Source organism: Bacillus sp. KNSH39, from assembly GCF_052656585.1.
Genome location: NZ_JBQXYO010000001.1, coordinates 2882295 through 2939965 on the forward strand (window position 1 = coordinate 2882295; position 57671 = coordinate 2939965).

At 35.5% G+C, this 57671-nt stretch carries 61 protein-coding genes, 2 tRNA genes and 2 pseudogenes (2 of these 65 cut by a window edge); 15 read left to right on the forward strand and 50 right to left on the reverse strand.

Features of this window, described 5'->3' with window-relative positions; all coding sequences use genetic code 11:
- The 3 genes from tig to ACUL40_RS14690 all read right to left on the reverse strand — a co-directional run.
- Positions 1-121, reverse strand: the 5' portion of a protein-coding gene (gene tig / locus ACUL40_RS14680) for a trigger factor (RefSeq protein ID WP_000105215.1). It extends 1157 nt beyond the left edge of the window; the window shows 121 of its 1278 coding nt (coding positions 1-121); it begins with the start codon at positions 119-121; its stop codon lies beyond the left edge, outside the window.
- Between the two features lie 309 nt (positions 122-430).
- Positions 431-1429 (reverse strand): hypothetical protein, encoded by a 999-nt coding sequence (locus ACUL40_RS14685; protein WP_000358277.1) that lies wholly within the window; start codon positions 1427-1429, stop codon positions 431-433.
- A gap of 197 nt (positions 1430-1626) precedes the next feature.
- Positions 1627-1875: a hypothetical protein gene (locus ACUL40_RS14690; RefSeq protein WP_001983650.1), complete on the reverse strand. Its 249-nt coding sequence runs from the start codon at positions 1873-1875 to the stop codon at positions 1627-1629.
- 519 nt (positions 1876-2394) lie between these two features.
- On the opposite strand from ACUL40_RS14690, the gene ACUL40_RS14695 reads away from it, so the two are divergent.
- On the forward strand, positions 2395-3009 hold the full coding sequence (locus ACUL40_RS14695; protein WP_000473863.1) for a PH domain-containing protein: 615 nt from the start codon (positions 2395-2397) through the stop codon (positions 3007-3009).
- A gap of 94 nt (positions 3010-3103) precedes the next feature.
- Here the strand turns inward: ACUL40_RS14695 and ACUL40_RS14700 are convergent, their stop codons facing one another.
- Positions 3104-3304 (reverse strand): hypothetical protein, encoded by a 201-nt coding sequence (locus tag ACUL40_RS14700; protein ID WP_000124460.1) that lies wholly within the window; start codon positions 3302-3304, stop codon positions 3104-3106.
- 152 nt (positions 3305-3456) lie between these two features.
- Here ACUL40_RS14700 and ACUL40_RS14705 point away from each other — a divergent pair.
- Positions 3457-3549 (forward strand): annotated as a pseudogene (locus ACUL40_RS14705) (DUF6572 domain-containing protein); the annotation flags it as partial.
- A 180-nt stretch (positions 3550-3729) separates the two neighbouring features.
- On the opposite strand, the gene ACUL40_RS14710 reads toward ACUL40_RS14705, so the two are convergent.
- From ACUL40_RS14710 to ACUL40_RS14745, 8 genes are all read right to left on the reverse strand, one after another.
- Positions 3730-3803 (reverse strand) — tRNA-Arg (locus ACUL40_RS14710).
- A gap of 1 nt (position 3804) precedes the next feature.
- Positions 3805-3878: transfer RNA gene (locus tag ACUL40_RS14715), tRNA-Gly, on the reverse strand.
- 108 nt (positions 3879-3986) lie between these two features.
- The gene (locus ACUL40_RS14720) at positions 3987-4490 is read right to left on the reverse strand and encodes a metallophosphoesterase (protein ID WP_000645488.1); all 504 of its coding nucleotides are present in this window, start codon (positions 4488-4490) and stop codon (positions 3987-3989) included.
- Positions 4491-4503: 13 nt separating this feature from the next.
- Complete coding sequence (locus ACUL40_RS14725) at positions 4504-5112, reverse strand: XTP/dITP diphosphatase (RefSeq protein ID WP_000815939.1); 609 nt, start codon at positions 5110-5112, stop codon at positions 4504-4506.
- An 11-nt stretch (positions 5113-5123) separates the two neighbouring features.
- Entirely contained in the window at positions 5124-5861 is a 738-nt protein-coding gene (gene rph, locus ACUL40_RS14730; RefSeq protein WP_001261765.1) for a ribonuclease PH, read from the reverse strand.
- A gap of 131 nt (positions 5862-5992) precedes the next feature.
- Entirely contained in the window at positions 5993-7042 is a 1050-nt protein-coding gene (gerM, locus tag ACUL40_RS14735) for a spore germination protein GerM (RefSeq protein WP_001126746.1), read from the reverse strand.
- Positions 7043-7223: 181 nt separating this feature from the next.
- Positions 7224-8033 (reverse strand): glutamate racemase, encoded by an 810-nt coding sequence (racE, locus tag ACUL40_RS14740; RefSeq protein WP_000774005.1) that lies wholly within the window; start codon positions 8031-8033, stop codon positions 7224-7226.
- A gap of 213 nt (positions 8034-8246) precedes the next feature.
- Positions 8247-9572: an MFS transporter gene (locus ACUL40_RS14745; protein ID WP_445422975.1), complete on the reverse strand. Its 1326-nt coding sequence runs from the start codon at positions 9570-9572 to the stop codon at positions 8247-8249.
- 392 nt (positions 9573-9964) lie between these two features.
- On the opposite strand from ACUL40_RS14745, the gene ACUL40_RS14750 reads away from it, so the two are divergent.
- Entirely contained in the window at positions 9965-10648 is a 684-nt protein-coding gene (locus ACUL40_RS14750; RefSeq protein WP_000823847.1) for a type 1 glutamine amidotransferase domain-containing protein, read from the forward strand.
- A gap of 48 nt (positions 10649-10696) precedes the next feature.
- On the opposite strand, the gene ACUL40_RS14755 is transcribed toward ACUL40_RS14750, so the two are convergent.
- From ACUL40_RS14755 to ACUL40_RS14775, 5 genes and pseudogenes are all read right to left on the reverse strand, one after another.
- Complete coding sequence (locus ACUL40_RS14755) at positions 10697-11335, reverse strand: TetR/AcrR family transcriptional regulator (RefSeq protein WP_001233006.1); 639 nt, start codon at positions 11333-11335, stop codon at positions 10697-10699.
- Between the two features lie 318 nt (positions 11336-11653).
- Positions 11654-12316 carry a type 1 glutamine amidotransferase domain-containing protein gene (locus tag ACUL40_RS14760; protein WP_445422976.1) on the reverse strand — a complete coding sequence of 221 codons (663 nt, stop codon included), beginning with the start codon at positions 12314-12316 and terminating at the stop codon, positions 11654-11656.
- A 106-nt stretch (positions 12317-12422) separates the two neighbouring features.
- A pseudogene (gene gerE, locus ACUL40_RS14765) lies at positions 12423-12645 on the reverse strand (spore germination transcription factor GerE).
- Between the two features lie 165 nt (positions 12646-12810).
- Positions 12811-14106 carry a purine/pyrimidine permease gene (locus ACUL40_RS14770; protein WP_074048037.1) on the reverse strand — a complete coding sequence of 432 codons (1296 nt, stop codon included), beginning with the start codon at positions 14104-14106 and terminating at the stop codon, positions 12811-12813.
- A 97-nt stretch (positions 14107-14203) separates the two neighbouring features.
- The gene (locus tag ACUL40_RS14775) at positions 14204-15445 is read right to left on the reverse strand and encodes an amidohydrolase family protein (RefSeq protein WP_000219564.1); all 1242 of its coding nucleotides are present in this window, start codon (positions 15443-15445) and stop codon (positions 14204-14206) included.
- Positions 15446-15629: 184 nt separating this feature from the next.
- Here ACUL40_RS14775 and ACUL40_RS14780 point away from each other — a divergent pair, with 184 nt between their 5' ends.
- Entirely contained in the window at positions 15630-15815 is a 186-nt protein-coding gene (locus ACUL40_RS14780; RefSeq protein ID WP_000044334.1) for a PspC domain-containing protein, read from the forward strand.
- A 61-nt stretch (positions 15816-15876) separates the two neighbouring features.
- On the opposite strand, the gene ACUL40_RS14785 is transcribed toward ACUL40_RS14780, so the two are convergent.
- Positions 15877-16449, reverse strand: a complete 573-nt coding sequence (locus ACUL40_RS14785) for a helix-turn-helix domain-containing protein (protein WP_000661920.1) — start codon at positions 16447-16449, stop codon at positions 15877-15879.
- A 100-nt stretch (positions 16450-16549) separates the two neighbouring features.
- Between ACUL40_RS14785 and ACUL40_RS14790 the strand changes: the two genes are divergently transcribed.
- Complete coding sequence (locus tag ACUL40_RS14790; RefSeq protein ID WP_001201636.1) at positions 16550-17515, forward strand: DMT family transporter; 966 nt, start codon at positions 16550-16552, stop codon at positions 17513-17515.
- A 143-nt stretch (positions 17516-17658) separates the two neighbouring features.
- Complete coding sequence (locus ACUL40_RS14795; protein ID WP_000913213.1) at positions 17659-18324, forward strand: aquaporin; 666 nt, start codon at positions 17659-17661, stop codon at positions 18322-18324.
- A gap of 60 nt (positions 18325-18384) precedes the next feature.
- Here ACUL40_RS14795 and ACUL40_RS14800 read toward each other — a convergent pair whose 3' ends face one another.
- The 3 genes from ACUL40_RS14800 to ACUL40_RS14810 form a co-directional block, all read right to left on the reverse strand.
- On the reverse strand, positions 18385-18816 hold the full coding sequence (locus ACUL40_RS14800) for an Rrf2 family transcriptional regulator (RefSeq protein WP_000512998.1): 432 nt from the start codon (positions 18814-18816) through the stop codon (positions 18385-18387).
- A gap of 118 nt (positions 18817-18934) precedes the next feature.
- The gene (locus ACUL40_RS14805; RefSeq protein ID WP_001224982.1) at positions 18935-20161 is read right to left on the reverse strand and encodes an ABC transporter permease; all 1227 of its coding nucleotides are present in this window, start codon (positions 20159-20161) and stop codon (positions 18935-18937) included.
- 2 nt (positions 20162-20163) lie between these two features.
- Complete coding sequence (locus tag ACUL40_RS14810) at positions 20164-21048, reverse strand: ABC transporter ATP-binding protein (protein ID WP_000058117.1); 885 nt, start codon at positions 21046-21048, stop codon at positions 20164-20166.
- Between the two features lie 342 nt (positions 21049-21390).
- Here ACUL40_RS14810 and ACUL40_RS14815 point away from each other — a divergent pair, with 342 nt between their 5' ends.
- Entirely contained in the window at positions 21391-22218 is an 828-nt protein-coding gene (locus ACUL40_RS14815) for a 5'-nucleotidase, lipoprotein e(P4) family (RefSeq protein ID WP_000782767.1), read from the forward strand.
- A 26-nt stretch (positions 22219-22244) separates the two neighbouring features.
- On the opposite strand, the gene motB is transcribed toward ACUL40_RS14815, so the two are convergent.
- Complete coding sequence (motB, locus tag ACUL40_RS14820) at positions 22245-23033, reverse strand: flagellar motor protein MotB (RefSeq protein WP_001256734.1); 789 nt, start codon at positions 23031-23033, stop codon at positions 22245-22247.
- Positions 23023-23817, reverse strand: a complete 795-nt coding sequence (gene motA, locus ACUL40_RS14825) for a flagellar motor stator protein MotA (protein WP_000344859.1) — start codon at positions 23815-23817, stop codon at positions 23023-23025. The genes motB and motA overlap by 11 nt, the downstream gene beginning before the upstream one ends.
- A gap of 267 nt (positions 23818-24084) precedes the next feature.
- On the opposite strand from motA, the gene ACUL40_RS14830 reads away from it, so the two are divergent.
- Positions 24085-24864, forward strand: coding sequence for a M15 family metallopeptidase (locus ACUL40_RS14830; RefSeq protein ID WP_000720201.1), 780 nt, complete (start codon positions 24085-24087; stop codon positions 24862-24864).
- A 36-nt stretch (positions 24865-24900) separates the two neighbouring features.
- Here ACUL40_RS14830 and ACUL40_RS14835 read toward each other — a convergent pair whose 3' ends face one another.
- From ACUL40_RS14835 to sdhC, 4 genes are all read right to left on the reverse strand, one after another.
- Positions 24901-25347 (reverse strand): acyl-CoA thioesterase, encoded by a 447-nt coding sequence (locus ACUL40_RS14835; RefSeq protein ID WP_000822735.1) that lies wholly within the window; start codon positions 25345-25347, stop codon positions 24901-24903.
- Positions 25348-25439: 92 nt separating this feature from the next.
- A complete protein-coding gene (gene sdhB / locus ACUL40_RS14840) occupies positions 25440-26201 on the reverse strand; it encodes a succinate dehydrogenase iron-sulfur subunit (RefSeq protein ID WP_001291827.1) in 762 nt (253 codons plus the stop codon).
- On the reverse strand, positions 26194-27987 hold the full coding sequence (gene sdhA / locus ACUL40_RS14845; protein ID WP_000676750.1) for a succinate dehydrogenase flavoprotein subunit: 1794 nt from the start codon (positions 27985-27987) through the stop codon (positions 26194-26196). Before sdhA ends, sdhB begins: the two co-directional genes overlap by 8 nt.
- A gap of 13 nt (positions 27988-28000) precedes the next feature.
- Positions 28001-28627: a succinate dehydrogenase cytochrome B558 gene (gene sdhC, locus ACUL40_RS14850; protein WP_000678354.1), complete on the reverse strand. Its 627-nt coding sequence runs from the start codon at positions 28625-28627 to the stop codon at positions 28001-28003.
- A 300-nt stretch (positions 28628-28927) separates the two neighbouring features.
- On the opposite strand from sdhC, the gene ACUL40_RS14855 reads away from it, so the two are divergent.
- The gene (locus ACUL40_RS14855; RefSeq protein ID WP_000042226.1) at positions 28928-29377 is read left to right on the forward strand and encodes a YslB family protein; all 450 of its coding nucleotides are present in this window, start codon (positions 28928-28930) and stop codon (positions 29375-29377) included.
- 115 nt (positions 29378-29492) lie between these two features.
- On the opposite strand, the gene uvrC is transcribed toward ACUL40_RS14855, so the two are convergent.
- From uvrC to ACUL40_RS14895, 8 genes are all read right to left on the reverse strand, one after another.
- The gene (uvrC, locus tag ACUL40_RS14860; protein ID WP_000544296.1) at positions 29493-31277 is read right to left on the reverse strand and encodes an excinuclease ABC subunit C; all 1785 of its coding nucleotides are present in this window, start codon (positions 31275-31277) and stop codon (positions 29493-29495) included.
- Between the two features lie 149 nt (positions 31278-31426).
- Positions 31427-31741 (reverse strand): thioredoxin, encoded by a 315-nt coding sequence (trxA, locus tag ACUL40_RS14865; RefSeq protein ID WP_001018943.1) that lies wholly within the window; start codon positions 31739-31741, stop codon positions 31427-31429.
- 211 nt (positions 31742-31952) lie between these two features.
- Positions 31953-32930: an electron transfer flavoprotein subunit alpha gene (etfA, locus tag ACUL40_RS14870; protein ID WP_000101945.1), complete on the reverse strand. Its 978-nt coding sequence runs from the start codon at positions 32928-32930 to the stop codon at positions 31953-31955.
- A gap of 36 nt (positions 32931-32966) precedes the next feature.
- Positions 32967-33740 carry an electron transfer flavoprotein subunit beta gene (gene etfB, locus ACUL40_RS14875; RefSeq protein WP_001029028.1) on the reverse strand — a complete coding sequence of 258 codons (774 nt, stop codon included), beginning with the start codon at positions 33738-33740 and terminating at the stop codon, positions 32967-32969.
- Between the two features lie 78 nt (positions 33741-33818).
- Positions 33819-34595 (reverse strand): enoyl-CoA hydratase, encoded by a 777-nt coding sequence (locus ACUL40_RS14880; protein ID WP_000911292.1) that lies wholly within the window; start codon positions 34593-34595, stop codon positions 33819-33821.
- 11 nt (positions 34596-34606) lie between these two features.
- The gene (locus tag ACUL40_RS14885; RefSeq protein WP_000742223.1) at positions 34607-35194 is read right to left on the reverse strand and encodes a TetR/AcrR family transcriptional regulator; all 588 of its coding nucleotides are present in this window, start codon (positions 35192-35194) and stop codon (positions 34607-34609) included.
- A 106-nt stretch (positions 35195-35300) separates the two neighbouring features.
- A complete protein-coding gene (locus ACUL40_RS14890; RefSeq protein WP_000414746.1) occupies positions 35301-36986 on the reverse strand; it encodes a long-chain-fatty-acid--CoA ligase in 1686 nt (561 codons plus the stop codon).
- A 189-nt stretch (positions 36987-37175) separates the two neighbouring features.
- Positions 37176-38222 (reverse strand): BclA C-terminal domain-containing protein, encoded by a 1047-nt coding sequence (locus ACUL40_RS14895; RefSeq protein WP_445422977.1) that lies wholly within the window; start codon positions 38220-38222, stop codon positions 37176-37178.
- 451 nt (positions 38223-38673) lie between these two features.
- On the opposite strand from ACUL40_RS14895, the gene ACUL40_RS14900 reads away from it, so the two are divergent.
- Both ACUL40_RS14900 and fhuB read left to right on the forward strand, forming a co-directional pair.
- Positions 38674-39648 carry an ABC transporter substrate-binding protein gene (locus tag ACUL40_RS14900; RefSeq protein WP_000722821.1) on the forward strand — a complete coding sequence of 325 codons (975 nt, stop codon included), beginning with the start codon at positions 38674-38676 and terminating at the stop codon, positions 39646-39648.
- A gap of 7 nt (positions 39649-39655) precedes the next feature.
- Entirely contained in the window at positions 39656-41692 is a 2037-nt protein-coding gene (fhuB, locus tag ACUL40_RS14905; RefSeq protein ID WP_445422978.1) for a Fe(3+)-hydroxamate ABC transporter permease FhuB, read from the forward strand.
- 186 nt (positions 41693-41878) lie between these two features.
- Here fhuB and ACUL40_RS14910 read toward each other — a convergent pair whose 3' ends face one another.
- On the reverse strand, positions 41879-42778 hold the full coding sequence (locus ACUL40_RS14910) for a hypothetical protein (RefSeq protein ID WP_074047977.1): 900 nt from the start codon (positions 42776-42778) through the stop codon (positions 41879-41881).
- A 153-nt stretch (positions 42779-42931) separates the two neighbouring features.
- Between ACUL40_RS14910 and ACUL40_RS14915 the strand changes: the two genes are divergently transcribed.
- A complete protein-coding gene (locus tag ACUL40_RS14915; protein WP_100650968.1) occupies positions 42932-43435 on the forward strand; it encodes a DinB family protein in 504 nt (167 codons plus the stop codon).
- A gap of 64 nt (positions 43436-43499) precedes the next feature.
- Here ACUL40_RS14915 and ACUL40_RS14920 read toward each other — a convergent pair whose 3' ends face one another.
- From ACUL40_RS14920 to ACUL40_RS14950, 7 genes are all read right to left on the reverse strand, one after another.
- Entirely contained in the window at positions 43500-44192 is a 693-nt protein-coding gene (locus ACUL40_RS14920) for an ABC transporter permease (RefSeq protein WP_000945198.1), read from the reverse strand.
- A 23-nt stretch (positions 44193-44215) separates the two neighbouring features.
- On the reverse strand, positions 44216-45085 hold the full coding sequence (locus ACUL40_RS14925; RefSeq protein WP_100650970.1) for a DUF4097 family beta strand repeat-containing protein: 870 nt from the start codon (positions 45083-45085) through the stop codon (positions 44216-44218).
- A gap of 37 nt (positions 45086-45122) precedes the next feature.
- Positions 45123-45827 (reverse strand): ABC transporter permease, encoded by a 705-nt coding sequence (locus ACUL40_RS14930; RefSeq protein ID WP_000475536.1) that lies wholly within the window; start codon positions 45825-45827, stop codon positions 45123-45125.
- Between the two features lie 34 nt (positions 45828-45861).
- Positions 45862-46023, reverse strand: a complete 162-nt coding sequence (locus ACUL40_RS14935; RefSeq protein WP_000931815.1) for a hypothetical protein — start codon at positions 46021-46023, stop codon at positions 45862-45864.
- Positions 46016-46939, reverse strand: a complete 924-nt coding sequence (locus tag ACUL40_RS14940; protein ID WP_000221070.1) for an ABC transporter ATP-binding protein — start codon at positions 46937-46939, stop codon at positions 46016-46018. The genes ACUL40_RS14935 and ACUL40_RS14940 overlap by 8 nt, the downstream gene beginning before the upstream one ends.
- 125 nt (positions 46940-47064) lie before the next feature.
- Positions 47065-48000, reverse strand: a complete 936-nt coding sequence (locus tag ACUL40_RS14945; protein WP_000247675.1) for a HAMP domain-containing histidine kinase — start codon at positions 47998-48000, stop codon at positions 47065-47067.
- A gap of 1 nt (position 48001) precedes the next feature.
- On the reverse strand, positions 48002-48694 hold the full coding sequence (locus ACUL40_RS14950) for a response regulator transcription factor (protein WP_000018035.1): 693 nt from the start codon (positions 48692-48694) through the stop codon (positions 48002-48004).
- Positions 48695-48862: 168 nt separating this feature from the next.
- Between ACUL40_RS14950 and ACUL40_RS14955 the strand changes: the two genes are divergently transcribed.
- Positions 48863-49036, forward strand: a complete 174-nt coding sequence (locus ACUL40_RS14955) for a hypothetical protein (RefSeq protein WP_001293578.1) — start codon at positions 48863-48865, stop codon at positions 49034-49036.
- A complete protein-coding gene (locus tag ACUL40_RS14960) occupies positions 49037-49231 on the forward strand; it encodes a YwbE family protein (protein WP_001014310.1) in 195 nt (64 codons plus the stop codon).
- Between the two features lie 38 nt (positions 49232-49269).
- Here the strand turns inward: ACUL40_RS14960 and ACUL40_RS14965 are convergent, their stop codons facing one another.
- A complete protein-coding gene (locus ACUL40_RS14965; RefSeq protein ID WP_001235507.1) occupies positions 49270-50469 on the reverse strand; it encodes a class I SAM-dependent rRNA methyltransferase in 1200 nt (399 codons plus the stop codon).
- Positions 50470-50764: 295 nt separating this feature from the next.
- Between ACUL40_RS14965 and isdG the strand changes: the two genes are divergently transcribed.
- A complete protein-coding gene (isdG, locus tag ACUL40_RS14970; protein WP_000587818.1) occupies positions 50765-51088 on the forward strand; it encodes a heme oxygenase in 324 nt (107 codons plus the stop codon).
- 72 nt (positions 51089-51160) lie between these two features.
- Here the strand turns inward: isdG and srtB are convergent, their stop codons facing one another.
- The 6 genes from srtB to ACUL40_RS15000 all read right to left on the reverse strand — a co-directional run.
- Positions 51161-51925: a class B sortase gene (gene srtB, locus ACUL40_RS14975; protein ID WP_001086126.1), complete on the reverse strand. Its 765-nt coding sequence runs from the start codon at positions 51923-51925 to the stop codon at positions 51161-51163.
- Positions 51926-51957: 32 nt separating this feature from the next.
- The gene (locus ACUL40_RS14980) at positions 51958-52728 is read right to left on the reverse strand and encodes an ABC transporter ATP-binding protein (protein ID WP_000403758.1); all 771 of its coding nucleotides are present in this window, start codon (positions 52726-52728) and stop codon (positions 51958-51960) included.
- Positions 52718-53701 carry a FecCD family ABC transporter permease gene (locus ACUL40_RS14985; protein ID WP_088053822.1) on the reverse strand — a complete coding sequence of 328 codons (984 nt, stop codon included), beginning with the start codon at positions 53699-53701 and terminating at the stop codon, positions 52718-52720. The genes ACUL40_RS14980 and ACUL40_RS14985 overlap by 11 nt, the downstream gene beginning before the upstream one ends.
- A gap of 27 nt (positions 53702-53728) precedes the next feature.
- On the reverse strand, positions 53729-54610 hold the full coding sequence (gene isdE, locus ACUL40_RS14990) for a heme ABC transporter substrate-binding protein IsdE (RefSeq protein ID WP_445422979.1): 882 nt from the start codon (positions 54608-54610) through the stop codon (positions 53729-53731).
- 69 nt (positions 54611-54679) lie between these two features.
- Positions 54680-57385, reverse strand: coding sequence for an NEAT domain-containing protein (locus tag ACUL40_RS14995; protein WP_445422980.1), 2706 nt, complete (start codon positions 57383-57385; stop codon positions 54680-54682).
- A 24-nt stretch (positions 57386-57409) separates the two neighbouring features.
- Positions 57410-57671 carry the 3' portion of an NEAT domain-containing protein gene (locus ACUL40_RS15000; RefSeq protein ID WP_445422981.1) on the reverse strand. It continues 197 nt past the right edge of the window, so only the last 262 of its 459 coding nucleotides appear in the window; its start codon lies off the right edge, out of view — the gene reads right to left on this strand; its stop codon occupies positions 57410-57412.

Genomic DNA, 57671 nt, shown 5'->3' on the forward strand with positions numbered 1-57671 from the left:
CGTTAATTGTTTTTACTACTTTTTTGAACGCAGCGTCGATAGAGTTGTTTACTTCTTTAGCATCAACTTCGATTGTTAAAACGCCAACGTTACCTTCTAATTTTTCCCATTTTGTAGACATTTATTCTTTCCCTCCAACTATAATAATGTATGCACATACCTCTATAGATTAAGATCTTCATTATCTCTTTTTTGAAATAACAAATACACAAATAATCCTCTAGCAAAAGCTTTCAGATATAATGTTCCAATCTACTAATTGCCCAGAAGACAACTACGGTATATTTTGTTCGAGAATAATATGAAACATATTAAGTAAGAGAATTACACTTCTCTTCTCTTACAAACAGGCAGTTTTCTGCCTTTTGCAACCCTTACATTATAACATAGAATATGCTCGTTTCAAGAACTGAACGATTCTTTTTCATAATTATACGGGCAAATATCCTTCTCTTTCAACACGTAATAACCATTGATAGGCAATATGAAACTCTTCCAATTCGATATTGTATGCTGCCATAAGCTCTTCTTCATCAATAGCCAATCCGAAACGCTTTCTTCCAATTCTCTCTAAAACAGCTGACCAAATCTCTTCTTTATCCATTAATAGAGCAAATGGGAAAACGCTAATTTGCAATTCTTTCCAATATGTAACCATTGCTTCAAATATATCGGGATAATTTTGCTCTAATCGACTTGATAATTTATGTATAATGTTATTGGATTGCTCCTCATTATGACCTGTAAATGCTGGAATTACCTTAATCGTATTCCCAAACTTTTCTACCTCTATTTCCTCTTCTACCTGACTTTCTATCATTTTATACAAAATAGAAGTTTTCAAATAGGGGTGTTGCTCTTCTTCTATTAAAAATTTCTTTAAAACAGGTAATGCAAGATCTAAGTCTTTTAACGAAAGTCGCTGAATCGCTCTTAGCTTCTGTCCAAAGTTTTCTCCAAAAATTTCATTAGTAAACTCATCCAACTCAAAATTTGAATCGACTAGCGATGCATCTCCCTCATTGAGCATACCTTCTGCAAATAAAGCAAGTTGCGCTAATTTTTCCTTTTGATCAGGCATTATATCTTTCGTTTGTAAAACCTTTTCAACAGTTTCAATAACACCTTCATAATCATTTGTTTGAACTAAAATAGTCACGTACGTTTCAAGAATATCACCAAATAAGACAACTCCTGTTTTAAGCAACTGTTCACATTTGTCTTTCGCTTCTTCCATACGTTTTAATTCGAGTAAACAAATAACTGAAGCTAATTCCGTTTGTTCCGTTTCCGCATTATACTGACGTAATATTTCAAAGCAGCGCAATGCATCTTCGAACTTCCGCTCTTTCAGCGCTAAAAAACCTTCATCAATATAGCGCTCTGATAGTTGTGGAAACAATACGACCGTATTTTCTTTTTTATCCATACGTCCGCCTCTTTTTCTTGATTTTAATTATGTTCAAAGTAAATATATCAAATGCGTAATGAGAACACAACATCCCAAAACTATTTGTTTGAAATATAAAAATATTTAATTTTTACATTCCAATACGAATAAATCTCTACTAAAAATTAAAATTGTACAAATAAAAATCCCCAGCAACAAGCGCAGAGGATTCATCATTAATGGAAAGCTTTTATAATTGTGGGGTATATTACAAGGGTAATAATTTGGAGAACAATAATTGCCATAACAATCATGCTAAAATAGAAGATTGGTTTACTTCGCTTCATTAAAAACATAATAATAAGCATCGTACAAGCAAACAAACTTAAGAAGAACAAACTTGTTGTCGAACTAAGTATACCACTTGGGACAAAGAACAATAACACTACACTACAAGTACCTATAATTCCAAATAACCATTCCATTCATTCACTCATTCCCTTTCCCTCTCATGGCTGTTTTCTCTAAGCAATCAAATGTTTCACAACATCAACTACATACGTTAATTTCTCATATGCTACAAATCCAAAAGCAACCGTTAAGCCCGTTACAACTAATCCTTTCATCATTTCTGCCTCCTCGTTTTATCGTTGTTATCTTCATTATAAAAGATTAGCAATTTGTTACCATCGAACTACCTTACAGTTACCTTACAGAATTGTAAGATTTCAAAAGAGGATAGAAAAACACCTCACATAGCTTGAGGTGCTTTCACGGAATTTCTCTATAATCACTTGCAAAATTAACTTTTTTCTCTTGGTTATTTTTCGGAGAATCCAATCTTAAACTAATAGATTTACTAAATAATTTAGGATCAAAATAATTATTCATTACTTTTCTTAACTTACCTTCAGATATTTTCGTATTACAAGAAAACAAAGGATGAAAATCATGTTAATATATTTTTATACAATTAAGAATTTAATTTACAAGGGGGATTATATATGTTTAAAAAAATGGCCGCAGATGTATTAGGACTAAGCGATGTAGGTTCTGTTATTACACCTAAAGACTATGATAAGGTCGATGCCGATGATTATGTAATGCATGAAGATGGAGAGAAAATTTACTTTCTAATTAAATCGAAATCAGATGAATATTGCTTCACAAACAAAGGGTTAATTCACTTAGACGGTACAAGCGCAACAAGTAAAAAACGTACACTACGCCGCTTTCGTTATAGTAAATATCAAATTAAAAACGTAGCACTCGAAACTGCAGGAACGATTGATTTAGATGTAGAAATTAAGTTTCAAATGGGCGATGAACATTACTCAATTGATGTTCATAAAAAACATATTGAAGAATTAAAAGATTTATATAAGGCTTTACTTAAAATCGAAGAAATTTCATACGACAACGATATTACATTACAATATGCACATAAAAGTTTAGATATGGCATCTAATGCCTTTAGCCGCATTTCAAACGCACAAGTAAATTTAGCAGAGCAATTTAAAGAAATGAACGAGATTGCCTTTAACTGGCTTGTTGATACGAAGAAACAATATAATGTGAAAGATTATGGTTTTGTATTTGAGAAGTTTATTAACAACTAATTTCAAATACACAAAAAACCTTGTTATCAAAAGATAACAAGGTTTTCTTAGCGTCACAGGAGAGATTCGAACTCCCGCTCCGCCCATTTCCGTACTATTTTATATATTTTGATCGCAGTCTTAATATATCTTCTCCTTCGCGAATGCCTGCCGATCCCTTCCTCACATTTTTTACGACAGTCCAATTCGGGTTAGTTTCATCACCGATGTTCTGTACTGTAAAATTGCCATCACCATATTTTCGGTGGCCTTCTGCCAATTTCTCCGTTAAATCATTCTCATTTGATCTCGCCATCTTTGCGCCATCTCCCTTTTTTATACGACCTTCTTAAACCATCTAACCAATCACAGGTCCAGTCAATTGGAGATTCTCATTTTCCGCTTCTATTAATTGTAACACACTGCCGGGGATAAGTTCCGATAACTGCTGCTCAACCGTACTAGAATGGTAAAGAATTTTATAATATTGCAAGTAAACAATTAAGAGAATCTGGATATGGATTTGAGTTCCATCATAAACCTATTAATTCTTTAAATTAAATAAGATGAATAGGGCGCATAAATGGCGCTCTTTTTATTTAAGAAAAAAAGTACATATGCAACTGCTTAATATCAAAGGAAAGGTCGCAAATATTAAGCATGAACTACACTTATAACCCAAACATCAAATTTTAGACAAACAAAAAACCCTGTTATCTTTTGATAACAAGGTTTTTTTAGCGTCCCAGGAGAGATTCGAACTCCCGACCGTACGCTTAGAAGGCGTATGCTCTATCCGGCTGAGCTACTGGGACATGGAGCGGGTGAAGAGAATCGAACTCTCGACCAGAGCTTGGAAGGCTCTTGTTTTACCACTAAACTACACCCGCATATGTTATTTTCTTTTCTTCGTTAGCGCCGTTGCCCTATCGACAATATTTATTATATGTATAACCACACATAAAGTCAACACCTTTTTTAAAAGAGGATAAATTTTCTTATCCTCTTTTAAAAACTGCCTGTTCAACTAGTTGTCCGTCTAACGTTTCAAAACGAACTTCCATTTGATTTTCATCCATTTCTAATAAAGCAAATGTCTTTTCTACACGCTGACGTGGTAATAAAATACTGCCTGGATTAATAAATAAAACGCCCTCGATTAATTCCGCACCTAATACGTGAGAATGTCCGAAGCATGCAACTTGCGCTCCCACTTCTTCAGCATGGTACGCTAGCGTTTGTAATGTCATTTTTACATTATGTCGATGCCCATGTACAACTAAGAAGCGAATTCCATCTACATCAGTTACAATTTCATCTTGAAAGTTAGCATAATCACAATTTCCTTTTACAACATGGAAACCTTGCAGCTCTTCATGAGCAGGCGTTAGCTCTGAATCACCGCAATGAATCATGATATCTACTTTCCCTTCATACTTCTCTTTTAACTGCTGTAATTCCTTCACAGAGCTATGACTATCGCTTACGATTAAAGCTTTCATCAATCTCTCTCCCTTATTCTCCTAAAAACCATTCAGGGATTTTTTCTTCTAGCTTACGAAGAGCACGTCCGCGGTGACTAATAGCATTTTTTTCATCTGAACTTAATTCCGCCATTGCTTTTTTGTATTCTTCCACATAAAAGATCGGATCGTATCCAAAGCCATTTTCTCCGCGGCGTTGTTCTAAAATAAATCCTTCACATGTCCCGTTTACAATGACAGGCTTTTTATCACCTTCAGGGAAAGCTACTGCTAATGCACAGTAGAAGCGAGCTTTACGCTTATCAAACGGTATTTCATTTAATTCTTGTAAAACTTTATCAATATTCGCTTGATCATCTTTTGGCTCTCCAGCAAAACGAGCTGAATACACGCCTGGTTTCCCATTTAACGCATCTACAATAAGACCTGAATCATCCGCAATTACAATTGCATTCAACTGTCTACTCAAACTATCCGCTTTTAAGATCGCATTTTCTTCAAATGTTTCACCAGTTTCTTCGACTTCTTCAATATGAGGAAAATCGTGTAATGATTTCACTTCTAAATCAAATCGCTCAAATAACTCAGCAAATTCACGTACTTTCCCCATATTTTTTGTCGCTACAACAACTTGTTTCATACTTTCCACCTCTACTCTATATGAGATACGATGTCACCTAACGCTTCTTTTTGCATATCAATCAGTTGGAAAATGCCTTGTTCTGCTGCATCAAGTAATTCATTTAACTGCGCTCTACTAAACGTCGCTTCTTCTCCAGTTCCTTGCACTTCAACAAACTGACCTTTTCCAGTCATAATTACATTCATATCAACGTCTGCTTTAGAATCTTCTGCATAGTTTAAATCTAAAACAACACCTTGCTCTTCAACAATCCCTACTGACGTTGCTGCTAAATAATCTTTTACTGGAATTTTAGATACTTTTTCTGCTTGTAATAACTTCTCAAACGCTAATACCATCGCTACGTATGCACCTGTAATAGAAGCTGTTCTCGTTCCACCATCTGCTTGGATGACATCACAGTCAATCCAAACTGTTCTCTCGCCAAGCGCTTCTAAATCAACTACCGCACGTAATGCTCGTCCAATTAAGCGCTGGATTTCCATTGTACGCCCTGTTACTTTCCCTTTGCTTGACTCCCTAATCGTACGTTGTTCTGTTGCACGCGGAATCATCGCGTATTCAGCTGTTACCCATCCTTTTCCTTCTCCACGCATAAACGGTGGTACACGCTCTTCAATTGTTGCTGAGCAAATCACCTTTGTATCCCCAACTTCAATTAATACAGATCCCTCTGGATGTTTTAAATAATTCGTATGAATATGTATATGGCGTAATTCTGTTTTCTCTCTACCATCTACTCGCATAAAAATAACCTCCTCTTAATTACTACTCGTTAGTATAGCCAAATTTAAATGTATGATATGTATACAATAAAAGAAGGAGAACCCAAAAAGCAATTCTCCTTTCTTACTTAAGTATATCAAATTATTCAAGATTAAAAACTACCTGTATTCACGTTTTCTGGACGATCTACAGGTTTTATTAACTTTCCGCCCTTTTCATCTATAAGATTTGCTTTTCCATTCACTTCAATAGAAATATTTTTCACACCTTTCTTTTCTGTTAAAGATAAAACTAACGACTTCAATACGTAATTTGAGATCATATTTTTATCTGGGTTTACAAATATATTTTCATTAAAGTTTAATGTAAGATTTCCGTCTTGTAATTTCGGATTCGTAATAAGCTTAACGCCTGGATTAAAATCATTCAGGAGCGATTGATGGATCGGACCTTTTACAAGTTCATCTATAATTGCTGCATAGTCATTTTCTTTACCTTCCGCAACGCGGCGTGTGACTGGTACGTAGTATTGCTGTTTATTATTATTTTGCGCCATAAAATACAGTGTGACTGGTTTTGTATTTGTTACATCTGCTACTTGTTCATCATCGAAGTTAATACCATTTGCACGGCTCACTCCTTCACCAAGCGGTGTACCACCAACCGGCATCTTTGCCAATTTCTCACCATTTATTTGGAACTGCACTTGTTTTATCTCTGTAAATTGCGTCAACGTCCAAGCTATAGATTCAACGATTTGACGCTCTTCTTCTTTCGCATAGTTTTTCATTTCTTTAGAGAAATCAATAACTGCCGTTCCGTCCTTTTTCAAATCTAAAGTCATCGTTGTATTCGCCGGAATGACTGCACGAAACCCATTCGGTAATAAATTCGTTACCGGTCCATCTTTCACAAGGTATTCTAACGTTTGCTTCACAGTCTCATTTGCTTTCGGAGTAGGTATAGCTAACGTTTGTGGTACAACATAACCATTTTTATCAACAAGGTATAGTTCTCTGTTTACCATTTGCCCTTGCTTATCTTTTTTAGCTACTTCTTTCTTCCCACCCTCTGTATACGTAACTTGTTTTGGCGGATCAATTTGTTCAGTTGCTTTCTCTTGATTTATAAAGCCACACCCTGTTAGTAAAACAGCGCTCACAGTAGCACCAACAACCCATTTAAAAGTGGATTTAGGCATGCCATTCCCCCCTAAAATCTAAGTTTGTACTATTATGTATACGAGCTGTTTCACGTTTTAGAACAAGCTGCGCCTCTTATAAATTGAAACTTTAATCAACAGGGGTCTTACTCCCCAGCAAATAGCAAGATAAAACAAAAACTCCTGATTTCTCAGGAGCTCACTTATATAAATTCTACTATTATTCTTTTTCTAAATGAATATGCTTCACATTTTCAATCGGTTGACCGAACCATTTTGATGCAATTTCTTTAAACAAGCCTATTTTTCCTGTTGTTAAGAAGAGATGATCGCTTTGTTCTTCTCCTTCATTCAACATTTTACTATGATATAAGATTGTACTTACTTCACGTGCTGTTTCATCACCAGAACTAATTAGTTGCACTTTATCTCCCATTACTTTTTTAATAACAGGTCCTAAAATCGGATAATGTGTACACCCTAATATAAGTGTATCAATATCGGTACTTTTCAGTGGTTGCAACGTTTCTCTTACAACTTCATACGCCATTTCACTTTCGAAATTCCCACTCTCTACAAGTTCAACGAAAGGTGGACAAGCTAAACTTTCTACCATAACACGGTTATTAATAGACTTTAACGCCTCTTCGTATGCACCACTTTTCACCGTTCCAATCGTTCCAATAATCCCAACGTGATACGTGTTTGTCACTTTTAAAGCTGTACGTGATCCTGGGTGAATAACTCCTACTACTGGAATTGGTAATTGTTTTTGCATCTCTTCTAATACAACTGCAGTTGCTGTATTACACGCAATAACTAACATTTTAATATTTAAATCTAGTAAATGCTCTGTCATTTCCCACGTAAATTGACGTACTTCTTCTCGAGAACGTGGACCATAAGGACAACGTGCTGTATCTCCTAAATATATGATACGCTCTTTTGGCAACTGACGAATTAATTCCTTCGCTACTGTTAAACCGCCAACTCCTGAATCGATAACACCGATTGCTCTATTCAACTTCATCACCCGTTTTCTCATTCATCATCTTTTATGTTTATCATTATATTTTACACACTTTAAGTTCGCTCACTTCAAATGCTTCTGTATGAAAATTTTCATTTTCCCATGTATAGACTAGGACCTTTTTTATTTTGCTCCTTTTTTTCGTAATTTGCAAGATAGAAAAATAACCGACCTTCTATAAGAAAGTCGGTTTCTTCTATATAAAGTGCATATTCATTGCTCCATCTTTTTTTGAAAAGAAGACATTCCCATTAATAAGAAGAAATGAGCAGCAATTAAAATGACGATTAAAATAAAATTCAATCGATAACTATTTGTAGATTCCATAATTTTGCTCGCTACAGCTGGTCCAAATGCCATACCGAAAAAGTTAATTAAATTATATAAACCAAGACCGACTCCAACTTTAGCTGGATTTAATGTTTTCGGGATAAATGTGTTTAATGATACTTGAATTGCCGAATAACTCATAAATGTTAAAATAACCGCAAATAAAATAAAGAGTAAGTTCCCGTCCGGAATAATCCCTAAAATTAAAAAGCCAATGATCATAACTACAGAAGCTACATACATCATCTTCACATTCCCAAACGAAGGAATAATCTTTCCGGTAATAAAACTAGATACAATACCAAAGAGAGATGCAATAAACAATACAATTCCAATAACGAATGGAGACAATCCATGTCCTCTTCCTAACAGTAATGGTAATAATAATAAACTAGCACATAACGCCACATTAATGATAAATCCGACCGCTATTAAACGAAGTAATGGTTTATTTGTAAATAACTCAATATCAATAAACGGCGACTCCGTTCTCTTCATATGAGCCTTAAATAAAAATAGAAAAACAACAGATAACACAAAAAGCCAACTATTAATATTAACTCCTAATAAAATGGTCGTAATCAATACAAATAATAAAACTGCTCCAATGAAATCAAAGCGAAACACTTCATCTGTATGTCGCACCTCTTCTGGCATAAATTTTACGAGTAAGAAAATACCAATCATTGAAATAACCATAAATAAAAATAAATACGGCCACCCTAACGTATTTGTAATTGCCCCACCTACTAAAGGTCCAATACCAACCGCTAATGCAATAGAAGAACTAATCATTGCTAACGCACCTGGTTTTTTAGCTGGAGCAACTAATTTCGCCACCGCAATCATACTAAGCGCAATAAACGCTGCTCCCCCGCTCGCCTGCACTAACCTTGCGAAAATGATAATTTCATAAGATTGATTCACAAATCCAACAATAGAACCAGCTACAAATATGATAATAGAGATAATTAATAGTCTTTTTACACTGTAACGATCAGCCAGCTTTCCATATATTATCGAACCAATACCGACAACTAAGGAATACCCTACTACAACCCAGCTTACTTTCGATTGACTAATTGATAAATCATTGGCAATATCCTCTAGCGCTACATTAAATAACACAGCGTTCATCGGTCCTAACAAAACAATAAAACATAATGTAAAAACAAACCATTTCGAATGGTTTCTTATATTTTTCCCCATGTGTAACACTCTCCTGATTGCAATTTTAAAACTATCAAACTATAGATAAAAAAATGAACTTATTTAAATGTTGTATCACCACTAAACAACTTCATTAAATGTGTAAAAGTTGCTAATTTATCGCGCGATAAATTGAATTCGAAACGAAACACGTATGTTGTTCGATATTCATGGAACTATCATAGTTTCAGCATTACAGTTTGTCAACGAAAAATATACAAAGTAAACTAATTAAGTCTTTTTAGTTTACTTTGTTCAAAAGTTATTATACACTAATTTCGAAGCCGATATAAGGAGGACTGGCATGATTATTCAAATTTACATTTTTTAACTTAATAAAATGAAACGCATACAGAACTTTTATATAGAAGAGACATTATAGGAGGATTATGATGAAGAGAAAAATGTTAGTTGTATTAACAAGCGTAGAAAAATACCCAAATTTAAATAGGGCTACCGGACTTTGGCTTGGTGAAGCTGTACATTTCGTAAAAAAAGTAGAAGAAGCTGGTTACGAAGTTGATTACGTCAGTCCACAAGGCGGTTATACACCAATTGATCCACATAGTTTAGCAATGGCGGAGAGTATCGATTGGGAATGGTATCAAAAGAAAGAGTTTATGAATCGCCTCGGTTCTACAATGAAACCAAGTGAAGTGAATCCAGAAGACTACGCTGTTATTTATTACGCAGGTGGCCACGGGGTTATTTGGGACTTCCCAGAAAATAAAGAACTTCAAAATATTAGCCGCAATATTTATGAAAACGGCGGAATTGTTTCTTCGGTTTGTCATGGAGCTGCTGGTTTATTTCATATTACATTAAGCAATGGGGATCGTTTAATTAGCGGTAAGAAGGTAACAGGTTTTTCAAATGAAGAAGAAAAATTAGCTGAATTAGATCAATTCGTTCCATTTTTAACAGAAGATGAACTCATTAAAAATGGAGGACTTTACGAAAAAGCCGCGCAACCGTGGGAAGCTTATGCTCTAGAAGATAATCGTGTTATCACTGGTCAAAACCCAGCTTCAGGTGGTCTAGTAGCCGAATTAGTATTAAAACAGTTGCAAAAATAATATGTACTAAAAAAGCAGATTCTCCTCTATTAAGGGAGATCTGCTTTTTTACGAAATCATTTGCAAAATAGCAATAACTTCTTTTTCAATTTCAGAATCATCAATTGCTTCTATATACTCTGGTTTAAAAAGTTGATACTTCTTTAATTGATAAAAATCAAGTATCGCTTTCTTTAACGTAATATCGTACTGAATACAAAAAGAATGATCTATAATACGTCTTAACATCACATCATCTTGTACCATAAATAATTGTGCATTCATTTTATTAAAATAACCTTGTTCCATACCCGCTTCAAAAAACATTTGCAAATTATGGTTACGATTTTGTTGGGCAGCGACTAATTGATCCGACAAATGCGGATATGCTTCTTTCAAATCTTGCAAAAAAACATCCGAAATATATGTCACACATTTTAAAGAATGGATAAACGTCTTTTGGAAACGTTCTGTAAATGACATACTTTCATCTTGATTATCCGCATCACCTTCGAGTAGATAGTTCATGAAATCCTCTACTACCGCCTCAATAATTTCATCTTTCGAAGAAAAACGTTTATATAAAGTAGCTTTACTAATATCCATATATTTCGCAATTTCATCTATTTTCAATTGGCTAAAACTTGTCTTTCTAATAATGGGCTTTATTTTATTAATATAAGTATTTGCACATGCGACTTTTCTCATTTAAAAGAGCCTCCCCTTTTGTCCATACAAAATAGTATAGCAAATTCACGAATGATTATAAATGAAGTTATTATACTCACTATGCCTTTTTAGTTTATTACATTTTCATATACTATACATAAAAAACTGTAATCAATTATTACCAACTGGACGGTTACAAACCAATTTCGAGGCGGGAATTTTAGAATACAGTGAAACTTTAATCAGTGGGGGGCGTTCATCCCCACTGATTATTAGCTCTCACCAATCGGGGTCCTACTGCCCGGCAAATAGAGGGATAAAAATACCCACTACCTTTGTTAGTAGCGGGTACTTTTTCTATAATTTATTTACAGCCCTTTTTATAACCTTACCTATTTCCACGCTAGACTGTGGATTTTGTCCTGTAATTAAATGACCATCTACTACTACATGCGGCGTAAAATTGGGGGCTACATAAAACAAAGCTCCTTCTTCTTTCAACTTACTTTCTAGCAAAAACGGAACGCGCTTTTCTAAATGTACAGCTCTTTCTTCATCGTTTGTATAACCTGTTATACGCTTACCCGCAACAAAAAACGAGCCATCCTTATTTTTCACACCGACTAAAGAGCTTACTCCGTGACAAACAGCCGCTACAATCCGGTTATTGTTATACATATTCTCAATCAAATTTGCTACATATGGATTACCTGGAAAATCTACAATCGCCCCGTGCCCACCACCAAATAAAACCGCATCATAATCCGAAAAATGAACATTTGAAATCGGCTTCGTATTTTGCAATAAAGAAGCTACATGCTTGAATTCGCGAGGTATACCATTCGGAATAGACACTCTATCTATAGGTACTCTCCCGCCTTTTATTGACACAATATCAACATCAAACTTAGCCTTTTTTAATACATGATAAGGAGCTGCGAGCTCTTCAAGCCACAAACCAGTCGGGTGTCCATTCATATCATGAGCACTTGTTGAAACTAACAGTATCCTTTTCAACATATCCCCTCCTTATTACCTATTTATGTATGAAACGTTTTTATCATTCATATAGCAAGTGAAGCAAACAAAAAAATAGCCGACTTTTATATAAAAGTCGGCTGCTTTCTTATAATTCGAGCTCTCCCATACGAAGAAGCTCCACAACTGCTTGTGAACGTCCTTTAACCCCTAGCTTTTGCATTGCGTTTGAGATGTGGTTGCGAACTGTCTTTTCACTTATAAAAAGTTCACCTGCAATTTCCTTCGTTGTTTTATCTTGAACCAGCAATTCAAATACTTCTCTCTCTCTTTGTGAGTAAAGGTTTAGATTGATACGCTTTTTCCTTCAACTGGTATAACCCTCCTTGCTTAAGCCAGAGCTGTGTATGTGTAAGTTGGGTGTTTATTTAGTCAAGATATTGTATGAACGAAATGTGCAGGTGGTGAATGAAAATGGGCTTTATTTCCTATGTTATTTTAGACTTTTATACAGTGCGTACACTCTTTTTATCCACTTACTTTCCGACGCGCCATATTTGTTCTAGCAATATACTTACAACCGTACCTACAAATAAGCCATTACCGAATATATATTGCATAACAGACGGCAAGGATTGGAGTGCTCCAGACGGTAAAAACATAACGCCGCTGCCAAATAATACTGCAACGCCTAAAATCGTTACATTCCTTTCACTCATCGGCACTTGTTTTATATTATTAAATCCAATTCCAATTAACTGTACGAACGAAGCCATTAAAACAGCCGATGCGACAGCTGATGGTAAAGATGCTAAGTAACGAATAATACTTGGAAAAAGAGACATTACGACTAGTAACGCACATGCCATTAAGAACGATCGGATATATTTTTGTTTTGTTAAACGTATAAATCCTGCCGTTGCTGGTAACGGAACGACACCTACAGTTGAAAATACAGAAGAGATGATATGCGAAATCCCCCCAACCCATGTTCCATCTTTCAACTGTTTTTGTTCAATAGTCGCTTTATGAATAGTTGCTTGATTAATTGCTATAATAGCTGCCACCGTATTCGAAACTAAAATACATACCATAACAAAACTTGATACAGCCATACCTGTATTCCATTTTGGAAGTCCCCAAGCAAATATATGTGGAAGTTGCACAAAATGAGTTACTTGAGATGGGATTGTCACTTTTCCTGCAATGAGAAAAATAATCCACCCACTAATTAATCCTATTAAAACTGCATAACTTTTGACAAAGCCTTTTCCAAAATTAGATAGTATAATAACGAACAGAAATATACTAAACGCGATCATTGCTGTAAATCCGTCGATTTGAGAAATAGTAGCTGTAATTCCTAACATTCCTTTTAAAAACACACCACTTAATTGTAAACATAATAAAAGTAAAAACGTCCCTGTCACAAGCGGCGTAAATAAAAATAAAATACGTCCTATAAAACCAGTTATTCCTAATCCTATTAAAATAATACCGGAGATTATCATTCCTAATTCTAAAATTTGCAGTGTACTATGTAATTGATCTTGTCCGGCCGTTGCATAAGCAAGTACGGTAAATACACCAACCCAAGATCCAGCCGGCCCATCCGCAATTGGTAGTCTATGCCCAAGCCATCCTTGTAAAAAAGAAGATATACCAACTACAAAAAACGTACGCTGCATTAAATAAAATATTTCTTCCGTCGTAAGATGAAATAATCCGCCAACGACAATTGGTAGTGCGATTGAATTTGCTAATAAAAATATAAACCATTGTAAAGTTCCCATAATATGATTTTGGTTATGTTGATTGTCCAATTTTTTCATCCCTTCTAGCTTTCCTATAAAAATATATTGTAAGAATAAAAAAGAAGAGTTCTATCCTCACCATTAGAACCCTCCTCAAAATATTTAAACGATTCTTCTACACAAGATTATTTAATTCCACCTCATTTAAACTTCCAACAACAATATTTCCTTTATACACGACTAAACGTTTTTCTGTTTGACGCGCTACTGCTTCAGCAGCGCATGTCGCATTCGTCAAAACAAAGCTCGCTTCATCCCCTACATTCGGCCATACTCGCTTCCCTTCCTTATTTAACGTTTCTTTTCCTCCTGTAATAAAGCGGAGTGCTTTTCCTAAAGACCTTTCGTCACTCCACCCAAAACGCTCTGCTAATCGATTCGCCTTTTGAAGCATATCACCTGTTCCAAACGGTGACCAATGATCTGTAATGCTATCATTGCCTAATGAAACCTTAACACCTTTTTTATCTAATAACGGAATTGGGATTACTTGTTTACCAATTGGCACTGTTGAAGTAATATCAATATTTACATTTGCGAGTCTTTCTGCCACTTCTTCAGCCTCTTTATCAGTAACACCACCAAGTCCAAGTGCATGACTAATCGTTACACGGCCTTGCCATCCTGCTTCTTCTGTTAAACTTGCCAATCTCTTCATCGTAAACGTTCCAAGGTTATTCGCATCGTGCAAATGAATATCAACATCCGCATTAAATTCGACTGCGATATCCATAATTGTATGTAATGACTTTTCAATGTCATTATCCACTGTAGCTGGATCTACTCCTCCGACTAGATGGGCACCCATACGCATCGCATCTTTCACGAGTTGCACAGAATTACTGCGCAATAATCCATGTTGCGGAAACGCAACAATTCTACTAGATACTCGATTTTTATATGTTTCTAATGCCGCTAACGTCGCCTCCAAATTACCAAGCCCAATAATTGGATCAACATTACAATGCGTTCTAATATTCGTTGCACCATTTTGCAGTAGTAACTCTAGCATATTTTCCGCTCTATTTTGAGCAGTCGCTAATTGCTTTGGTAAAATTTTTTCTTCTTCATTAAAACGTGTAAAAATACTTTCTGCTGGCATACAAGCTTTCCATGGGCCACTATAATATGTTTTATCAATGTGAATGTGCATCTCTTTGAAAGCTGGCAACATTAATAAGTTCTTAGCATCAAAAGTTACTATATCTTCCTCTTGAACAATCCCTTTTATAATTTTTTTAATTCGACCATCTTCAATAAGTAAACTGCATAATTCTGTTTCTGTTTGTGAAATTCTCTCTTCTTCATATGTATATCCTGATTCAAGCATTACGTTAGTCAACCAATATACTGTCATCTCTATTTCCCCACCCTTTATTAAAAATCACCTCATAACTACAAGTTTAATATCCACTGAAAATTAAGACAATTAATACGATCGCTTCTCACAAAAAAAATGTAATACAACCCCATAGTCTTCTCATAAATTTCCATATAGAATAAAAGTATGCAGTTTGATATAAAAAGGAGTTGATTGGAATATGTCAAAAAGGTTATGTAAATCCGAAACTGATAAAATGCTATTTGGTATATGTGGTGGTTTAGGAGAATATTTTGATATTAGCTCTACTCTTATTCGTATCATTTGGGTTATTGCTGTTTTATGTTTTGGGACAGGATTTTTAGTTTATTTCATTTGTTTATTACTTATGCCACGTTCGTACTAATGGCATCATTTCACATACTTAAGAAGAGCAAATCACCTATAGAATCCTATAGGTGATTTTTTCATGAAGAATATTTCATCGTTAAATGTAATACCGCCACTTCTTCTTCTTCATTTTTATAAATATGCTTCTTATTCGCTTCAAATTGAATGGAATCAAACTCATTTAATTCGTATACATCATTCTCCACTTGAATAGACACTTTCCCTTTCATTACCGTTACAAGCTCAATCGCACCTTCATGATGAGCTTCTGGCTCATATATACTATTTGATCGTAAACAAGCACGGTGCATTTCCATCCCTGTTTCTTTCGTATAACGGAACATCGTTTCTAAATGCCACGCTTGTCCTTCATCTACTGCAAATCCTTCCCCACAGCGCGCAACAGCTACAGGTTCTCCAGCAACCATTAATCTGGATAAAGGAATTGATAACCCTTTCGTTATTTTCCAAATGACAGCTAGTGTCGGATTTGTTTCCCCTCTTTCTATCTTTCCTAATGTTAATTTACTAACTCCTGTTTTATGGGCTAATTCTTCTAAACTTAATTTCTGTTCATTTCGAATTTGTCTCAATAACTGTCCAACTTGTTGAATGACTTCTTTCGTTTGCATATCTTCATTTTCTTTCATATATAAAACCACCTCAAAGTATAAAATAGTTTACTTTTAACAATTTAAAGTATATCATACTATACATAATTATTTATTTTCGAAAGGAGTGCTATACTTCATGCGCGCAATTTTATTAGGTCTTTTATCATCGGCCTTTTTTTCTGCAACCTTTATTATTAATAGAGCAATGAATGTATCTGGAACGAGCTGGGCTTGGACAGCTTCCTTCCGTTTTTTATTTGCTCTTCCTATTTTATTCCTTATCGTTTTATTTCGCAAAAACTTTAGGGGATTATGGGAAGAGTTAAAAAAACATCCATTGGCATGGATCGGATGGGGTTCTGTTGCCGGTATTGGTTTTTATTCTTTATTAAGTTTCTCAGCTGTCTTTTCTCCAGCTTGGCTCGTTGCTGGAACTTGGCAAGTTACGATTTTAGCTGGTTTACTACTATCACCACTATTTTTCGTGAAAATAGAAACAAAATCAGGTACGAAACTTGTACGCGGAAAAATTCCACTTCGTAGCTTATATGTTGCATTATTTATTTTACTTGGTGTAATTTGTATGCAAGCAACTGCCGCAGGCCATATTACAATGACTCAGTTCATTTCAGGTTTTTTACCTGTCGTATTAGCCGCTTTCTTATATCCGTTCGGTAACCGAAAAATGATGGAGCTTGTTGGTGGACGCCTTGATACGTTCCAACGTGTATTAGGAATGGCAATTGGAAGTCTTCCTATAACAATCTTGCTTGGTATATACGGATTTTCTACTACTGGCATTCCAACATCCAACCAAATGCTTCAAGGATTTTTGTTAGCATTATGTTCCGGCGTTATTGCAACGATGACATTTTTCTTTGCTACTGACTTAGCAAAAGATAACCTCGCTCTACTTGGAGCTGTTGAAGCAACACAAGCTGGAACGATGGTCTTTACCGTACTTGGAGAAATCATTTTCTTAAATGGTTCACTCCCTGGAGGACTTTCTCTCATCGGAATGATTATTATCATGTTAGGAATGGTTGCAAATAGTATTTTAAACCGTTCTGTTCCAGTCGTTAAACAGAAAAAATCGGCATAAAAAAAGGGTATGGTTCTATAGAGATGAACCATACTCTTTTTTATTGTCCCCCTATTTCGCCTTATCAGAATAGTATTTCATTGGCTGTTTATGCTAAAACTTATGTTATAATACGTTTCATGCGCATTAATAGGAGGTAAATTATGTTAAAAAAAGCAATCGCTGAATTTATTGGTACATTTGTACTTGTATTATTCGGAACTGGAGTAGCTGTCACTGGCGGCGGAATTGAAGGAATTGGAACATTAGGAATCGCTATGGCTTTCGGCTTATCTATTGTAGCTATGGCATATAGCATCGGAACAATTTCTGGATGTCACATTAACCCAGCAGTATCAGTAGCTATGTTCATCAACAAACGAATGAACGCTATGGAACTTTGTTATTATGTATTAGCTCAAATTTTAGGTGGTTTATTAGGAACTGCAACGTTAGTAACAATTTTAAAATCTGCTAAAACACCTTTAGATAATTTAGGACAAAATGGTTTCGGAACTCTTGGTTTATCTGGAGCATTTTTAGTTGAGTTCATTTTAACTTTCGTATTTATTTTAGTTATCGTTGCTGTAACAGGTAAAAAAGGAAGTTCTTCTTTAGCTGGACTAGTAATTGGTTTCACATTAGTTTTAATTCACTTATTAGGAATTCCGTTAACTGGAACATCTGTTAACCCAGCTCGTAGTATCGCACCAGCTTTATTTGTTGGTGGAGAAGCACTTTCTCAACTATGGGTATTCATCGTAGCACCAATTCTTGGTGGTATCTTCGCAGCTATCGTAGGTAAATTCATTTTAAATACTGAAAAATAGAATTTTCAATATTTCTGAATAAAAAAATGCGAGCCCTCATTATGAGGAAGCTCGCTTTTTTTATTCTTTCATTTTAGACTTTAAATTTGTAACTAATTGATCTACCGTTACATTTGCAAGTACGTTTTCCATCGCTTCTTGCGCTTGCATTAAAATAATTTCTAATACTGATTGAATATTAGCTCCTACTGGACATTCAATGTTGGGATTTTCATGGAAGGAAAATAGTTGTCCTTCTTCTACAACTTCCACTGCTTTATATACATCAAGTAATGTAATTTCTTCTAAATCTCGAGCAAGTGTCGTACCACCTTTACCAGCTTGTACATCAACAAGTCCTGCTCTCTTCAACATTCCTGTAATGCGACGAATCACAACTGGATTTGTATTCACACTACCGGCAATCCATTCAGAGGTACAGCGAGAGTTTCGATCTATCGCAAGTAATGTCAGCATATGAACACCTACTGTAAAACGACTACTAATCCCCATCTGCACACCCTCCTTTTTATTCATTCTATTAAAAGACGACTCTTATTATTATATACTATTTTTAATTTATACATAAAGAAAAAGCATGATTTCAATAGGAAATCATGCTTTTCTCTCATTATTGACGCTTTATAAATTTCGCTAAATCTTTAAATTTCACTTTATCTGAGTAATTCATTACGCCGTTTACGTAAATGCGGCTTGTAACAGCATTTAATACTGCAATTGTCGCCAATAAGACTGCTAATGTTATCGTAATTTCTAGCATACCTGCTTCACCAGCTACAATACGTGAGAAGGTAACCATCGGTGTAAAAAATGGAACGTAAGAACTTACAACAACGATAGTACTATTCGGATCACTTAATGATTTAATACTAATAAAGAATGCAGCCATAATTAAAATCATTACCGGGAAAGATACAGCTTGTAAATCCTCCGTCTTAGATACGACAGCTCCAGCAGCAGCATACATCATCGCATAAAGTAAATATCCCGTAATGAAATAAACAAGAAACATGCTGATAACTTTTGCATCTAATTTCGTAAAGTCAATTGGAATACCAAATAGTGAGGCACTTTCTAAATCGACCCAACCTAACAAATATGGAATAAGATAACCACACGCCAATACGACAAGTTGCAATAACGCCGTTGAAACAACCGCTAAAATTTTCGCATACATCATCGTAAGAGGCTTCACTTTCGGAAGCATTACTTCCATTACACGTGACGCCTTTTCAGATGCAATATTCATTGCGATTGTATTTCCGAACGCTACAATAAACATATATAAAGCAAATGTAAAGAAATAGGCAATTCCGAAAGAAGATGTACGATCTTTTATCGCTTCTTGCTTTACTTGAATTTCTGTTTGTAATTGCTGTGCAATTTCTGGTGAAACATTATTTTTGGCAATCGTCACCATCGTATATTGTTGCTTTAAATATCCTGCCATAATTGCAGAAGTTGCTTGGCTTGGAAATCCATTATACATATATGTAATCGATGGAGCCCCACCCTTTTCCGTCACATGGAATAGACCATCTAAATCGCCTTCTTCTACTTGCTTATGCAGTTTATCAAAATCATCCTTTGAACCAATTGTTATTTTTGCTGATGGCAATAGCTTATTTAGCTCATCTTTTTGTACTTTATATGTGGAACTCTCTACTACAACTGCAATTTTATCTTTATCCTTATTTTTATCATCGCCTGAAGTAAAATGATTAAATGCAAAAATCCCAAACACAACTAAAAATAAAATCGCACTCGTAATTAATGATTTCTTAGATAAAAACGCTTCCCTAAAATAAAATGAAAATACGTGAGAAAATTTACGCATCGTTATTTCGCCCTCTCTACAAAGATTTCGTTTAACGTCGGCTCTAACATTTTGAATTGTCGTAAGCTAACACCTTGCTCTTGCAACTGTTGCAAAATCTTGAGAGCTTCCGCATCGTCTTGTACTTTCACATAAAGAAGGCCTTGTTGTTTTTCATACGATACATGTATAGCTTCTAATCCCTTTTCATTCTCTACTGTATCTTCAATCGTTAAATTACGGAAACCGTATTCTTTCTTAATATCACTTAGCTGTCCTTTTACGACTGCTTCACCTTTTTTCAAAATACATACATGTTGGCAAAAAGCCTCTACTTGTTCCATACGATGACTTGATAAAATAATCGTCTTTCCGCTCTGTACTTGTTCTTCAATAATACTAGCTAACATCCCAGCATTAACTGGATCAAGGCCGCTGAATGGTTCATCTAAAATGAGAAGTTCCGGATTATGAAGAAGAGCAGCAATTAATTGGATTTTTTGCTGATTCCCTTTTGAAAGCTCTCCAGCCGTTTTAAATTTATATTCTGGTATCGCTAAACGCTCTAACCAGTGATCAATAGCGTGATCCACTTCTTTCTTCGACATTCCTTCTAATCTACCAAAATATCGCAGCTGATCTATTACTCTACTTTTTGTATATAAACCTCTTTCTTCTGGTAAATACCCAATTGTTACACCACTATTTCCAAATGCTTTTCCATCCCATGTAATCGAACCTTCATTAGGCGTTAATAATCCGAGAAGCATTTTGATTGTTGTTGTTTTCCCTGCACCATTTCGTCCAAGTAACCCTAGTACTTCACCTTTTGGTAACGAAATTTGCAAACCGTTAACTGCTTTTGATTCCCCAAATTGTTTCGTTAAGTTTTGAATTTGTAAACTCAAGTATAAAGCCTCCCCTTTAGTATCATTCGTACTCTCTTTCAAAGACTATGTTTATTCAAGACAAAATATAGCACCACGCTTCATCCTCTTATATGTAAACATCGTCATGAATCCATCATTTGTTCTATTTAGTTAAAATTGTAAATAACAAAGTTCTTTTTGTCAATTATAATTGTCATTACGACAATAAAACTTGTCAAAACAGCTATTATTATTTTGCTCATCTTTCTAATATAGGACATACTACTATATATACAAAAGACAATATGCAAATGTTCATATAAAAATATTATATTTTAATATATAATATAAAATGATTTTCTAACATCAAGGAGGATACATATGAAGATGAAGAGGGGCATTACCACTTTATTATCTGTAGCGGTTCTATCTACATCACTTGTAGCATGTTCAGGAACACCAGAGAAAACAGTGGCGAAAGAAGAGAAAGTAAAATTAACAGAACAACAATTAATGGCTGATTTATGGTATCAAACAGCCGGTGAAACGAAAGCACTTTACTACCAAGGGTACAACATTGGTCAATTAAAGCTTGATGCAATTCTTGCAAAAGGGACAGAGAAAAAACCTGCTATCGTGCTTGATTTAGACGAAACTGTTTTAGATAACAGTCCTCATCAGGCAATGAGCGTAAAAACAGGCAAAGGCTATCCTTACAAATGGGATGATTGGATTAACAAAGCTGAGGCTGAAGCCCTTCCAGGCGCAATTGATTTCTTAAAATATACAGAGTCTAAAGGTGTAGATATTTACTACATCTCAAATCGTAAAACGAATCAACTAGATGCAACAATTAAAAATCTTGAGCGTGTAGGTGCTCCTCAAGCAACGAAAGAACATATATTACTACAAGATCCGAAAGAAAAAGGAAAAGAAAAACGCCGTGAACTCGTTTCTCAAACCCATGATATTGTCTTATTCTTCGGTGATAACTTATCTGATTTCACAGGTTTTGATGGAAAATCTGTAAAAGATCGTAACCAAACAGTAGCAGATTCAAAAGCACAATTTGGTGAGAAATTCATTATTTTCCCGAATCCAATGTATGGCGATTGGGAAGGCGCTTTATATGATTATGATTTCAAAAAATCAGATGCAGAAAAAGATAAAATCCGTCGCGACAACTTAAAATCATTTGATGTAAAATAAAAGAGGATGGCATTCGCCATCCTCTTTTATTTTACTTTCTCTGTTAAAGGCAAGATAAATACTTCCACACGTCTATTCTTTGCCTTTCCTTCTTGTGTATCGTTTGGAGCAATTGAACGGTATTCTCCGTATCCAATCGCACTAAATTTTTCTGGTTGTAATTCTTTATTTTGCAGTAATACTTGCATAAAATTAACTGCCCGCTGCGTACTTAATTCCCAATTCGACGCAAACTGCGCATTGGCAATAGGGACATTATCCGTATGACCCGATACTGTAATTTCACGAGGTGACGCTGAAACAAGTAAGCTAGACATCTCTTTTGCAATCCCTAAAGATTCTAATTTCACATCTGCTTTCCCCGAATCAAACAGTATATTTTCTAATATTGTCACCATTAATCCCTTTTCAGTTAATTTAGTTTGAAAAGAAGAAGATAATTGTTTTTCATTAATATATTGATCAATCTTTTTTTGTAATGCTTTCAATTCATCCATCTCTTTTTTTTCTTTAGCTCTAGCTTCTTCTTGTTTTTTTGCTTGTTCTGCCTCAAGGCTACTTGCTGATAATTCTTTTTCATCATTTGGCTTTTGATCACTTAAAAATTCTTTGTTACCTGTTCCCCCAGCTAATTCACTTCGAAAAGCAACTGCCATCTGTTTAAACTTCGCAGCATCTATACTACTCATTGCGAATAAAACGATAAACAATGCAAATAACAACGTTAACATATCAGAATATGGGATTAACCACGTTTCATCGATATGCTCATCATGTTTTTTCTTTTTGCCTCTTCTATTTTTCTTACTCCGCATTTTTTTCTGCCCCTTTTTCTAGCTTTTTACGCTCAGTTGCAGAAAGTGCACCTAAAATGCGGTTCTTCATAATAAACGGATATGTACCTTCTTGTAACATTAATAAACAATCAATGATTAAACGTTTTTTCTCAATTTCAGCTGAAGATTTTTGCTTTAACTTATTTGCAAATGGATGCCATAATACATAACCTGAAAAAATACCAAAAATCGTTGCAATAAACGCACCCGAAATAGCATGACCTAACTTTTCAATATCAGTTAAGTTACCAAGCGCAGCTACAAGACCGATAACAGCACCTAAAACTCCTAATGTCGGTGCATACGTACCAGCTTGTGAAAAAATAGCAGCTCCCTTTGCATGTCTTTCTTCAATTGCTTCTAATTCAGATTCCAAAATCTGCTCTAAATCTTCTGCGGATACGCCATCAATCACAAATTTCATACCGCGCAAAAGAAATTCATCTTGAATTTTGTCTAATTGTTGCTCTAAAGACAAAATACCGTATTTTCTACTTTCAGATGTCCAATGAACAAATAATTCTAGCAACTGTTCATAACTTAAATCCTTTTTATTTGAACCAAAAAGAACTTTAAATAGTTTTGGAACCCTTTTTAGTTGATTCATCGGAAATGCAATACATACTGCAGCAAATGTACCGATAAAAATAATTAATGCTGCGGCAGGATTTAATAAGGCTGTTACGTCAGCGCCCTTGACGACCATCCCTACTACCACTGCTACAAATCCTAAAATAAGTCCAATAATTGTTGCAAAATCCATTCCCATTCACTCCTAGTCTATACAAGAAGTTCTTTATTCTCGATAATCGCTACATCTTCTTATGTATATATATTACATAAAAAATGCAAATCATGAAAGATAAGAAATGAATTATATAAAAAAATACTACAAATTCACACATTTTCTGACATTTTCTTTGCATTTCTATTACGTTATGACTCTTATATTCCTTTTCCAACAAACTAGATTTATAATAAAAAAAACAATACACATTTTATGAAGAAGGGACTGTGATTACAAGGCATCATGAAAAAGATAATAATTATTTCTGCCACTACTATTGTAATCGGGATCACATCTTTCGCTTACTTTGGTTCTAAAACACCACTACATAATGAAGCAAAAGCTGTCGAAAGTCAAAAGCATAATAACCATAAAAAAGAAGAGATTCCTGCTTTTCCAAAAGCTGATCATAATGCAAAGAAAATAGACAATGACTTTTCAGTTGTAACAAATCCAAAATCTAATCTTGTCTTAATTAATAAACATCGAAAACTACCAGATGGATACATTCCTGAAGACTTAACGAGACCAAATGTACCATTTATTAGTCCAAAAGATAAAGAAAAAACATTGCTGCGCAAAGATGCTGCCGAGGCACTTGAAAACATGTTCAAAGCTGCGAAAAAAGAAGGGCTTGATCTTACAGCTGTATCTGGTTATCGTTCATACAAACGCCAAAAATCGTTGCATGATACATACGTTAGACGTCAAGGAAAAGCCGAAGCTAATTCGGTAAGCGCAATTCCTGGTACAAGTGAACACCAAACGGGTTTAGCAATGGATATTAGTTCAAAATCAGCTAAATTTCAATTAGAGCCTATCTTCGGAGAGACAGCAGAAGGAAAATGGGTCGCGGAACATGCTCATGAATTCGGCTTTGTCATTCGTTACTTAGAAGATAAAACAGATACAACAGAATATGCCTATGAACCATGGCACTTACGCTACGTTGGTAATCCATACGCTACATACCTATATAAACATCACTTAACATTAGAAGAAGCGATGGAAGACAAAAAATAAGAGAGCAAATTGCTCTCTTATTTTTCTTTCACTCTATTATTGTAGTAATTTCTTCTTCCATTCTTCAGGCCATGGTTCGCCTCTTCCTGTTTTTTTCGACGCTTGAACCATCATTCCACGACCTACTAAACAAATCTCTCCTTCTGCATTCTTCACCATATAATGTAAATCTAAAGAAGAATTCCCGACCGATCCTGCCTTTACATACACCTTCAGCTGTTCATCAAAATATATTTGCTTAATAAAATTACATTGTAAATCCGCAACAACGATCATCGTTTCTGATGATGCATGTGTCCACTCTTGCATAAATCCAAGTTCTTTAAACAACGCAATACGAGCTTCTTCAAAATAAGTAAAAGCAACGACATTATTTACATGTCCAAACATATCTACTTCACCAAAACGAACCTTTACAGGGTTGTAAAACGAAAAACCACTTTCCCATTGCTCAAAGTCTTCAATATAAGAAATCCTCTTCATTGTTATCTCTCCTTTTCACCTTTAAATAAACAGAATAAACAGAAAAATACAGTTATAAATATTGCCTCTTCGATATGAAGAGGCAATATTTATTAATAGTTATTATCGCTACCAAAGAAATCTTTGAACGATTGAATTGTTGTATCACGGTTTAATGCCGCAATTGAAGTTGTTAAAGGAATACCCTTCGGACATGATTGCACACAGTTTTGAGAGTTACCACAGTTTGCTAGTCCTCCATCTCCCATAATTGCACGTAAGCGATCTGCTTTATGCATTTCACCCGTTGGATGTGAGTTGAATAAGCGAGCTTGTGATAACGGTGCTGGTCCAATAAAGTCAGACTTACTGTTTACGTTTGGACATGATTCTAAGCAAACACCACATGTCATACATTTTGAAAGCTCATAAGCCCATTGACGCTTTTTCTCAGGCATTCTTGGTCCTGGACCTAGGTCATACGTACCATCAATTGGAATCCACGCTTTAACGCGTTTTAGAGCATTAAACATGCGACTACGATCAACTTGTAAGTCACGTACAACCGGGAATGTCTTCATCGGTTTTAAGCGAATTGGTTGCTCTAATTGATCGATAAGTGCCGTACATGATTGACGTGGTTTTCCGTTAATCACCATCGAACATGCACCACATACTTCCTCTAAGCAGTTCATATCCCAGGCAATCGGAGTTGTTTGGTTCCCTTTTGAATCAACAGGATTACGACGGATTTCCATAAGTGCTGAGATAATATTCATATTCGGACGATATGGAATTTCAAACTCTTGGTCAAACGCTTGCGCATCTGGCCCGTCTTGTCTCGTAATGATGAGGCGGATTGTTTTCTCAGACATGTTGTTTATCCCCCTTCTCTTCACCCTTAGCAGCTACATCGTGTTTTGAAGAATAATCACGTTTACGCGGTTTAATTAACGAAATATCAACGTCCTCGTAATGGAATGCTGGTGCATTTCCTTCTCCCTCAAATTTTGCCATCGTAGTTTTTAAGAAGTTTGCATCATCACGATTTGGGAATTCAGGTTTGTAATGCGCCCCACGGCTCTCATTACGGTTATATGCGCCAATTGTAATAACACGTGCTAACTCAAACATATTTGCAAGTTGGCGTGTAAATGAAGCACCTTGGTTACTCCATCTTGCTGTATCGTTAATGTTAATACGTTTGTAACGAGCCATTAATTCTTCAATTTTCGCATCTGTTTCTAATAATTTTTTATTTTCACGAACTACTGTAACGTTATCTGTCATCCATTCTCCAAGCTCTTTATGAAGAACATACGCATTTTCGTTACCATCCATCGTTAAAATATTGTTAAATTTCTCTGTTTCGATTAATTCATTTTGCTCATATACAGTAGATGAAACAGCATCAGATGATTTAGAAAGACCTTTCATATACTCAATTGCGTTTGGTCCTGCTACCATACCACCATAAATTGCTGATAATAGTGAGTTCGCACCAAGACGGTTACCACCGTGCATAGAATAATCACACTCACCTGCTGCAAATAAACCTGGAATGTTTGTCATCTGTTTATAATCAACCCATAGTCCGCCCATTGAATAGTGAACAGCTGGGAAGATTTTCATCGGTAGTTTACGAGGATCATCCCCTGTAAATTTCTCATAGATTTCAATAATTCCACCTAGTTTAATATCTAGTTCTTTTGGATCTTTATGAGAAAGATCTAAGTAAACCATGTTTTCACCGTTAATACCTAGTTTTTGCTCTACGCAAACATCAAAGATTTCACGCGTTGCGATGTCACGAGGTACAAGGTTTCCGTAAGCCGGATATTTTTCTTCTAAGAAGTACCATGGTTTACCATCTTTATATGTCCAAACACGTCCACCTTCACCACGTGCAGATTCACTCATAAGACGTAATTTATCGTCTCCAGGAATTGCCGTTGGGTGAATTTGAATGAATTCACCGTTTGCATAATATGCGCCTTGTTGATATACAGCAGAAGCTGCTGTACCTGTATTGATAATGGAGTTTGTTGATTTTCCGAAAATGATACCAGGGCCCCCTGTTGCCATAATCACGGCATCTGCTCCGAAACTTCTAATCTCCATAGTTTGTAAGTCTTGTGCAACGATTCCTCGGCACACACCTTCATCATCAACAACAGCTCGTAAGAAATCCCAACCTTCATATTTCGTTACAAGTCCTGCTACTTCGTGACGACGTACTTGCTCATCTAATGCGTAAAGTAATTGCTGTCCAGTTGTTGCACCAGCAAATGCTGTACGGTGATGTTGCGTTCCACCAAATCGACGGAAATCAAGAAGTCCTTCTTCCGTACGGTTGAACATAACACCCATACGGTCCATTAAATGAATGATACCAGGTGCTGCTTCACACATTGCTTTAACTGGTGGTTGGTTCGCTAAGAAGTCCCCACCATAAATTGTATCGTCAAAGTGGATCCATGGAGAATCCCCTTCACCTTTCGTATTTACGGCACCGTTAATTCCGCCCTGAGCACATACAGAATGTGAACGTTTTACTGGTACTAAAGAAAACAGTTCAACATTTACTCCTGCTTCTGCCGCTTTAATCGTTGCCATTAAGCCAGCCAAGCCACCGCCGACTACTATAAGTTTCCCTTTCATGCTCTCCCACTCCTTACTGGTTTGCTAGCTGTGGATCGATGAACGCTAATAATGCACTCACACCTACATAAGATAAACCTAAGAAAATAGCTAATGTTACATAAGTAGAGATTCTTTGTGAACGTGGAGATACTGTAATTCCCCAGCTGATGCAGAATGTCCATAGTCCATTTGCAAAGTGGAAAATTGTTGAAACAACACCAACTAAGTAGAATGCAAACATAGCTGGATTGTTTAAAATATCTGCCATCATATCATAGTTTACCTCTTTACCTAACATTGCTTGAATACGAGTTTCCCAGACGTGCCAAGAAATGAAGATCAGCGTAACGATACCTGAAATTCTTTGGAAGACGAACATCCAGTTACGGAAATAACCGTAAGAAACCGCATTGTTCTTAGCTGTAAATGCAATATATAAGCCATATATAGCATGGTACAGTATCGGTAAAAAGATGATGAAAATTTCTAGCGCATACCGGAATGGAAGGAGCTCCATAAAGCCTGCAGCTTTGTTAAAAGCCTCTGCTCCTCGTGTTGCAAAGTTGTTTACAATTAAATGTTGCGTCAAAAAGACACCAACCGGGATGACCCCCATTAATGAGTGCCACTTACGAAACGTATACTCGCGGCCTTTCATGTCCCCATTACCCCCCTTGAATGTTTGACTGCTGTTTTCAGATTAGTTTATGACAATAATGTTTTTTCACTATTGGCATAAGAAAAACTGAAAAAATTATTCGAAATATTTCAGCATAATTTGATACCAAGTTCATTTTACTCCTATTTTTGTCGAAGCGTCAAGAAAACGTATACATAATTTGCATATAATTTGCCAATTCTTTTTTTCTTCTTATATATTCAGATTTTCCTAAAGAAAAATCTGTTTTTATAAATGTGAAATGTTATATAATAATCCCTATAGAAAGAGGGGAATATTGTGAGTAAAAATACAATCGATACAACATCTTTAGAAGATGTTTCATTGAACGCCTTCGCTTATGAATTGCTACGTGAAGAATTACTACCTGATTTAATCGGCAACGATTTAGATGGTATTTTATACTGGTCTGGTAGAAACCTTGCAAGAAAATATCCACTAGAAACAATTGAAGAAGTCATTCAGTTCTTTGAAAAGGCTGGCTGGGGCACTTTAAGCATTGTTGAACATAAGCGTCGTGAAATGCAGTTCCAACTTAAAGGCACACTCATCGCAGAACGTCAAAAACAAAAACGACATTCTTCTTATCAACTAGAAGCCGGATTCATCGCTGAACAAATCCAAAAGCAACGGAACGTCGTTGCAGAGTCATACGAAGAAAAGAAAAAACGTTCTGACTCTATTACATTTCTTGTAAAATGGGATATAAAAGATCTCATTGAAGTGTAAGCATTACCTACAGTCAACTAGACATATCAGTTTAGTTGACTTTTTTGTATTTTCATTCAGATGAGTTTATTTTAAATCTTCAGAAATTATACCAAAAAACAGAAGACGTTGTAAACTACAACGTCTTCTTATCTGTTAAATACGTATAAATCGTCTCCGCGACATTTTTCGGCATACCCGCTTCGACAAATTCCTCTATAGAAGCTTCTTTCATCTTCTTTAATGAACCAAAATGTTTTAACAATACCTTTTTCCGTTTATCACCGATTCCTGGAATATCATCCAATGCTGATTGAATGACAGATTTCCCATGTAATTGACGATGGAATGTAATCGCAAATCGATGCACCTCATCTTGAATACGCTGCAATAAATAAAATTCTTGGCTATTTCTCTCAAGCATCACAGGTTCCGGTGGATCCCCAATAATTAAATGGGAGGTTTTATGTTTATCATCTTTTACAAGACCTGCCATCGGAATATATAATCCGAGCTCATTCTCTAAAATATCACTTGCAGCCGCTAGATGGCCTTTTCCTCCATCAATAATAATCAAATCAGGTAAAGGTGAATTTTCTTTAAGCGCCCTTGTATAACGGCGCCTCACAACTTCTCTCATAGACTCATAATCATCTGGCCCTTGAACCGTTTTAATTTTATATTTTCGATACTCTTTCTTCGCCGGTTTCCCATCGATAAAAGCAATCATTGCAGAAACGGGATTTGTTCCTTGAATATTTGAGTTATCAAACGCTTCAATACGATACGGCGTTTCAATCCCAAGCTGCTTCCCTAAATGATCTACCGCTTTAATCGTTCGTTCTTCATCACGTTCAATTAAGTAAAACTTCTCTTCAAGAGCAATCTTCGCATTTTTATTTGCCAATTCTACAAGGTCTTTTTTCTTACCACGTTTCGGCTGCGTCGCTTCCACTTCTAAAAAGCGCTCTACTAATTCCGAGTCTATACTTCCTGGAACGACAATTTCCTTCGGCTTAAAATGACTACTGTTTTCATAAAATTGGCCGATAAACGTTAAAAAACCCTCTTCTGGTTCATCGTAAATTGGAAACATAGAAACATCACGTTCAATTAGCTTTCCTTTTCGAACGAAGAAAACTTGAACACACATCCATCCTTTATCCACTGCATATCCAAACACATCACGATCTACTAAGTCACTCATAATCATCTTTTGTTTTTCCATAATCGCATCAATATGAGCAATTTGATCACGCAACTCTTTTGCACGTTCAAACTCTAGTTTCTCTGAGGCCTCATACATTTTTATTTCTAGTTCTGAACGAACTTCTTTATGTCCACCATTTAAAAACTTAATAATTTCATCTACAATTTCTTTATTTTGTTCTTCCGTCACTTCTTTCACACAAGGCGCTAAACATTGACCCATATGATAATACAAACAAACTTTATCTGGCATATTCGTGCATTTCCGAAGTGGATACATACGATCTAGCAGTTTTTTCGTTTCATGAGCAGATTGTGCATTTGGATAAGGACCAAAATATTTCCCTTTATCCTTTTTTACGTTTCGAGTAATGAGTAAGCGCGGTTGCTTCTCCGCCGTAATTTTAATAAAAGGATATGTTTTATCATCTTTTAATTGAATATTATATTTCGGATCATATTTTTTAATTAGATTTAACTCTAAAATAAGTGCTTCTAAATTCGAAGAGGTTACAATATATTCAAAATCAACAATTTCTCCTACAAGCCGCAGTGTTTTCCCATCATGTGAACCAGTAAAGTACGAGCGCACACGATTTTTAAGCACTTTTGCCTTTCCGACATATATAACCGTTCCTTGCTTATCTTTCATCAAATAACAACCAGGTTGATCTGGTAAAATAGCCAACTTCTCTTTCAAATGTTCGTGCACTCGTCTCCCTCCATTTCTACATACTTAGCATTTTTATTTTCCCTTGAAAACATACTATGCCCAAACACCCAACATACGTTCTTTTATTGTAACGGAAAGACTGTAAAAAAGAAAATAAAAAAAGCTACCAAATGGTAGCTTTTTTTATTTTAGAAGTGTTTAGAAACTAATTCTACTAACGCTTCTTTCGGTTTGTAACCTAACGCTTGATCAACTACTTTACCGTCTTTTAATACGAAAAGAGCTGGAATGCTCATTACTTCGAATTGACGAGCAGTTTCTTGGTTTTCATCAACGTCTACTTTTACTACTTTTACTTTTTCGCCTAGTTCTGCATCAATTTCCTCTAATACAGGAGCGATCATTTTACAAGGTCCACACCAAGGTGCCCAGAAATCTAATAATACAACACCTTCGCTAGTTTCTGCTGCGAAGCTTTGGTCATTTGCGTTTACAATTGCCATTTTATTTCCTCCTTCAAGTATATTCTACCAAGAGTATATCATTAACTTATATACGTGGCGAATAATATGTATCGTTATGTATTGTAACAAAAAAATGTTCCTTTATACTATATAAAAATACGGATTAAATACTAAAAAGATGAGAGACAGGGGATCTCTCACCTTTTTCTATATATAGGGGTACTTCACTTGGAACTCAAGGGTACTTAAATCATGAATGTACTTTTAACTTTTTAAACTCTTCTGTTAAAAGAGGTACAACTTCGAATAAGTCACCGACAATACCATAGTCAGCTACTTTAAAGATACTTGCTTCTGGATCTTTATTAATCGCAACGATTATTTTTGAGTTAGACATACCTGCTAAATGCTGAATCGCACCAGAAATACCACATGCAATGTATAAGTCTGGCGTAACAACTTTACCAGTTTGACCAATTTGTAATGAGTAATCACAGTATTCAGCGTCACAAGCACCACGAGATGCCCCAACAGCGCCGCCTAGTACGTCCGCTAACTCTTTTAATGGCTTAAAGCCTTCTTCACTCTTCACACCACGTCCACCAGCGATAATAACTTTTGCTTCAGAAAGATCCACACCTTCTGCTGTTTTACGGACAACATCTTGAATGATTGTACGTAAATCTTTCACATCAACTGTGATAGAAGATACGTCACCGCTGCGAGACTCATCTTTTTCCAGAGTTGCAATGTTATTTGGACGCACTGTCGCAAATAAGATGCCGTCTGTTACAATCTTCTTCTCGAATGCTTTACCAGAGTAAATTGGACGAGTGAAGATAACATTTCCACCTTCAACCTCTAAAGCAGTTACGTCAGAAACTAAACCAGCTTCAAGCTTCGCTGCTAATTTTGGTGATAAATCTTTACCAAGTGCTGTATGTCCAAAAACGATACCTTCTGGATTTTCTTCAGCATGTACAGCTAAAAACGCTTGTGCATAACCATCAGATGTATATGATTTTAATTTATCATTTTCAACTGTCACAACGCGATCTGCACCGTAATGAATCAATTCATTTGCAAAAGAGGCAACACTGTCTCCAATTAGAAGACCTACTACTTCACCGCCTTCTGCAATTGTTTTTGCTGCTGCTACCGCTTCAAAAGAAACGTTACGTAGCGATCCATCACGAACTTCACCCATTACTAATACTTTACGAGCCATAGATTTTCCCTCCTGCATATATAATTTCGTATTTTATTAGATTACTTTCGCTTCTGTATGGAGCAACGATACAAGTTCTTTTACTTGATCTTGCAGCTCGCCTTGTAACACTTTTCCTGCATCTTTCTTAGGAGGCAAATAGATTTCAATTGTTTTTGTCTTTGCTTCCACATCATCTTCTTCTAAATCTAAATCATCTAATTCTAATTCTTCTAGCGGCTTTTTCTTCGCTTTCATAATACCTGGAAGCGATGGATAACGCGGTTCATTTAAACCTTGCTGTGCTGTTACTAAAACTGGTAATGAAGTTGCAATCACTTCTGTATCACCTTCAACATCACGCTCAATCTTCACATTTGTACCGTCAATTTCAAGTTTTGTAATTGTCGTTACATACGGAATATTTAACGCTTCAGCTACGCGTGGCCCTACTTGTCCAGATGCACCATCAATTGCAACGTTTCCGCCTAAAATTAAATCTGCATCTTTATCTTTTAAATACTCAGCAAGTACTTTTGCTGTCGTGAACTGGTCACCATTTTCTACATCATCTTCAATATTAATTAATACCGCTTTATCACAGCCCATTGCTAATGCAGTACGAAGTTCTTTCTCACTATCTTCGCCACCGACTGTTACAACTGTAACTTCTCCACCTTGTGCGTCTCTTACTTGAATTGCTTCTTCAATTGCATATTCATCGTAAGGGTTGATGATGAATTCCGCTTCGCCATCGTAAATTGCACCGTTTTTAATTACGATTTTTTCTTCTGTATCAAATGTTCGTTTCATGAGTACGTAGATGTTCATTCCATTTACCCCCTTGTTTTTCAGAAAGATTCTATCAATTTTAATTTTCTGTTAATTTATATTAAAAAAATAATTGAACTACCTGCCACTAAATGAAGGTTTGCGCTTTTCTAAAAATGCGGCTACACCTTCTCTTCCATCTTCACTCGTAAATACTTCACCAAAAATTTGTGATTCACGTTGTACACCTTCATAGTAATGAGACGATTTTGTCGTTTGCAATAACTCTAGTACAGCACGAGTTGTTGCTGGACTTTTTCCAGCAATTTGTTTTGCAACTTTAAGCGTATCATCTAAAAGAGATTCTTCAGAGAACAATCCGTTAACAAGTCCCCACTTTAATGCTTCTGCACCAGTAATTGGTGTACTTGTTAACATCATTTCACAAGCTTTCGCTTTCCCAACATAACGTGGTAAGCGCTGTGTACCTGCAAAGCCAGGAATTAATCCAAGTGTTAATTCAGGTAAACCAAGTTTTGCACTTTCAGTTGCAAAGCGCATGTGGCAAGACATAGCAAACTCAAGGCCGCCGCCCAGTGCCGCTCCATGAATTGCCGCAATAACTGGTTTTGAACATTTTTCAACACGCTCAAACGTAACTTGTCCAAGCTGTGCTAATTCTGTTGCTTGCTTCGCTTCAGTAACAGATGTAAATTCTTTAATATCTGCTCCTGCTGAGAAGAAACGTCCTTCACCGTGAATAACAACAACACGAATGTTATCATCCTTTTCCACTTGATCAATTAATTCAGTAACGTCATGCATAACTTGTGAAGACATCGCATTCGCTGGTGCGTGATTTAATGTCGCCACCGCGATATGATCTTCAACTCTTACAGATAGGAATTTCAACATGATCCCTCCCATTATTGACGATAACCACAAGCTGCAATAAGTAGCCCGTGTACCGTTTTTGAAAGTGCGACCAGATCATACTTATGATCGCTCATTACCCAATTGGTCACAACTTCATCTACTGTTCCAAAGATCATTTGTCTTGCCACGCGAACATTTAAATCTGCTTGAAATTCACCTTGTTTTATACCAGTCTCTAAAATCTCATCCATAACTTGTAAGTAGCCTTTTAATACTTCATTTATTTTAAGGCGCAAGTCTTGATTGGACTGCCTTAGCTCTAATTGCGTAACGATAGCAAGAGGATCATTTTGCGACAACAGCAAGAAGTGCGTTTCTACCAACATGAATAACTTCGATACAGCGCTTTCAATTCCTGCTGTTTTTTGACGAATTGTTTCGACAAATTCTCCCATCTTCTCTTGGAATAAGGATATTAATATATCTTCTTTATTTTTAAAATATAAATAAATCGTGCCATCAGCTACCCCAGCTTGCTTTGCGATTTTAGAAACTTGCGCTTGGTGGTACCCATTCTCCGCAATCACAATGACTGCCGCATCAATAATTTGATTGTATTTCGGTCTATTTTTCTTCACTTTACTGTCCCCTTCAAGAAGATGACTGAATGAATAGTCATTCATATTCTTATAATACTGACTATTTAGAAAAGTGTCAATCCTATTTTTTCAAAAAGAAAGGGCCTTAGCCCGTTTGCTCATCCTCATTCTTTCTCTTCTCTTCATCTATTAGAACACGGCGTAAAATTTTCCCTACTGTCGTTTTTGGCAATTCATCTCTAAACTCATATACTTTCGGCACTTTATAAGCCGCTAAATATTTACGTGCAAACTGATTTAATTCTTCCTCAGAGCACTCCGTACCTTCTTTTAACACAACAAATGCTTTAACCGTCTCTCCTCGGTACGGATCTGGAACTCCAATTGTCACTACTTCTTGCACTTTTTCATGCTCATATAATACTTCTTCAACTTCACGAGGATACACATTAAATCCACTCGCGACAATCATATCTTTCTTGCGATCTTTTACATAGAAGAATCCATCTTCATCCATGTAGCCAACATCACCTGTATGGAGCCAGCCATCTTGCAATACAGCCGCTGTTTCCTCTGGCTTATTCCAATATCCTTTCATAATTTGAGGGCCTTTCACTACAATTTCACCTATTTCTCCTGGCGGTAATGCCTCACCAGTTTCAAGCGACATAATGATTGCTTCTGTATCTGGCCACGGAACTCCGATGCTACCTGGCACTCGCTTTTCCCATAAAAAATTACTATGTGTAACCGGAGAGGATTCTGTTAAACCATATCCCTCTACTAGTTTACCACCTGTAACTTTTTCGAACTTTTCCTGTACTTCTACTGGCAGTGGTGCTGATCCACTAATACAAGCACGAATAGAAGAAATATCGTATTCTTTTAAAAGCGGACTATTTAAAAGAGCGATATAAATAGTTGGTGCCCCTGGAAACAATGTCACTTTATGCTTCTTAATCGCTTCAAAAACCATTTTCATATCAAACTTTGGAATAAGGACCATTTTGTATCCTTGCATAATACTTAAATTCATAACAGCTGTCATACCATAAACATGGAAAAATGGAAGAACCCCAAGAACGACTTCTTCTCCTTCTTTGCAATTATATAACCATTGAACTCCCATTAACGTGTTAGAGACGAGGTTTTTATGCGTTAACATAACTCCTTTCGGAAATCCGGTTGTTCCTCCTGTGTACTGTAAAAGAGCTAGATCATTTTCAGGATCACAAGGCACCTCAACATTCGTATTCACTTCTTTTTCTACTGAATTCCAAAGATGAATCGTTTCACTCTCTGATACTTTCACAACTAAATTCGACTGTTTTTTCTGCACAAATGGATACAATAGATTTTTAGGGAATGGTAAAAAGTCTGCAATACGAGTTACGATAATATGCTCAATTTTTGTAGCAGATTGAACATTCGTTACTCTTGGAAACACTAAATCGAGACAAAGAATTACTTTTGCTCCCGAGTCATGAAGCTGATATTCTAATTCTCTTTCTGTATACAGTGGATTTGTTTGTACTACGATACCTCCCGCAAGTAATGTGCCGTAATAACCAATTACAGCTTGCGGACAATTCGGCAACATAATAGCAACTCGATCACCCTTTTCCACACCGAGCTTTTGAAGATAATTTGCAAACCGCTTCACCTTATCATGGAAGTCCGAAAACGTAATATCCTTCCCTAAAAAGTGAAGCGCTTTCTTTTCTGGGTAGCGAGAAGCCATCTGTTCTACATATCTATGAAGCGGCTGAATATCATAAGAAACCGTACTCGGAATTTCCTCTGGATAACTTTTCAACCATGGTTTTTCCACCTTCATTCCCCCTTCAAATACATAAAAAATAAATGAATGTTCATTCATGATGGTTATTTTCATTATATTATAGTCACCATAGCGTTACAATCATAATATTCTGACTTTTATATAACTATGCTTTACTTCATTAACTTCTTATTATATGTAGAAACTCTCTTAATCTTAAAAGAGTAAGAGAGTTTGTCATTAACTTAATCTTATAATTGTTAATACCGCTCCTGGGGTAGTTGTTGATAATGTCGCAACAGCTAACAAACCAAATAATTGCAAGCTAATAGCATCTCCTGCTGCAAGAGTTGTAATAATTGTTGCACTAAATGATGTGGTTGCTACCGCAGGAGAATTTATTGTCCCAGCAAGTGCCCCTCCATTAATTGTAATCCGTGAACTGACTAATAATGAAGCCGTTATATTAATTGTATATGAAATATAATAATTACCAGCATTTGCAACCGTAAATACTGTGTTTCCACCAGAAACAGTAATTCCTGGACCGATGTTTTGATTATTTGGAAGCGGGACATTCGTTCCACCAAGAACTACCGATATCGCTGTTCCCGACGTATTATTTGCAAATGCATATGTCGCCGTGATACTTGTACCTGTAGCCCCGGTTGAACCCGTTGAGCCCGTCGCTCCTGTTGCTCCTGTCGGACCGGTTGAACCCGTCGTTCCCGTTGGACCTGTTGCTCCCGTTGGGCCTGTCACTCCTGTTGAACCCGTCGCTCCCGTTGCCCCGGTTGAACCTGTTGAACCTGTCGCTCCTGTTGGGCCTGTCGCTCCCGTTGGACCCGTTGCTCCCGTTACTCCTGTCGCTCCCGTTGGACCCGTTGCTCCTGTTATTCCTGTCGCTCCCGTTGCCCCTGTTGAACCCGTCGCTCCCGTTGCCCCTGTTGAACCTGTCGCTCCCGTTGCCCCTGTTATTCCTGTCGCCCCCGTTGGGCCTGTTGCCCCTGTTATTCCTGTCGCTCCTGTTGGACCCGTTGCCCCTGTTATTCCTGTCGCTCCCGTTGGGCCTGTTGCTCCTGTTATTCCTGTCGCTCCCGTTGGACCTGTGTCGCCTGTTACTCCTGTCGCCCCCATTGGGCCTGTGCCACCTGTTGCTCCCGTCGGACCGGTTGGACCAACCTTAGGAACTGTCCCATCGCAACTAAAACAGCATGAATCAACATGTACACCATTTTGATTATTACACCCACAATATCCATTTACGTTATTGCTCCATGAAGACATGTTGATCACTTCCTTTACATTCGATCTTTTTAGCGCAATCACCGACTTAAAAAACACCTATCTAAATAACAAAGAAATACTTTGCCTAGTTGGGGATAAAACACAGATTTCCTCCATACATTCTAGTAATTATTACATGCGATTCACTCTCCTTTTGCTTGTACTTTCGCCTTATCTCCACAGACTATTAACAATACACATTACACTATCGTACACAGCCACTTTCCCATTTAAACTTTCCACATTCGCCAATATTTTTAGTAAAGAGGCTTATTCTTCATAAATAGCGACTATAATATATAAAAATCCGTATAGTTCGTTATTTTTCGTCAAAATTTTAAAAATATATTGACACTTAAAATATCCTCATAGTATGATTTGGGTGTTGTAATTGATAACCATTTTCACTTATGGTACTAGTTACAAAAAACACTTAATTTGGGGGCAGAAGATGAAGAAAATTCTCAGTATTTTCATAGTAGTTCTTCTATTCGCTGTTGGATGCGGACAGCAAAAAGAGGAGAAAAAAGAAACAAAAGCGGACAATAAAAATCAAGCTATAACAATTAAACACGCTGAAGGGGAAACGAAGTTAGATAAACCAGCAAAAAAAGTAGTTGTACTTGAGTGGGTATATTCTGAAGACTTATTAGCACTTGGTGTTCAGCCAGTAGGGATGGCAGACATTAAGAATTATAATAAATGGGTAAATACAAAAACAAAACCGAGTAAAGATGTTGTAGATGTAGGGACACGTCAACAACCAAACTTAGAAGAAATTAGCCGTTTAAAACCAGACTTAATTATTACAGCTTCATTCCGTGGTAAAGCAATTAAAAATGAATTAGAGCAAATTGCACCAACAGTTATGTTTGATCCATCAACAAGCAATAACGATCACTTTGCTGAAATGACAGAAACATTTAAACAAATTGCAAAAGCAGTTGGAAAAGAAGAAGAAGGTAAAAAAGTATTAGCTGATATGGATAAAGCATTCGCTGATGCAAAAGCAAAAATTGAGAAAGCAGACTTAAAAGATAAAAACATCGCAATGGCACAAGCATTTACTGCTAAAAACGTACCAACATTCCGTATCTTAACTGACAATTCTTTAGCTTTACAAGTTACAAAAAAATTAGGTCTAACAAATACTTTTGAAGCAGGAAAATCTGAGCCAGATGGTTTTAAACAAACAACTGTAGAATCATTACAAAGTGTACAAGATTCAAACTTCATTTACATTGTAGCGGATGAAGATAACATTTTTGACACGCAACTAAAAGGCAACCCTGCTTGGGAAGAATTAAAGTTCAAAAAAGAAAACAAAATGTATAAATTAAAAGGCGACACTTGGATTTTCGGTGGTCCTGAGTCTGCAACATCTTTAGCAACACAAGTAGCAGATGTAATGACAGCGAAGAAGTGATTACACAATGAATAGCTTACAACATACACTTCGAGCAAGTCTTGTATTCGGAGGAGGAGCAGCTCTCTTGCTCCTCCTTTTCTTTATTCATATCGGACAAGGTCAAGCAAACATTTCCTATAGTATGATTATTGATGCTCTTATCTCACCGAACCAATCACTAGAACATCAAACTTTAATTATGCTTCGATTACCTAGAGCTGTAATTGCCGTTTTAGCTGGAGGCGCTCTTGCTGCATCAGGGGTTATTTTACAAACGTTAACGAAAAATCCACTTGCTGAATCCAGTACAATGGGTATTCACTCTGGCGCATATTTCTTTCTAGTAGCGGCTACAATTTTCTTACCGAAAGATTTACAAATTAATTCTCTTCTGTTCACATTTATCGGTGGTGCTATTACTGCTTTATTTGTATACCGTATTTCTGGTGGAAAAAAGGGAACCCCACTTAGAATGGCATTAGCTGGTATGGTCGTTACATTAATGCTCTCTGCCTTTACCGGAACGATGCAGCTTTTCTATGAAAATGAAACAGCTGGTTTATTTTTATGGGGAGCTGGCTCTCTTATTCAAAATAACTGGGATGGCGTTCAATTTACTTTTCCATTTATCATTATTTCTTTCCTAGTTTTACTATTTATGTCTCGTAAACTCAACATTCTCTTACTTGGTGATGATGTTGCTATTTCTCTTGGTGAAAAAACAGCAGTAACACGTCTTATCGCCTTCATTGCTGCAATCTTTTTAACAGCAGTAATTGTTACTGTTGTTGGACCAATTGGCTTTGTCGGCTTAGTTGCACCTCATTTAATGCGCCTTATCGGATACCGTCAACACTTTACTCTTCTTCTCTCTTCTTTCTTATGGGGGGCAGTATTATTGCTTGGAGCAGATGTTGTCGGTAGATTAATAGATCCAACCGGTGCAGAACTTCCTGTTGGGGCAGTCACAGCAATGATTGGATCTCCTTGGCTTATTTACTTAGTGTATCGAATGATGAAGTCGAAACAATATATGAATGATAACGGTGCGAATGCAGCTGGAGCTAGTTCCCGCTATTACTCTTATAAAAAGGTAATCATTATATCTATCACACTTTGTATTGTGACGATTGCTCTTGGTGTTACAATCGGTAGTAACGCTTATATCGAAAGCATTACTAATGTTATATCAGGTCAATTAACACAATTTGACAAAAATATGATGATGAATCTTCGTTTACCAAGAATGCTCGTTGCTGCTATTGCTGGCGCATGCCTTGCAATAAGTGGGCTTGTTTTCCAAAGTATATTACGAAACCCACTTGCCGATCCTTCTATTATTGGTATTTCATCGGGAGCTGGTGTCGGTGCTTTAACGATTATGTATGTCTTTCCTGCACTTCCTGGTTTCTTCCTACCAATTGGTGCATTTATTGGCGGACTACTTGCAGTTGGAATTGTCCTCTTCTTCTCTTGGAAATCAGGATTTAGTCCAACAGCTCTCGCTTTAATAGGGATTGGTATTTCTGCGCTTGGCTCAGCAATTATTCAAATCTTTATCGTTAGAGCCAATTTGAATGTTGCCGCTGCTTTAACATGGTTATCTGGCAGTACGTATGCAAGAGGGTGGAATCACTTAGAAAATATCATTCTATATCCATCTCTAATTCTTGTATTCATTATCTTTTTCTTAATAAAACAACTTGACGTTCTCGTACTGGGAGACGATTTAGCAACTGGACTTGGGCAACCAGTAAATAAAACACGTCTTGCTCTAATTGTGCTAGCAACACTACTTGCATCAGTAAATATCGCTGCTGTCGGTACAATTGCCTTTTTAGGCCTTGTCGCACCTCACTTAGCAAGAATTGTTGTTGGTATGAACCATCAAAGACTATTCGTTTGCTCAGCACTGTTTGGAGCAATTCTTCTTTCCATTGCTGACTTACTCGGCCGAACAATTGCATATCCGAAAGAAATTCCTTCTGGTCTTGTCGTCGCTGTACTTGGAGCACCTTATTTCTTATGGTTGATGAGGAAGAGTGGGAAGAAAGTTAATTAAAAAGGAGGCTTCTTGTTAGAAGCCTCCTTTTTAATTAACTTTCTTTAGTGGGGGTTTTCTTCATCCCCGCTAATTATTAGCCCACACCAATCGGGCTTTTATGAGCAGTGAATCTCCCACCTAACTTCTTTGCTCCAGCCGAATCTTGAGGTGGAAGTTTTACTGTCCGACGAATAGCCGGATAAATTACTCTGATCTCACTAATTTCACAGATTCAGTACTCCCCATAAACTCATGATATACAGTTAATGTGTTCTCCTCAATTTTCAAATCAACCTTCTGTTTTCTTTCTCCCATTAAAAATACAAGCTCTATGGAAATAATCCCTTGGTCCACACTTAATATTCGAAAGTCTCCTATAGTAGTCCCTTTCCCAAAAATATTATGTTCCATAAATTCTCCGCCTGTTTTCTCACTATTAATAGATTCTATTTCCAACCCAACTGGCCTGTCTGTACTTTCTGATGACATCCAAGACCCTTTTAACTTTCCAATATCAGTCTCTTTTTTCTTTTCATTTTTTAACTCTTCCTCTTTTTTCTTAACTTCTGCTTGTTGAGTTAGTAAGCCATCGATTTGCTTATTCAGCTCTTCGGCCCGTTGTTTTTCCGAAATAAATTGTTGATTTTGGCCAGTATCGTTAACAATTTTATTTACTATCCCTTTAGCCTCTTCATACTTTTTATCATTCTTTAACTTCTCTGCCTTTTCCAATTGACCTATATATTGACCTTTTAACTCTTTATGCTCTATGAGCGAATCTTTTTGTTCTTTCGCTTGACTTTGAAGGATTGCGGAACCATCTTTCATCTTTTCTACTTCTTGAAACAAACCTATTGCTTGTTCTATATTTCCACTCGATTTCTCTTTTATCGAACTTATCATCTTAGTAGTTTGGTCTTTTAATACCTTTGCTTCTTTATCATCCTTTTTCTCTTCTAATGCTAGCTCAAATGATGCTACTGCCGTGTCATATTCTTTACTCGCTAACGCCAATTTCCCTTGATCCATTGCTTTTTTATAAGTTTCGTTGCTACATCCTACCATTAAAAATAAAATTATGATTCCTAAAATCAATCTTTTCATAATATCCCCCTAAATTAATATAATTCTATATACACTCAATAGTATCATAAAATTTATATATAAAATTTTAAACAGCATCATTAAAACATAAAGGGAACTTGTCATTTCTTCTCGAACTTAATCTATGAACATAAGTAGAGGGGGATAACAATAATGTACCAAACGATTGAAGGCTTTTTACAATCATGGACATACGAAGCAGAGTCTACTCAGAAAATGCTTGATTCATTAACCGATGCATCTTTATCACAAGAAATTGCACCTGGACATTGGACGTTAGGAAGAGTCGCTTGGCATATCGTGACGGCAATTCCTGTTATACTATCTGGCACAGGGCTAAAGTTTGAAGGCGAAACGAAAGATTATCCTGTTCCTACTTCTGCAAAAACAATTGCAGATGAGTACCGTAAAGTGAACGCGGCTTTTGTTGAAGCACTTCAAAGCGAATGGACTGATAAAGATTTAGCAACTATTAATGACTTCTTTGGTCGCCCTATGCCGAATTCTATATTTTTAATGACACTTATTAATCATCAAAATCATCACCGCGGGCAAATGACGGTTTTAATGCGACAAGCCGGCTTAACAGTTCCTGGTGTATATGGTCCCGCAAAAGAAGAATGGGCTACGGCTGGAATGGAAGCTCCTAAAATGTAACAACAGAAAAAGACAAGGTGTTTACACATCTTGTCTTTTTCTGTAACTTGTTTCATGTGAAACTTTATATTGCATCTTCCCTCTCAATATTTTTAATTCCATAATAAGCAATCGCCACACCAATCACTGCAAATGCGAATTGAAGAGGAAGAAAGGTCGCTATAGGAAATATTGGTGGGTTATTAATTGCGATTAGCACAACGATAATAGACGAAACAATAGTAGTTGGCACTGAACGTTTACGCATTCCGAAGTATAGAGGAATTAAGCTTATTCCCGCAGTGGCAATGGCTAAAGGAACGAGATTTATCCCTTCTTGAATCAATTGATCTACTGCGAATGAATTAGGAAGAATCGAAAAATAACTATCTATTCCAATGAAAATTCCCACTACAAAAATATTAGATAAAATAACTGTTATGAATGTTAATATTGCTGTAATAGCCAACTTACTAATCATTATTTTCTTTCGATTAATTGGATAAGAAAACATCAATAATATTGTTTTGTTTTTATATTCATCAATTATTAACTTAGCTATTAGTACAGCACCAAAAATAATAAATGTTGCTCTCACTATTGAACTAGCCATTAACAAAATGGCCTGCGGATCTCTTATTTCTGGATCTCCCTCTATTTGAGAAACGATGCTAACAAAAATCAATAATGCCAGTATAGCAAGATTTGCAATTACTGCTCTCTTCACGTACCAGCCAAGTTTAATTTTCTTCAGTTCTAGCTTCATAAGACGTAGCATGATAGTCCTCCTCCTCCTAAGACTTAATCAATATAAATGACCCCTGTCTTACTTAAAATCTCCACTTTGTTTTTTGCATCACCAATCGTTCCTACTTTTATTTTTTCTGTACTTTTATCTTTCTTAAGTCCTTTTAAATCTACTATTACGTCAGCCGAATTACTTTTAGCCATAAGCTTCAATGATGCCGGGACACCTTTATACCGTACGCCAATATCCCCTGATTTTGTTTCTATAAATAATGATTTTCCTTCTATCATATCTTTCAGCAATACTTCCCCAGATGTTGAAGTGATGTTCATATTTGAGTTACTTACATTTGTGATATAGTTATCACCAGTCGTAGACTTTATATTTAATTCTTGTACTGAACTATCTTTTACAACTAACTCTCCACTTTGCGATATGAATTCACCTTTCTCGGCTGTTAGTCCTACAATCATTCCATCCCCAGATTTGCCTTTCGTCACGATACTTTTTACTACTATATCTCTTATTTTCACATCACCTGATTTATTATTTAATACAATTTTATCTATTTCTTTCTTCGGAATAGCTATACATATACTATCCTTCTTCCTAAACGTAAAACCATTAAAAAATTTGTTCGCCTCTTGTTTTTGCTTAACCATAATTTTATTTTCATCATTTTCTATTTTGACAGGATCTATCTCTTTATCCGCTTGTTCACCTTGAGCAGAAATTACTATTTTATTAGCGTCTGTACTTTTAAACTCAAGATTCCAATTTTCATTGTCTACTTCTATTGCTTTTATATTATTTATATCAAAAGACTTTTCTTTCTTAAAATCTTTCCCCTGAAATACCTTAATACCAAAAACTACACTAGCAATTGTAATGAATAATATTGCAATTACTATCATTTTTTTCACTATTCATACCCCAGTTCGTTTTTGTTTTAAGCTTACTTCACGCCACATCTATCTTGTCAATTTTACGAAACGATAGATAGCTAATGAAAATTCCTAATAAACAGAGCACGATTGGGATAGCTATAAAATCAAACATACTTACTTGACCATTTCCAGGACCAACGTTACTGTTCATCATCATCCCAATTATTACTGCAGAAGTAATCGTTGTCGGTGTTGATTTCTTTCTCATTCCAAAAAATAAAGGAATTAAACTAATACCAGATATCATAAATGCACTTATAATAGTAGCTGGAACGATAGCTATTATTTCCCCCATCGTAACAGGCGTTTCAAGTAGTCCCATTATTGGATTCATACAGAATATGAGCAAACTAATAATGAAAGTAGCGATAATCGTGCTCACAAAACAAAAACAAAAAACAATTGTTAATTTCGCACTCATTAGCATTTTCCTTTGCAGTGGATACATAAATAGTAGCTGTATTGTTTTGTTCTTGTATTCATCGATCACTAAACGTGATAAAATAACCGATGCAAAAATAATAAATGTAATTCTAATAAGAATATTTGCTAAAGACATGTATTCCATATAGCTAGAGAACATCAAATCATCCTCTACCTTAGATCCCCACGCCATAAGGCTTACTGCAGCGAAAATTGCTATAATACAAATTGCTACCCCTTTAAAGTAACTAGATAATTTATGTTTCTTCCATTCGAGCTTCATTAATTTAAACATATAAATTACGCCTCCATTCTTTATATACCTGTCTCTACGCTGCTAACATTCTAATTCCAGCAGTAACGAAGCTTAACATTCCTATCACTAGTACACTGAACAACCATTTCCGCCCTGGTTTTCTATAATATAAAATTCCACTTATTAGCATTACGATAAATCCACTTACCAGGTTCAGCCACAGTCCATTAAGCATGAATACCTTCTCCATCCATTACATTTAAGAAATATTCTTCTAAGGAACTATGTTTCTTATTAATACTTTCAATTTCCACATCGTTCATAATAAGTGCTTTTGAAATGGCCTGCTGAGACGCTAACGTATCATAAACCCGAATCATGTTTCCACTCATTATTTTGTAGTTTTTTATACCAAGTTTATCTTCTAAAATATAAGTTGCACGTTTCACATCAGGAACAGTGATTTCAATATACTCTGTTTGTTTTCCGTTAATACTCTTCATTGAAACTTCTTTTATTAGTTTTCCATTTTGAATCACACCAATTGTATCCGCCATTAGTTCCATCTCACCTAAAATATGACTAGAAACTAATAATGTAATGCCATATTCTTTGCAGAGCATTTTAAATAAGTCTCGTAACTCTTTAATACCAATTGGATCTAAACCGTTAATGGGTTCATCTAAAATGAGCAATTCTGGCTTTGTCACGATTGCTCTTGCAATACCGAGTCGTTGTTTCATTCCTAATGAAAAATCTTTTACTTTTTTATTATCTATCCCTTGTAGTTTCACTAAATGTAAAGCATGGTCAATTTCATTTTTATCGTAATAGCCCATATATTCACAATGTAATTCTAAGTTTTCTTTCGCCGTTAATTTATCATAAAAGATTGGATATTCAATAATCGTCCCCATTCTCTTTAATACTTCATAAGATGTATCTGTTAACTTCTCACCGAAAATTTCAATCTCACCGCTCGTCGGTTTTATTAAATTTGTAATCATTTTCATAATCGTTGTTTTACCAGCACCGTTTGGTCCTAAAAAACCGTAAATTTCTCCTTTTTTCACATGCATGTTAACACCGGAAATAACTTCTTTCCCTTTAAACACTTTCGTTAACTGATTTGTTTTTAATATATATGTCATGTTACTTTCCCCTTTCGCAATACTCTATATTTCTATAATAGACAACGGAAATCTCTTTTTTCTTACCCGTTTCTTACAAATTCCTTACGCTGAAAAAAAGCTTGTAGAATCTACTGCTCTACAAGCTAAAACTGTATCTTTGTTAATACAATTGTAAAAATTGTTTTTTCATACGGTTTACTAGAAAGATGGATTTTCCCGTCCATCGCTTCCACAAGCCGTTTCGTAATCGTTAATCCGAGACCACTTCCTTGGTACAATCTATTTCTTGAATCTTCAAGTGTGTACATACGCTCAAACACTTTATCAATATGAGATTCATCAATCCCTTTTCCTTTATCCCATACATCTATATACACGCCCGTGTCATCATCTCTTAACGTCATACCGAGTGCCTTTCCATCGTCTCCATATGTAATTGCATTTGATATTAAATTATTCAATACCCTACCTAATACTTCTACATTTCCAAGTGCGTATATATTTCTTTCTGGTATATCAATATGAACCTGAAAACCTTTCGTCGTCACTAAATCATAAAAAGATAAAATCTTCTCGCGGCAAACTTCATTCATATTTACTTTTGTCATTTCAATTGCTTTGTCACCAGATTCTAATTTTGCCAAGTCAAAAAACTTATGAATTAACTCCATCACTTCTAGTGTTTTCGTATGCACTTTTTCAAGTAATATTTGTTGTTCTTCTTTATTTATCGTTTTATCCTTATTTAACATTTCTGTATATCCAAGAATAACTGTTAGTGGTGTTTTCAAGTCATGCGAAATATTTGAAAGCATTTTTCTCATCGAAATTTCTACTTTTGCATGATCTGCATTCGTTTTCTGTTTTGCATCTAATAATTGATTAATTGCCACTAATAATTTTTGCAATTCTAGATCATCTGTCATAACGAGTAACGTCTCGCCTGTTTTGTCATTTACAATACTTTCTAACTTTTCATATGTGTATCGTAAATTTTCACTACTATTTTTTCTCATTCTATATTGCATATAAATAACACATAACAATATAAAAATAATACCTATTAACAAATTGACCATATTACATCACTTCCAACTTATAGCCGATGCCCCATAACGTTTTAATATATTCTGGATTAGATGGATCACTTTCGATTTTCTCACGCAATCTTCTCATATGAACATTAATAACGTTATCGTCACCGTAATACTCTTCATTCCAAACTAACGTATATATTTGAGCTTTCGTAAATACACGATTTTGGTTCTTTACGAATAGCTTTAAAATCTCAAATTCTTTTAAAGTAAGTTTGAGAGACTTCCCGTTTTTTTCAACTGTAAAATTAATTGGATCAATTGTTAAATCACCAATTTGAATCATCTTTTCTGTTGTTTCTGTAGCCGAATATTTCGTAGACCTCCGAATACCCGCTTTTACACGTGCAGCTAATTCAATCATAGAAAACGGCTTACAAATGTAATCATCTGCTCCAAGTCCTAATCCAACAGCTTTATCAACATCTGTATCTTTTGCCGACATCATTAAAATCGGAACAGCACTTTTTTCTCGAATGATTCGTACAACTTCTAAGCCATCTAGCTTTGGCATCATAATGTCAAGGATAATCAAATCAAATGAACCTTTTAAATATGTGTTCACGCCTTCCTCTCCATCAGACGCAATTGTTACTTGAAAACCCTCTTTTATTAAATACTTTTCCACCATCTCTTGAATTGAGATATCATCTTCAACTAATAAAATATGATGTGACATATGTCTATCCCCTTTTTACAAACGTTAACAATCCAATTGTATCGTAACTACTACAGACTGGAAACAATTATATGAATTTTCAAACCAACTTCCCTTCCTTCCTTAACAATGATATGATGAAATTCACTACGATTGTTCATAATTAACTTTATATAAAGGAGACTTATCATGTCAGAAAACAAAAAAGTAAGCTTAGCTGATTTAATGCGCGAACAACTTGCTAAGAAAAAGCAAGGAAATGGAAATGGTCAAAATGCAAAAAATCAAAGCCAAGAAACGAAAAAATTACAAAACCAACAAACAAAGAAAACAAACAACCAACGTAGACGTACAGGTGTGTAAATGAACGGACAAAAACGTTCTAATATCGCGCCCGGTCTTGAAGTTGATATTGTATTAAAACAAGATCAACGAACAGGCAAATTAACACGTGGAATTGTAAAAGATATTTTAACAAACTCCCCTTCCCATCCGCATGGCATTAAAGTGCGATTGCAGGACGGACAAGTCGGTAGAGTACAAAATATCGTTCAATAAGAAAAGGAGCTCAAGTAAACTCGAGCTCCTTTTCTTTATTAACCTTTAATTTTCTCGATGAAAACTACTTTTAAGTAGTCTCCTTCTTTAAATTGATCAATGGTACGGAAATCTTCTGGTAAAGAATGTTCTTCTAATATTTTATATTTGCCATTCATTTCTTTAAAGGCTGTATCGATAAAGCCTTTAAACTTTTTCATATCGAATGCGCTACAATTTGTAGAAGCAACGATAATACCGTTATTTTCTGTAATAGCAATTGTTTCTTTTAATAAATTTTTATAATCTTTTGCTGCACTAAATGTATATTTTTTTGAGCGGGCGAAGCTTGGAGGATCAAGTACGACCATATCAAATTTCATCTTTTTCTTAGCTGCATATTTGAAGTAAAGAAATACATCTTCTACAATAATATCTTGTGCTTCATAATCAACTTCATTTACACTAAACTGCTCAATCGTTTTACTTAAACTACGATTTGCAAGGTCAACACTCGTCGTTTTACTTGCTCCGCCAAGCGCTGCAAATACAGAGAAAGCACCTGTATAAGAGAACATATTTAACACTGTTCTTCCCTTTGCATATTTATCACGAATTTGTTTTCGAACGTTACGTTGATCTAAAAATACACCAACCATTGCCCCATCATTTAAATAAACCGCAAAGTTCACACCGTTCTCTTTTACGATAAGTGGGAACTCGCCGCGCTCTCCTGCTACGAAATCATCACCCTCAATATATTTCCCTTTCGTATCAAAACGCTTTTTCTCATAAATACCTTTAAAGTTTGCTACTTTTTGAAGAGCGGCTATAATCTCATCTCTGAAAGTGTAAATCCCTTCACTATACCAACTTACTACGTAGTAGCCATCATAATAATCGATAATTAGTCCTCCAAGACCATCACCTTCACCATTCACCACACGGAATGCTGTCGTATCACTTGATTTATAAAATTGCTTTCGTTTATGTAGGGCAGATTTGATTTTACTTTCAAAGAAAGATTGATTAATTTGTTCACTCTCTTTTCTCGTTAAAATCCAGCCGTATCCTTTATTTTGCTTTCCATAATAACCTTTTCCGACAAAGTTGTTCTTCTCATCTACTACTTTGATGATTGTTCCTTCTTCACGAACATCATTTAAATTTTGAATCGCATCTTTTAAAATAAGCGGATATCCACTTTTAATTTCTTTTATAAATTTCGGTTTTATTTTTACAGTTACTTCTAATCGCATATAATAACTTCCTTTCCATTTGCATGCTTTCTCTACAGGAAGCATTTGAAAAACGAGACTGAAAAAACAGCCTCGTTTCACTATACCATATTATTGCTTTGCTAGTACAACTAGCTCATTCTCGCACTTAACCGCCACATATTTACTACGTTTTGAAATGAAAATCTCACTGTCCAAAATAATAGAAAAAAACTTATATATTTCACATTTACCATTGACAATGATAATGATTTTCATTATCATTTGATGTATATGAGTTCTTGAAAATATAGCTACATTTATAGGAGGAATAAACATGATTATTGTTACAAATACAGCTAAAATTACAAAGGGAAATGGGCATAAATTAATTGAGCGTTTTAATAAAGTAGGTAAAGTTGAAACGATGCCAGGCTTTTTAGGTCTAGAAGTTCTTTTAACACAAAATACAGTTGATTATGATGAAGTAACAATTAGCACTCGCTGGAATGCAAAAGAAGATTTCCAAGGTTGGACAAAGAGCGCTGCATTTAAAGATGCTCACTCACATCAAGGCGGAATGCCAGAATATATTCTTGATAATAAAATTGCTTACTATGATGTAAAAGTTGTACGTATGCCAATGGCTGCAGCACAGTAAGAACAGTCCTTTTTTAAAGTATAGAATATGAGAAGCGTTATCTATCACTTCTCATATTCTATACTTTTTTCTTTAATTTCTTTTTACTAATTTTGCGTGTACAACTAGCCTTCCAGCCTCTGGATCAAGAGCATAATCACAAGTAGAAAGTGTTACGATTTCATCATTAGCCGTCAATTCCGTATCCGTTTTGTACAGTGATTTTTCTTGAATTTCCTTTAAGAACGATGCATATGCTGCATCATTTCCAAAATCCGTTTCAATGTAATAAAAGTCCGTTGTTGTCGTGTATACTGAAAAAACTTCAACGTCGTATCCTTCAAATAATGTATCGTAATATAATTTACGATGAGACATAAAAAAGTCTTCATCCAACATTTTTTTTAAACTACCAAACATAGAACCATCTTTCATACGATGGCCATATAAAATCGTATTTCGATTTTGAGATTTCACATCATTACGATGGTCCATAAAAATGCTTCCCGCTCTCATATCTTCACCTTTATAATTACGAAATAAATAGTAATCATTATCTTTTGCTTGAACGATTGGATAATTAATTTGTGTATCATCCATCGTAATCCATCCGACTATCTCTGGATTAATTTTCTGGAGATCCTGAAACTGTTTACGTACCTCTCCATTTTCTGATTTTTCTTCCATTGGACTTCTTTTATAAATATGTTGTGCCTCAGCCATTACTTTACGATTTTCATAATAATCCATGAAAATCCCGCCCAACTCATACATTGAATAGAAAAAGATTCCTAAAAACACAATTGTAAGTATGCGTTGAAAAAAAGAATTCTTTTTCCGTCCTTTCTTACTATTCAAATTATCACCTCAAAACGGATTATGCTCAGCCTTTAGATTCCCATAGGTACCATGTACAATCCGGTATCTTCATCCTGCTTTACAATGACATCTACACCATATATTGCTTTAACCATTTCTTCTGTTATTACATCATTAGGAATACCTTTCGTAATAATTTCTCCATCTTTCATAACGATAATATGGTCGCTATAACGAATGGCTTGATTAATATCATGTAATACCATTACAATCGTTAGTCCATGCACTTCATTTAACTCTTTCACTAACTCTAATATTTCTAACTGATAGTAAATATCTAAATATGTGGTCGGCTCATCTAAGAAGAGCATTGGTGTATTTTGAGCTAATGTCATCGCGATCCAAACTCGCTGCCTCTCTCCACCAGATAAAGCATAAATTGGCTTATCACGCTTACTTTGTAAATTCGTACATACTAGTGCACGCTCAATCGCTTCTCTATCTTCATCTGTTTGCGGAGAGAATATATTTTTATATGGCATACGCCCGAAGCTTATTAGCTTTTCCACTGTAATATCTGCTGGAGCCTCATTTTGTTGATGGACAACTGCTAGCTTTCTAGCAAACTCTTTCGGTTTATATTCACCAATCGCTTTCCCATCAAGTATTACTTCTCCACTGCTAGGAGCGTGGTTTCTAGACATGACACTAAGTAATGTTGATTTCCCACATCCATTCGGTCCAATGATTGTTGTAATTTTCCCAATTTCTATTTCACTACTAACAGACTTTAAACGATTTGTTACGTTATCGTATGAAAAGGTTACATTTTTAATTTCCATGAACTTTATCACTCTTTCTAAGCAAAAATATTAAGAATGGACCACCAATAACCGCCATAATTGTTGCTGCTGGAATTTCGTTAGGTGGCACAATTAACCTTCCAATTGTATCTGCCGTCAAAATTAATAACGCCCCTGCAAGCGCAGAAAATGGAATTAATACTTTATGGTCTGAACCGACTAATTGTCTTGAAATATGCGGAACTAGTAATCCTACAAAAGCAATAACACCTGCAATCGCTGTTGATACTGCCGCTAAGAGTACTGCAATGGCAGAAATAATAAGACGAACTCTCGTCACGTGCAAGCCTAAGTTTTTCGCAGTCTTATCTTGTAGCGATAATAAGTTACACCAAGCTCCTACGAACAGAGCAAGAATAAGACCAATCGTTCCATAAGTCACCATTATTTCTACATCGCCCCACGTCTTCATTGTTATATTAGAAGTCGTCGTTTGCTTAATACTCTTAATAAAATACCCACAAATCGTAACGAATGATTCATTTAATCCAGTAAACATTGCATTAATGGCAATACCAATTAAAATAATGCGAAGCGGGCTTAATCCTGATTTCCATGAAAACGAATAAACGAGATAACATGCAAGCGCACCACCTAAAAAGGCGAATACGGGTGTCCAGAAAAAGAATTGCGGAAACAACGTAATAATAACGAGTGTCATAAAACTTGCTCCTGAAGATATACCGATTACCCCAGCATCGGCGAGTGGATTTTTCATAACAGCTTGAAAAAGCACACCTGAAACAGCGAGAGCCGCTCCAGTGAACAACGCAATAATAATACGCGGGAAACGTAAATCTTTAATGACTTCAACATCTTCATTTCCACCTGTAAATATCCCTTGTACAAGTTCAACAATACCTACTTCTAAACTCCCTTTCATCGCTGACAATGATGTCATAACAATAAGCAATACAGTAACAATGAGGAAACTCCAAGTTTTTTTATTCATTCTACTCTTCCTTTATATTAAAATGCATCACGGATACATCATTTTTTTCAATTCATCTAACGCTTCAATTGCTGCTAAATTGCCTGTCGTTCCAAATAAACGCTCTTCTAAATCGTAAACACGGTTATTTTTAACCGCAGCAAAGTGTTTCCAAATATCATTTGTTTTAAATTCTTTATCAAACATTTTTACAACTTCATCAGGCATACCATGAGCTGCTCGTAAAATAATATCTGGATCAGCTTTCTTTAAATACTCTGTATTAGAAGCTAAATATTCTACTTGTTCACCTTGCACAATATTTTTACCACCTAGTTGTTTCACTAAATCTCCAATATAAGAATGCTCTGTTGCTACTAAATAACTTCCCGGCACACCTAATAAAATAAGCACTGTCGGTTCTTTCTTTCCTTTTACTTCTTTTTGAATGCTAGCAACCTTTTTATCTAATTTAGTTACTACTGCTTCGGCCTGTTTTTCACGCCCATATTTCTTACCTAAATCGCTAATAGAACTTTGCATATTTTTCAAACTCGTTAAATCTAAAAAGTTTGCTTTCATACCCACACCATCAAAAACTGGCTTTAATTCATATTCAAGTGTTGTCACAGATAACACTTCTGAAGGCTTTAATGACTTTACCTTTTCCATATCTGGACTCATTGGATTCCCAACTTCAGGTAAACCTTTATATCGCTTCGGTAAAGTTTTAGAGCTTGTTGGAACGCCAACTAAATCTACTTCTAACGCATCCATAATTTCAGTAACAGCCACTGTTGTTGCAACAACGCGCTCTTTACTCTCACTCTTTACCTGCTTTGCTGTTTCTTTTTTTGGTGATGAGCACCCAGCTATACTCATTAACAAAATGATAGTCATTAGTACACTTGCAATTTTCTTCACTCTCAATCACCACTCCTTTCCATACAATATGAAACAAGTCTTGATGCACGCGAATATGCATCAAGACTCCAAAAATTACAATCTACCTGCTCTATATTTACGAACTAGTAAAGCAAGTGAACCTAGCAGTAACACCATATATAAACCAAGTTGTGCTGTATCTGCAGTTTTTGAGTTTTTCTCTTTTTTCGAATCATTTTTTGTATCTTCTTTTTTCTTCTGACCATCTGCATTTCGGTTAAAATCAGGAGTACCTACTGTTTTTACATTATCTACTTTCGGTGTAATCACTGGATTTTTCGGTTCATTTTTCGGTTCCTCTTTAAGAGTTCCTAACGCGCCGATATTATTTGTATCAAATTGAATTTGCACATCGTAGAAATGATGGTAGTTCATCTCATCGATGTCTACCTTTACTTTTGCGTTTAATTTTTTAAATAGATCTTCTACTTCAAACTGTACTACTCGCGTATTTACATTTTTATCTTCGCTTACTACTTTCGCATCAGCGAATAGTTCATTGTTTTCCGTTTGGAATTTCGTAATCCACGCACTATTTTTCAGCGTCATCTCAATATATTTTTTACCATCTTTTACGATTAATTTCGCTGGATTTACAACATAGTCATTCATCTTTGAAATCTCATCTGTTTTATCTTTTAATACTTTAAATGTAATATCATATTGGCCATCTACTAAATTTTTCGGATCAACTATTACTTTCGGGTTATTATTTCCACCTTGGTTGTTGTTTCCGCCTTGGTTGTCGTTTCCGCCTTGGTTGTCGTTTCCACCTTGGTTGCCGTTTCCGCCTTGGTTGTCGTTTCCGCCTTGGTTCCCTAAGGCTTTAATACTGTCTTGATCAAATACAAATTGAACATCATAAAAATGGTGATAATTCATTGAATCAATATCTACTTTTACTTTTGCATTTAATTTTTTAGACAAATCGTTTACTTCTACTTCTACTACTCTTGTATTTTGTTCTTTATTTTCACTTAACACTTTTGCATTAACGAAAGAACCATTTTTCTCAAATTCAAATTTCGTAATCCATGTACTATTTGTTAATGTAAACGATACGTATTTCTTACCATCTTTTACTTTTAATACACCTGGGCTTTTTGTGTATGTGTTCATCATTGAGATTTCATCTGTTTGATCTTTTAACACTTTAAAGCCAATTCTGTATTCACCATCTTTAAGAGCTTTTGGATCAATTGTTGTGTTATTATCTTGGTTATCATTTCCACCTTGGTTGTTGTTTCCACCTTGGTTGTTGTTTTCACCTTGGTTATCATTTCCACCTTGGTTGTTGTTTTCACCTTGGTTGTTGTTTTCACCTTGGTTATCTAACGACTTAATGCTACCTTTATCAAATGCAAATTGAATATCGTAAAAATGGTGATAATTCATTGAATCGATATCTACTTTTACTTTTGCATTTAACTTTTTCGATAAATCTGGTACTTCTACTTCCACTACGCGTGTATCATTTTTTTTATCTTCACTTATTACATTTGCATCAACAAACGAACTATTTTTCTCAAATTCAAATTTTGTAATCCAAGAACTGTTCGTTAACGTAAATGATACATACTTCTTACCATCTTTTACTTTTAGCACACCTGGACTTTTTGTATATGTGTTCATCATTGAAATTTCGTCTGTTTGATCTTTTAATGCCTTAAAATTGATGCTGTATTCACCATCTTTAATTGTTTCAGCATCTGGTTTTTTATTTTCATCTGGTTTTTCTACTTCTGGTTTTTCTGCTTCCGGTTTTTCTACTTCTGGTTTTTCTACTTCTGGTTTTTTCTCTTCATTTTTAATTTGTTCAAGTTTATCTTGTTCAAATAAAAGTTGTACATCATGCATTTGCTTATAATTTCTTGATGCCATTTCGATAAATACTTTTGTATTTAGTTTTTTAGATAAATCGTTTACTTCAAACTCTACTACTCTTGTATCTTTTTCCTTATCCTCACTCACTACTTTTGCATCAACAAATGCGCCATCTTTTTCCGTTTGGAAATTTTTAATTAATGAGCTACTTTTTAGTGTTACAATTGCTTTTTTCTTACCGTTTTCTACTTTTAATACTCCTGGATTTACCATGTAACTATTCATCTTAGATTCTTCATCTGTTTGATCTTTTAACACTTTAAATGGAATGCTGTACGCACCATCTGTAATTGTGTTAGAATTTGGTTGTTGATCTGGGTCAGGCTTTTGGTCGGGCTTCTGACCTGGATCGGTAGTTTCATTTGGATCTGGCTTATTAGCTGGGTCCTCTTTTTCATTTGGTTTTTCTACATGAATTGGTGTAATGCTATTTTGATCAAATGCAATACGAACGTCGTACTCATGATGATAATTTAAAAAATCAATATCTACTTTTACTTTTGCATTTAATACCTTCTCTACATCTTCTACATCAAATTCTACTACTCTTGTATCTTTTTCTTTATCTTCACTAATTACATTTGTCGCAACTAGCTTACCTGCTTTTTCTGTTTCAAATTTCGTAATCCATGAACTATTTGTTAATGTAAAGGATACTTTCTTTTTCCCATCCTTCACTTTTAAAGTTCCCGGACTTACTGAATATTGATTCATCATCGATTCTTCATCTGATGTATCTTTTAAAACTTTGAAGCCAATTGAATATTCACCGTCAGCCAACTTGGTAGCTGCTTGAACTGCAAGTGGTTGTAATGTTGATACGAATGTAAATATCATTAAAAACATAGCAACAATAATTTTTGTATACCTGTTCAATGGAACGACTCTCCCTTTTGAAAATTATTTAATACTGTTCCCATCAAATACAAAGCGAATATCATACGAAGCATTATAATTAATAATTGGAATATTAATTTTCACCTTGCCATTTAGTTTTTTTGACAAGTCAGCAACTTCAAATTCTACAACTCTAGTATTATCTTTTTTGTTTTCACTTAACACGGTTGTTTCTACAAATTGACCATCTTTTTCTACTTGGAAACTTTTAATAGAAGCACTATCTTTCACTTTAAATGAAACATATTGTTTTCCATTTTTAACT

Coding starts and splice junctions, on each gene's coding strand:
- etfB (WP_001029028.1), bottom strand. CDS start 33,740: ATGAACATCTACGTACTCATGAAACGAACATTTGATACAGAAGAAAAA.
- ACUL40_RS14790 (WP_001201636.1), top strand. CDS start 16,550: ATGCGCGCAATTTTATTAGGTCTTTTATCATCGGCCTTTTTTTCTGCA.
- ACUL40_RS14720 (WP_000645488.1), bottom strand. CDS start 4,490: ATGAAAGCTTTAATCGTAAGCGATAGTCATAGCTCTGTGAAGGAATTA.
- ACUL40_RS14955 (WP_001293578.1), top strand. CDS start 48,863: ATGTCAGAAAACAAAAAAGTAAGCTTAGCTGATTTAATGCGCGAACAA.
- ACUL40_RS14695 (WP_000473863.1), top strand. CDS start 2,395: ATGTTTAAAAAAATGGCCGCAGATGTATTAGGACTAAGCGATGTAGGT.
- ACUL40_RS14795 (WP_000913213.1), top strand. CDS start 17,659: ATGTTAAAAAAAGCAATCGCTGAATTTATTGGTACATTTGTACTTGTA.
- ACUL40_RS14945 (WP_000247675.1), bottom strand. CDS start 48,000: ATGGTCAATTTGTTAATAGGTATTATTTTTATATTGTTATGTGTTATT.
- ACUL40_RS14960 (WP_001014310.1), top strand. CDS start 49,037: ATGAACGGACAAAAACGTTCTAATATCGCGCCCGGTCTTGAAGTTGAT.
- ACUL40_RS14685 (WP_000358277.1), bottom strand. CDS start 1,429: ATGGATAAAAAAGAAAATACGGTCGTATTGTTTCCACAACTATCAGAG.
- sdhB (WP_001291827.1), bottom strand. CDS start 26,201: ATGTCTGAGAAAACAATCCGCCTCATCATTACGAGACAAGACGGGCCA.
- ACUL40_RS14900 (WP_000722821.1), top strand. CDS start 38,674: ATGAAGAAAATTCTCAGTATTTTCATAGTAGTTCTTCTATTCGCTGTT.
- ACUL40_RS14785 (WP_000661920.1), bottom strand. CDS start 16,449: ATGAAAGAAAATGAAGATATGCAAACGAAAGAAGTCATTCAACAAGTT.
- ACUL40_RS14895 (WP_445422977.1), bottom strand. CDS start 38,222: ATGTCTTCATGGAGCAATAACGTAAATGGATATTGTGGGTGTAATAAT.
- etfA (WP_000101945.1), bottom strand. CDS start 32,930: ATGGCTCGTAAAGTATTAGTAATGGGTGAAGTTCGTGATGGATCGCTA.
- racE (WP_000774005.1), bottom strand. CDS start 8,033: ATGAAGTTGAATAGAGCAATCGGTGTTATCGATTCAGGAGTTGGCGGT.
- ACUL40_RS14965 (WP_001235507.1), bottom strand. CDS start 50,469: ATGCGATTAGAAGTAACTGTAAAAATAAAACCGAAATTTATAAAAGAA.
- ACUL40_RS14800 (WP_000512998.1), bottom strand. CDS start 18,816: ATGGGGATTAGTAGTCGTTTTACAGTAGGTGTTCATATGCTGACATTA.
- ACUL40_RS14770 (WP_074048037.1), bottom strand. CDS start 14,106: ATGAAAAAATTGGACAATCAACATAACCAAAATCATATTATGGGAACT.
- gerM (WP_001126746.1), bottom strand. CDS start 7,042: ATGCCTAAATCCACTTTTAAATGGGTTGTTGGTGCTACTGTGAGCGCT.
- ACUL40_RS14880 (WP_000911292.1), bottom strand. CDS start 34,595: ATGTTGAAATTCCTATCTGTAAGAGTTGAAGATCATATCGCGGTGGCG.
- ACUL40_RS14930 (WP_000475536.1), bottom strand. CDS start 45,827: ATGTTTAAATTAATGAAGCTCGAATGGAAGAAACATAAATTATCTAGT.
- sdhA (WP_000676750.1), bottom strand. CDS start 27,987: ATGAAAGGGAAACTTATAGTAGTCGGCGGTGGCTTGGCTGGCTTAATG.
- fhuB (WP_445422978.1), top strand. CDS start 39,656: ATGAATAGCTTACAACATACACTTCGAGCAAGTCTTGTATTCGGAGGA.
- ACUL40_RS14760 (WP_445422976.1), bottom strand. CDS start 12,316: ATGTTGAAAAGGATACTGTTAGTTTCAACAAGTGCTCATGATATGAAT.
- ACUL40_RS14755 (WP_001233006.1), bottom strand. CDS start 11,335: ATGAGAAAAGTCGCATGTGCAAATACTTATATTAATAAAATAAAGCCC.
- ACUL40_RS14690 (WP_001983650.1), bottom strand. CDS start 1,875: ATGGAATGGTTATTTGGAATTATAGGTACTTGTAGTGTAGTGTTATTG.
- ACUL40_RS14750 (WP_000823847.1), top strand. CDS start 9,965: ATGAAGAGAAAAATGTTAGTTGTATTAACAAGCGTAGAAAAATACCCA.
- ACUL40_RS14910 (WP_074047977.1), bottom strand. CDS start 42,778: ATGAAAAGATTGATTTTAGGAATCATAATTTTATTTTTAATGGTAGGA.
- ACUL40_RS14830 (WP_000720201.1), top strand. CDS start 24,085: ATGAAAAAGATAATAATTATTTCTGCCACTACTATTGTAATCGGGATC.
- motA (WP_000344859.1), bottom strand. CDS start 23,817: ATGGATTTTGCAACAATTATTGGACTTATTTTAGGATTTGTAGCAGTG.
- motB (WP_001256734.1), bottom strand. CDS start 23,033: ATGCGGAGTAAGAAAAATAGAAGAGGCAAAAAGAAAAAACATGATGAG.
- sdhC (WP_000678354.1), bottom strand. CDS start 28,627: ATGAAAGGCCGCGAGTATACGTTTCGTAAGTGGCACTCATTAATGGGG.
- ACUL40_RS14725 (WP_000815939.1), bottom strand. CDS start 5,112: ATGAAACAAGTTGTTGTAGCGACAAAAAATATGGGGAAAGTACGTGAA.
- ACUL40_RS14950 (WP_000018035.1), bottom strand. CDS start 48,694: ATGTCACATCATATTTTATTAGTTGAAGATGATATCTCAATTCAAGAG.
- ACUL40_RS14815 (WP_000782767.1), top strand. CDS start 21,391: ATGAAGATGAAGAGGGGCATTACCACTTTATTATCTGTAGCGGTTCTA.
- ACUL40_RS14980 (WP_000403758.1), bottom strand. CDS start 52,728: ATGGAAATTAAAAATGTAACCTTTTCATACGATAACGTAACAAATCGT.
- ACUL40_RS14780 (WP_000044334.1), top strand. CDS start 15,630: ATGTCAAAAAGGTTATGTAAATCCGAAACTGATAAAATGCTATTTGGT.
- ACUL40_RS14700 (WP_000124460.1), bottom strand. CDS start 3,304: ATGGCGAGATCAAATGAGAATGATTTAACGGAGAAATTGGCAGAAGGC.
- ACUL40_RS14985 (WP_088053822.1), bottom strand. CDS start 53,701: ATGAATAAAAAAACTTGGAGTTTCCTCATTGTTACTGTATTGCTTATT.
- ACUL40_RS14920 (WP_000945198.1), bottom strand. CDS start 44,192: ATGCTACGTCTTATGAAGCTAGAACTGAAGAAAATTAAACTTGGCTGG.
- ACUL40_RS14745 (WP_445422975.1), bottom strand. CDS start 9,572: ATGGGGAAAAATATAAGAAACCATTCGAAATGGTTTGTTTTTACATTA.
- ACUL40_RS14805 (WP_001224982.1), bottom strand. CDS start 20,161: ATGCGTAAATTTTCTCACGTATTTTCATTTTATTTTAGGGAAGCGTTT.
- rph (WP_001261765.1), bottom strand. CDS start 5,861: ATGCGAGTAGATGGTAGAGAGAAAACAGAATTACGCCATATACATATT.
- isdG (WP_000587818.1), top strand. CDS start 50,765: ATGATTATTGTTACAAATACAGCTAAAATTACAAAGGGAAATGGGCAT.
- ACUL40_RS14775 (WP_000219564.1), bottom strand. CDS start 15,445: ATGACAGTATATTGGTTGACTAACGTAATGCTTGAATCAGGATATACA.
- ACUL40_RS14835 (WP_000822735.1), bottom strand. CDS start 25,347: ATGAAGAGGATTTCTTATATTGAAGACTTTGAGCAATGGGAAAGTGGT.
- ACUL40_RS14940 (WP_000221070.1), bottom strand. CDS start 46,939: ATGACATATATATTAAAAACAAATCAGTTAACGAAAGTGTTTAAAGGG.
- ACUL40_RS14915 (WP_100650968.1), top strand. CDS start 42,932: ATGTACCAAACGATTGAAGGCTTTTTACAATCATGGACATACGAAGCA.
- trxA (WP_001018943.1), bottom strand. CDS start 31,741: ATGGCAATTGTAAACGCAAATGACCAAAGCTTCGCAGCAGAAACTAGC.
- ACUL40_RS14935 (WP_000931815.1), bottom strand. CDS start 46,023: ATGCTTAATGGACTGTGGCTGAACCTGGTAAGTGGATTTATCGTAATG.